We start from the raw sequence: 51,348 nt of genomic DNA, 5'->3' as shown, positions 1-51,348 counted from the left end.
GGGCTCGGTCCCGGCTCGACCATCCATGGCGGCGTCCGGCTCGACCATCCGTGGCATCCGACTGGACAGCCGGTGGTCTTCAGTCGGTGGTGGGGCGGTCGTGGACGGCTTGTGCGGCCTCGTCGACGATCGCGCGCATCGCAGTCTCGGCGGCCCCGGGATCGCCGAGGCGGATGGCGCGGGCGACGTCGTCGTGCAGTGCGATCGCCACCGGATTGGGGGTCTCCGGCATCATCCCGTGATGGGTGCGTCCGGCCAGCACCTCGTCCACCACCCCGGTCAGGGCGCGGAACATCTCATTTCCCCCCGCGGCCAGGAGGTTCTGGTGAAAGAGCTTGTCGGCCAGTAGATATGACTGCTGATCTCCGGTCCGGGCGGCGATCGCCATGTCGGATGCCGCTGCGGCGAGCACCCGGCAGTGGTGGTCGTCGCCGCGTTCGGCGGCCAGCGCTGCGGCCGCGGGTTCCACACCGCGGCGCAACTCCGACAACGTCACCAGGAACTCGGCCCGCCCGTCGCCGTCGAGGCGCCACCGGATCAGCCGGGGGTCGAAGACGTTCCAGTGGGTGGCGGGCTGCACGGTGATCCCCACCCGGCGGCGTGAGGTGACCAGGCCCATCGACTCCAGCACCCGGATGGCCTCGCGGGCGAGGGTCCGCGACACCGCGTACTCGGTGCAGATCCCGTCCAGCGTCAGTACGTCGCCCTCGGTGAGGGCACCGGTCGCGATACGGGTGCCGACTGTGGTGAGCACGTGGTCGTGCAAGGCTCCGGGGCTGGTGTCCTGGGTCACCTTTTCATCTTCTCATTACCGCCCCGCATCGGGTAAAGGCATACGTCTATGAAGAAGTACTTGCAATAGTCATACGTTTGAGTCAGGATATGTGACCACCAGCACATCGACGTGAGGAGTGGTGATGAGCGGACCAGTGGTGGTCATGGGGGTGTCGGGGAGCGGGAAGTCCACGGTCGGCGCGGCCCTGGCGCAGCGACTGCGCGTGCCTTTCGCCGACGCCGACGACTTCCACTCGCCGGCCAACATCGCCAAGATGAGCGCCGGTGAACCGCTCACCGACGCCGACCGCGGGCCCTGGCTCGACGACATCGGCCGCTGGCTCGCCGAACACCGCGAAGGTGGCGTGATGAGCTGCTCGGCGTTGCGCCACATCTACCGTGACCGGCTTCGCGCGGCATGCCCCGACGTCGTCTTCGTCCACCTCACCGGCACGCCCGAGGTGATCGCGGCACGCCAGGCGACCCGACCCGGGCACTTCATGCCGACGTCGCTGCTCGCCTCGCAGTTCGACACCCTCGAAGACCTCGGTGCCGACGAGCGTGGCGTGGTGGTCGACGTCGACCGCAACGTCGACGCCATCGTCGAACGCGTCGTGGCCGCGCCCGAGATCGCCGGAGGAACCCGATGAACCACACCGCCGTGCTCGCCGCGGGCACCGATCTGCCCGAACCCGTGGGCTCCGGCTGGCATCTCGTGCTGGCCGCACTCGCCGGTATCGCGGTGATCGTCGTCCTGATCACCTGGGTCAAGATCCACCCGTTCCTCGCGCTCATCCTCGGTGCGGCCACCGTGGGAATCGTTGCCGGAGAATCGGTTCCGACCGTGCTCGACTCGTTCACCACGGGCTTCGGGTCCACCGCGGCCGGGGTGGGCATCCTGATCGCCCTCGGCGCGATGTTCGCGAAACTGCTCGCCGACTCCGGGGGTGCCGACGAGATCGTCGACACCATCGTCGGACATGCGAGCCCGCGGATGCTGCCGTGGGCGATGGCGCTGGTCGGCGCGGTGATCGGCCTGCCGATGTTCTTCGAGATCGGCCTGGTGCTGCTGATGCCGGTCATCTACCTGGTGTCGCGGCGCTCGGGGATCGGCCTGATCCCGATCGGTATCCCGGCGCTGGCCGGACTGTCGGCGATGCACGGCTTCGTGCCGCCGCACCCCGGTCCGCTGGTCGCGATCGACGCCCTCGGCGCCGACCTCGGTCTCACCCTGGCCCTCGGTGTGGCCGTGGCGATCCCGACGATCATCGTCGCCGGTCCGCTGTTCGGCTCACTCGCCGGGCGGTGGGTCCCCGTCGAGGCACCGCACACCTTCGACGCCGACCCCGGCACCGCCGGTTCCGGCGCAGCCGCCGGGTCCGACGGTGACACGCCCCGCCGACGGCCGGGTTTCGGGATCACCCTGACCAGCATCCTGCTGCCGGTGGTGCTGATGCTGGGCAAGGCGCTCGCCGAGATCTTCCTCGACGACGGACAGTGGCTGCGGCAGATCCTCGACGTCCTGGGCACCCCGCTCATCGCCCTGCTGATCGCGGTGCTCGTCGCGATGATCACCCTGGGCCGTGGGTCCGGCATGGGCCGCGACGAGATCTCGTCCTGTGTGGGGTCGGCGCTGCCCGCGATCGCCGGCATCCTGCTGATCGTCTCTGCCGGCGGCGGCTTCAAACAGGTCCTCGTCGACACCGGCATCGGCACCCAGCTCGCCGACTGGGCGTCGGCCGCCAACATCTCGGTGATCCTGCTCGGTTGGGTGCTCGCGGCCCTGATCCGCGTCGCCACCGGCTCGGCGACCGTCGCCACCATCACCGCGTCGTCGTTGATGCTCGGCCTGGTCGACGGCCTGGGGTCTACCCAGATCTCGCTCGTCGTGCTGGCGATCGGCGCCGGCTCGGTCTTCCTCTCGCACGTCAACGACGCCGGGTTCTGGCTGGTCAAGGAGTATTTCGGGATGACGGTCGGCCAGACCTTCAAGACATGGTCGGCGATGGAGACGATCCTGTCGGTGACCGGTCTGATCGTGGTGTCGGCGATCGGGGTGTTCGTCTGAGGCGGCGCCCGGCCGTCCGATCGTTCGCCGCGTCATCGAACACGATGCATCTGACACGATGACGCGGTGAACGCGACCCTCGTCACACACCCCGACCCTACTGTGCGGTAGGTTACGGTTCATGACGAAGTTTCGGGGGAACTCCTCTACACGGACGGCCCGGTCACGCCGGGGTGGGTCGGGCAGCTGGACCCGGCGCTGGGCGGCGGTGCTCACCGCAGGTGCGGTGGTCGGCACCGGCCTGACCGCGGCCGCCGGGCAGGCCCAGGCGGCCGACTTCTACACACCGCCGGCATCGTTCGACCCGACGCCGGGATCGATCATCCGAAGCCAGCCGTCGCCGCTGCTGCTGCAGATCCCCGGGGTGCCCAACCAGTGGCCGGGCACCGCGACCCGGATCATGTACACCTCGCAGTACCAGGACGGATCGCCCGCCGCGGTGACCGGCACCGTCATCGAGCCGACCGCCCCGTGGCGCGGTCGCGGTCCGCGGCCCACCGTGGTGATCGGCCCGGGCACCGTCGGCCAGGGGGACCAGTGCGCCGGCTCCAAGATGATGGCGCTGCCGATGGCCATCGACGTCACCAAGCCGAGCATCGCGGTCAACTACACCGCCCCCGACATGTACCTGCTGCTGCTCAACGGGGTGCGGGTGACCATCACCGACTACATCGGCATGGGCACCCCCGGCGTGCACACCTACGTCAACCGCGCCGAATCCGGCCACGCCATGCTCGACGCCGCGCGCGCCGCACTGCGCGTGTCGGGTGCGCCGGCCGACGCCCCGGTCGCCTTCTCCGGCTACTCGCAGGGCGGCGGCGCCGCGGCGTCGGCGGCCGAGCTCGCCGGCACCTACGCGAAGGACCTCAACGTGAAGGCCACCTATGCGGGTGCGCCGCCGGCCGACCTGGCCAAGGTGATCGACCAGATCGACGGCACCGCGATCTCCGGCGGTATCGGCTATGCGATCAACGGACTGCAGGCCCGCTACCCGGTGGTGAAGGACGTCGTGCAGCGCGAGACCAACGCCGTGGGCAAGAACGCGCTCGAGCGACTGTCCACCCAGTGCATCGGTGACACCGCCCTGTCTTTCGGATTCCAGCGAACCAAATCCTGGACACGCACCGGACAACCGCTCTCGTCGGTGATCAAGGCGCATCCGGAGGTGCAGAAGGTGGTCGACGACCAGCGGATCGGGCGACTCAAGCCCAACGCCCCGGTGCTGCTCGAGGGCGGCGTCGCCGACGACGTCATCCCGAACGGCCAGGTCAACCAGCTCTACCGGGACTGGAAGGCGCAGGGCGCCGACGTCCGGCTGATCACCAACACCATCCCGCCGATCTTCCCGGGCCTGGTGATCAACCACACCTTGCCGATGCTCACCACACTCCTGCCGGCGACGAACTTCTTGCTCACCGAACTGGATCGCTGATACTGGGGAGATGATGCAGTGGCGGTCGGGGACCGGAAGACGTGAACAGAAGCTGTTGTGGCGAAAGGCCCACGGGCGAAGGCTGTTCGGGGCCACGGCCGTGACCGGCACCACACGCGTGACGGGTCCCGGGGTGGCGACGCTCGTGGCCGCGATGATGGCGGCGGTCACGCTCTCGGCTGCGGTGATGGCCCCGGCCGCTGCCGAGCCCACCACCGCCCCCGCCGATCCGGGTGCCCCGATCCTCGGACCGGTGGGTACCTCGCTGATGCACGGCGACCTCGCATCCACCGACTCCACCCCGAACCCGGGACCCGGACTCCGGGCCCGGGTTCGGGGTTCGTCGGCTCCGGGCGGGGCCTGCGCGGCGACCTTCATCGGCAGTGACGGAATGCCGGTGTCGTTGTGCACCAAGTTCATCGGCGATCCGCGGACCGGTGGGTTCGCGGTGCCGTCGGTGGTGTTGTTCGACCCGCGCACCGCGGCGCCGGTGGCGAGCGTCGACCTGCGCAAGGGGGGTCTGCTCGGCGGTGTGTACGGCTATCTCGACGGCCGGAACCGGGTGGTGGTGGCCGATGGGTCGAATTCTGTTCTGTTCGTGGGACATCGACGCACCGCCCAGGGTTATCAGGTCTACGTCGACGATCGGGTGGACGTCTCGGCGCACATCCCGGCGGGGGACGCCGTGACGGGCCTGGCCCCGGATCGCCAGGGCCGCATCTGGTTTGCCACCACGAACGGGGTGATCGGGACCGTCGGCGCCGACCGTGACGTCCGGTCGATGCACCTGCCGGCCGGTGAACAGCTCGGCAACGGTCTCAGTGTGCGGCCCGGGGGAGTCTCGGTGCTCACCACCCATGCCCTGTACGAGATGTGGACACGAGCCGATGGCACCCCGGAGGCGGTGTGGCGCAAGGCCTATGACCGCGGTCCCGCCCGGCGTCCGGGGCAGCTCACCTGGGGGTCGGGTACCACGCCGACCTACTTCGGCCCGGGCGGTGACGGCTGGGTGGCGATCGTCGACAACGCCGATCCGCGGCCCTCGCTGATCGTGCGGGAGAGCGACACCGGCAGGCTGGTCTGCCGGATGCCGGCGTTCGGCACCTCCGGACAGGGCACCGAGAACTCGCCGATGGCCTGGGGGAACTCACTGGTCATCCCGAGTACCTACGGCTACCAGTACCCGCCGATGGCGGTGACCGGGCCGTCGCAACCGTCGGATGCCGGATTCACCGGCGGGTCCACCCGCATCGACGTGAGCCCCACCGGCTGCCGTCGGGTGTGGGAGAACGGTGACCGGTTCGCGTCGTTGCCTCGCCTGTCCCGCGCCGACGGACTGATCCACGGGCTCGGCTACGGCCGGTATGTCCCGGGCGCGATCCAGCAGGCCGGACCCGTCTACTACCTCGCCACCGACTTCGCGACCGGACGCCGGGTGGTCAGCAGTCAGGTGGGGGTCGCACCCGCCGACGAACCGCTCGAGCTGACCGGGACCATCGCCGCCGACGGCACGATGTGGCAGGCGACCATCGGGCGGATGCTCGCCATCAGCGGGGACGGGAGGACAATGCAGTCATGACCGACCCCACCGATCCCACCGATCGGTCAGATCCCGAACACATCCCCACCCAGGCGGAGCTGGATGCGGAGGACTTCGCGCAGCTGCAACGCAGATCCCGGGACAAGGACGAGGCGAACCTGTACCCGGGTCGGCCCGCCGACCCGGGTCCGGCGCCCACGGCGCTCGCGGTGCACGCCCGGGTGGCCTGGTGGGGATCGGCGATCGCCGGTCTGGTGGTGTGGGTCTACGGGATCGTCGACCGGTCGGCGATCGGCGACATGTTGCGGTCGCGCATGCTCACCGATGCGGTCGCGGCCCCGAAGGGCCAGCCGACCGACGGCCAGATCGACACCTATGCCGCCGTCCTGCCGGTGGTGGCATTGGTGGTGATGGTGGTGCTGCCGATCGGGGAGTACCTGTTCCTGGTCGCCGCGGCGTCCCGCCACAGCCGCAACTGCCGCAACTTCTTCCTCACGATCGTGGTGGTGCACCTGCTGTGCATCCCGGTCGGGATCGACCTGTTCTTCGACTACCCGGGCCTGTGGTCGGGGGCGGCGGTACTGGGCTGGCTGCAGTTCGCGCTGCTGATCGTGGCGGGGGTGATGACCCTGCGCCGCGTCGTCGACCGCTGGTTGCCGGAATCCACGCGGATGCGGCCGTCGCGGATGTTGCGCGCACGCTGAAGGGTGTGCCGAAGCCCACTCCAGACTGGACTGGTTCCGGAAAGGGTTAAGCTGGAGTGCATGCAAGGCGAGCTCGACTTCCGACAACAACTCCGTGCGGCGGGTCTGCGGGTGACCGCACCCCGGCTGGCCGTGCTCGAGGTCTTGCAGGAACATCCCCACGCGACCGCCGACATCGTCGCCACCGGGGTGCGTGAACGGCTCGGTGCCGTCTCCACCCAGACCATCTACGACGTGCTGCACGCCTGTGCCGAACACGGCCTGCTCCGCCGGATCGAACCGGCCGGCTCGGCGGTCCGCTACGAGGCCCGCACCGACGACAACCACCATCACCTGGTGTGCCGCGCCTGCGGTCAGATCGTCGACATCGATTGCGTCGTGGGCCGAGCACCCTGCCTCGACCCCGACGACGACCACGGCTATCTGGTCGACGAGGCCGAGGTGACCTTCTGGGGACTCTGCCCGGACTGCCGCGACTCCTGACCGAGTCCCCGGCCGGCGATCTGTGCCGGTGGGACGCCATTCCGCCGACGACGGTGTGTTCGGCCGGATCGATCTGACACGATCGAGGGTGGCGCCGTCATTCGCACTCGCCCGTCGGCGCCCGACTATCCGATTGGGAGTGAACATGGCAATCGAACCGGCATACCGTGTCTGGTCCAAGGCAAGTGGTGGCGGTCGCGACGGAGAAGTGGTGTCCGAGAGCGGCCGGATCGACCTGGAACTGCGTCCGCCGGCCGCACTGGGCGGCAGCGGTGAGGGCAGCAATCCCGAGGAACTGTTCTCGGCCGGTTACTCGGCATGCTTCCTCGGCGCGCTGCGTGCGACCTCCAAGCAGGCCGGTTCGCCGGTGCCCGACGACTCGACGGTGACCGTCACCGTCGGGATCGGCAAGGATCCCGCCGACGGCGGCTTCGGGCTGGTCGTCGAGATCGAGACCTACATCCCCGGTGTCGACGAGGCCAAGGCGAAGGAACTGGCCGATGCCGCCCACGCGTTCTGCCCGTACTCGAAGGCCACCCGCGGCAACATCGACCACACGCTGACCGTGCGCGTCTGAGACGGCTCCCGCCTCCCTGACAGGGCACCTGTCAGGGAGGACGCGGATCCGGCCCGCGAGCGGATCTAGCCGGAGCGGGATGCGGCTTTCTCCTTGAGCAGCCGTTTGAGGCCGATGGAGTAGACCACCGCCGAGAGATAGAACCCGGCCAGCATGCCCAGCGCCGCATAGGAGACACCCCCGTGGGGGAGTCGTCCGCCGTCGAAGACCTGCAGCGCGAAGATCAGGATCGACCCGGAGATACCGAACAGCAGGGCGAACAGTCCCCACCGGTTGGAGGACGGTTCGTCGTAGAGCAGCGCCGTCGGGTCGTCGCTACGACGCATCACGGTGTCGATGAGCGCGATGTTGACCCAAGGGCCGATCCACACGCCGAGCACCATGATGTAGCCCTCGTAGGACGCCGGGAGATCGCTCGTGGCGGCCCAGCCGAGCAGGAATGCCAGCACGGTCATCACGATCGGTCCGAGCAGGCTGCCCATCCGGGGACCGAACCCGAGACCTTCGACGTTGAACAGCGTTCGCGCCGATCGCAGCGTCATCGCATTGTTGGTCCACGAACCGCCGATCAGACACAGCAGGACCACCACCCCCAGCCAGTCCGGCAGGAACGACGTGAACTGGGTGGTCGGGTTGAACTCGCCGGCGTTGCCCTGGGCCTCCACGACGATCGCGGCGGCGGTTCCGATGATCATCAGGAATGCGGTCGCGATGAACAGCCCGAGTCCCGAGCACACACCGGCCATCCGCGGTGAAGCACTGACCGGGGTCCACTTGCTGTAGTCGGTCGCATACGGATTCCAGCCGATGGTGTACGCCCAGGCGATACACGCGACGACGACGATCGCGATGAGTCCGTTGAGGTTCCACGGCTGACCGGCGTCGACCGAGGGATCGGCCTTGACGAAGCCGATGATGCCCGAGACCACCAGGACCAGGGTGATCAGCGGGAACAGATACCGCTGCACCGCGGCGAACGGGATGTCGATCTGGGCGAGGAACAGCTGGACCACGACGGCGACCGCGGTCCCGGCCACCACCGGAAGTCCGAACAACGAGTTGATCGCGAGACCGGCGACCACCGAATTGACGATGAACCAGCCGAACGAGCTGATGATCGCCATCATCGTGGTGACGATCAGGCTGCCCAGGTCACCGAACGCCGACCGCCCGAGCACGATCTGCGGGACCTTGAGCTGGACCCCGCGTGCGGTGAGCACACCGTGGCTGATCGCACCGAACGCCGTACCGAGCAGGATGCCGATCACGGCCTGGACCAGGCTCATGTCCAGATAGAGGACCACGATCATGCCGACGTAGATCGCACCGAACTCGATGTGCGGTGTCACCAGCCAGGTCCAGAAGAACCACCAGCTGCTGCGGCCCCTGCCCGACTCGGTCTCGGCGGTTGGCGACTCGGTCTCGACGACCGTCCCGTACCCGACGACGCGAACTCCGGCGGGCAGTGAACGTGGTTCGACGGCACTCATTCTTCGACGGCTCCTGGCGGATTCAGGTCTGGTCTGGGCGTGGTCGTGCTCGTGGCCGTGGCCCCGATCGCCCGGTGGTGCAAGGGACGTCCGGTGGGTGCACGGCGTACGAGTGTGCTTCTCTGATCTTCTGTTTTCCCAGTATTGAGGCGAATGGGCGACCGGTTATCATCTCCTGGCCGTTCTTCGTCCCACATCGGTTGCCCATTCGTCCCCAAACACACGTGGGTGACGTGCCTCATAGTCGCCCGGGACGTCGCGGTAGCGTGGCCGTGTGGATTCTGGGTATGCGCTCGCGAGTGTGGGGTTCGTGGTCGTCGTGGGGGTCGTGGCCTACGCGTACTTGGTCGGCAGGGACACGCATCGGTTGCGTCAGGGGGCGGTTCTGGCACGTGACCTGCGTGAGATCGCCCGTGACGACGCCGTTCGGCTGGCCGCTGTCGACGAGTTCGAGACCACGCTCTACCAACGACTGTTCTTCGCCTCGACGGTCTCGCCGCGGCTGCGCAGTGCCGCCTGGGCACTCATGGCCACGGTGATCGGTGCCATCGGTGCCCTGGTCACCCGGGGTGACGGCGTCGTGCTGACCGTCGTGCACGGCGTCGCACTGGTGCTCGCGGTCCTGTTCGGTCTGGCGGCGCTGTTCTTCGTGGTGATGGCCGCATTCCATGCCGCCACGACGCCGCGGGTGTCCTTCGCCGAGTCCTATGCGGCGACGGCGTCGGCCGGTGAGTCCGCCCCGGTGCGGGACACAGCGGACGAGGACTGAGACCTGCGGCTTTCGTGCCGACAGTGGCGACACCGCACACCATGCGATCTGTGACGTGAAGCCGCATGTTTTGTGCCACGCTTCGCGACAGGGTTTTTCCAGTCGACTGCCAGGAAGGGGTCGATTGGCGTCGATCGCTTCACCATGTCTCATGTTTGGTGATAGCATGCTCAGATTTGCATTCGTGCTGTTCCGGGGTGATTTCGCGGCCCTGGCCCCGTCACTTCGCTCTCACCTGCGGAAACCCGATCCTGCACGCCCCGGGCCGGTTGGCGCCTCGGAAACGACATGGATCTGTGGCCCCGGGGGCATCGCCCGCAGCGGGTGACTTTAGTCGGTGGTGCAAGCCCTCTCGCTGAGATTAGATATTCGAGGTGATCCTTGCACGGCCCAATTGTCCGTGGTGTCCGGTTGCAAGGAGCACCGGGGACACCTTGCGTCCGCAGGTGAGAAAGGTATGACGTCGTGACATTGCCCGACGGAGGCGACGCCGCGGTCACCGCGCAGATCGCTCCCATCGCCGGCGGTGGGGATGACACCCCACTGCTGGTTGCCGAGAACATCGAGGTCAACGCTTCCTGGGGTCATATCTACGGTCCGGTCTCGTTCTCGGTCCGACCGGGCGGTGTGACCGTTCTCGTCGGCTCGGGCGGACGCGGTCGTACCGCGCTGCTGCTGACCCTGGCCGGCCGGATGAAGCCGTCGAAGGGTCAGCTGCACTCGTTCGGGCACACCAACAACGCGCAGCACCTCTTCAAGCAGGCCGCCATCGCCTACATCGACGAGGTCGACGAGATCGAGCAGACGATCCGGGTCCGCGACGTCGTCACCGAGACCATCCGGTGGGCGGCCCCCTGGTACAAGTGGGTCGCCCCGGCCAAGCAGGACGATCTCGAGCGGATCTGCCGTCCGGTGTTCGGTCCCTACTCGCTGCCCACGCTCGAGGCCTACGTCGAAGAGCTGCCCGAGCTGACCGCGGCACTGTTCCGCATCGCGGTCGCCAACGTGCGCAAGCCACCGCTGCTGGTGGTCGGCGGTGTGGACCGTCTGACCCGCGTCGACAGCGCACACAAACTGATGGCCCGCCTGGTGGATCTCGGCCGCGAGCAGACCATCATCACCGCCGACGTCAACGGTGGGTTCCCGGACCTCCAGCTACGAGACGTGATCACGGTCGACAATCTGACCGACAACGAGTTCGTGAAGCTCGAACAAGAAGAACGGAACTGACCAGATGCTCGCCGCTTTCTCGCCGGGTAGCGATTTCAAGAGGTACTACCGGGGACGGATGCCCCGACTCGCACTCATCGTCATCATCCTGATGCCGCTGATGTACGGGGCGCTGTACCTGTGGGCGTTCTGGAATCCGTTCGACGCCGTCAACAAGTTGCCGGTAGCCCTGGTCAACGCCGATCGTGGCGCCACCATCGAGGGCAAGGACCTCAAGGCCGGTGACCAGGTGGTCACGGGCCTCGTCGACTCCAAGCAGCTCGACCTGCACCTCGTCTCCCAGGAGGAAGCGGAGCAAGGCGTCTCCGACGGCAAGTACTACTTCTCGATCACGCTGCCGGAGGACTTCAGTGAGTCGCTGACGTCGGCGACCACCGACAACCCGCACTCGGCACAGCTGATCTTCACCTACAACGACGCCACCAACTATCTGTCCACCGTGATGGGTCAGGACGCGGCGCTGCAGGTCATCGAGCAGGTCGGGGCGCAGGTCGGACAGCAGACCTTCGACGTGGTGCTCAACGAGGCCACCGCACTGATGCCCAAGCTCAAGCAGGTGCAGTCCGGTGTCAACGAGCTCAACAGCGGCATGAAGACCGCCAACACCGGTGCGCACGAGCTGGCCACCAACCTGGTCACCGCCAAGGACGGCGCCGGACAGCTCGCCAGTGCCCTCGGCGAGCTCGACGGTGTGGTCGACAAGGCCACCACCCCGCTGCTCAACGCACTCGGTCAGGACCAGACCGGGATCACCGCCGCGGAACTCACTGCCACCGCCGATCGCCTGGCCACCAACACCGGCACGGTCAGCACCCAGCTGAACCAGGCCGCGAACGGTCAGTCGCAGGCCTACCAGGTGGTCTCGTCGGCGCTCGCCCAGCTGCAGCGCAGCAGTGACCCCAACATGCGGGCACTGGCGCAGACGCTCTCGCCGGTGCAGACCTTCCTCGGCACCCAGGGGCTCGGCCCGAACGCGAACAACCAGATCAGTCAGGTCCGCACCGACGCCAACGCACTCTCCGAGCAGCTGTCCAACCCGAACAGTCCGCTGCGCACCGTGCTCGCGCTGTCGGAGAACGGTGGACTGCGCAACGACATCCAGACCCTGCGTTCGGCCGCGGGTGAGCTGAGCTCGGGCGCCAACCAGTTGAGCACCGGTCTCGGTGAACTCAGCACGGGTGCCGACGAGCTCGCCGACGGCACCACCCAGCTGGCGGCCGGTACGGCGCAGCTGGCCACCGGTGTCGACGAAGGGGTCAAGATGATCCCGCACTGGTCGGACCAGCAGAAGGCCGCCCTGGCCAAGACCCTCGGTCAGCCGGTCGCGCTGCAGGAGAACGTGCTCAACGAGGCCAAGACCTTCGGTACCGGCTTCGCCCCGTTCTTCTTCGGACTCGCGCTGTTCGTCGGCAGCATCATCGCGTGGATGCTGTTCAAACCTCTGCAGGCGCGGCCGATCGCCCAGGGGCTGAACTCGTTCCGCGTGGTGCTGGCCTCGTATGCGCCGACCTTCGCGGTGGGCATCCTGCAGGCGACGATCCTCTACCTCGTCACCGTGTTCGCGATCGGACTCAAACCCGTCTATCCATGGGCCACATACGGTTTCATGTTGTTGATGGTCGCCATGTTCATGGCGATGATCCAGATGTTCGACGCCGTCTTCGACATAGCCGTGGGTCGCGTGGTGACCCTGGCCTTCCTGATGGTCATGCTGACCTCCGCGGGCGGCATCTATCCGGTACCCACGACCACCAAACCCTTCCAGTACATCCACTGGGTCGACCCGATGACCTATACCGTCACCGGTCTCCGACAACTCACCGTCGGCGGTGTGGACCAGAGGTTCTGGACGGCGCTGATCGTGGTGATCGCCCTGATATTCGTGTTCCTCGCGATCACGACACTCGCGGCACGAAGAAACAGGCAGTACAACATGGACCGTCTGTACCCCCCGGTCGAGGTCTAGGAGGTCTCCGGACTGCACTGATTCGGCTACGAGTTGCCCTGACACCCCGTCGATTTCGTATCACTCACTCAAGGAGCAGCCTTGTCCAAGCACACCAATGCGCGTGCCACCACCAACTCCACCGAGTCGCACATCATCAACCCGGTCTTCGTCCGACCGGGTGAGGCGACGGAGTTCCCGAAGTTCACCATCCCGGACGGCCTGAGCCTGCCGGAGACCGCGTACCAGATCGTCCACGACGAGGCGATGCTCGACGGCAACGCGCGACTGAACCTCGCCACCTTCGTCTCCACCTGGATGGACGACGAAGCTCGGAAGCTGTACTCCGAGACCTACGACAAGAACATGATCGACAAGGACGAGTACCCGCAGACCGCGGCGATCGAGGACCGGTGCTGGAAGATCATCGCCGATCTGTGGCACGTCCCGGACGTCAGCAAGTCGATCGGTACCTCGACCATCGGTTCGTCCGAGGCCGCGATGCTCGGCGGTCTGGCGCTCAAGCGACACTGGCAGGGTCGCCGCAAGGCCGAGGGCAAGTCGATCGAGAAGCCGAACCTGGTGCTCTCCACCGCGGTCCAGGTCTGCTGGGAGAAGTTCCTCAACTACTTCGAGGTCGAGCCCCGCTGGGTGCCGGTCTCCGAGGAGCACCCGGTCTTCGACGGTTACGAGCTCGAGAAGTACGTCGACGAGAACACCATCGGTGTGGTCGCGATCGTCGGTGTCACCTACAACGGTCTGTACGAGCCGGTCAAGGAGATCTCGGCCAAGCTCGACGCGATCCAGGAGTCGACCGGCCTCGACATCAAGATCCACGTCGACGGTGCCTCCGGTGCCATGGTCGCGCCGTTCTGCCAGCCCGAGCTGGAGTGGGACTTCCGGGTTCCGCGCGTGGTGTCGATCAACACCTCCGGTCACAAGTACGGCCTGGTGTTCCCGGGTCTGGGCTGGATCATCTGGCGTGACACCGAGGCCCTGCCGGACAGCATGGTCTTCCACTGCAGCTACCTCGGTGGCGACATGCCCACCCTGGCCCTGAACTTCTCGCGCCCCGGCGCGCAGGTGCTGCTGCAGTACTACAACTTCCTGCGTCTGGGCCGTGAGGGCTACCGCCAGATCCAGCAGGGGTCGATCGACGTCGCGACCTACCTGTCGGGTCAGATCGAGAAGCTCGGCCCGTTCGAGCTGGTCAGCCGCGGCGACACCATCCCGGTGTTCGCATGGCGTCTGAAGGAGGACTACACCGACAAGTGGAACCTCTACGATCTGTCGGATCGCCTGCGTCTCAAGGGCTGGCTGGTCCCGGCCTACCCGAACGCCGAGGGCCTGGAGAACCAGACCCTGCAGCGCGTCGTCGTCCGGGCGGGCCTGAGCCACGACCTGGCCACCGCACTGCTGCGTGACATCGAGAGCGAGATCGCGTTCCTCGACGCGCTCGAGTCGCCGATGCCGCGTGAGGGCACCGGATCGCACTTCCATCACTGAGCGTCGTACCCGGTACGGACGAGCGGTCACCGCTCGTCCGTACCGGGTTTTCGCACCGACGACCGATTCCCCTGGCTTCCCCCGCGGATACGCGCTGATGCACGACAGGATCATGTGATGACCTCTGTGACCGCCCAGTCCTCGGCGGCTCCGACTCCCCGATGGAAGGTGCTGCTCCTCGCCCCGACGCTGACCAAGCAGTGCTGGGGCTTCATGATCGGGTCGGCGCTGTTCTCGCTCGGTTCGGCGCCCTGGCTCGGTGAGTGGATGGGCGCGTCGAATGCCAACATCTGCTACTTCATCGGTGCCTGGTTCTTCACCTATGCGGGCATGATCCAGCTGATCAACAGCGGTGCGGTGAGTGTCGCGGTCGACTACGCGCCGGGCCGCATGGTGCGGGCCGAGTGGCTCGCCGCGTCCACCCAGTCCTTCGGCACCATCCTGTTCAACGTCTCCACCACCGCGGCCCTGGCCGCGCACACGGTCGCCTCCGAGAAGCATCTGGTGTGGTCGCCGGACGCCGGCGGGTCGGTGGCCTTCCTCATCTCCGGCGTCATGGTCCTGGTCGCCTACTCGCACACGGCGAAGGCATGGGACCCGGGCAAGATCGGGTGGTGGTCGGGCGTCATCAACTTCCTCGGATGTGTGGCCTTCGGTGTGGCCGCCGTCGGTTCCTACATCGCCCCCAACGGCAACACCATCGACAACACCCTTGCCAACGCCGGTACCTTCATCGGTGGGCTGTGCTTCCTGGTGGCCTCACTCGTCGTCCTGCCCCAGTGGACGCGATCGACACGCTGATCCCGCCATGCCCACTTCGCAGCGACTGTCCCCGGATCGAGTCCGGGCCTGGCAGACCCAGATCGGGGCACTGGACCCGATCGGCGACAACTCGACCCGGCTGTTCCGGCGCACCGGGGTGGACGGACTGGCGAACTATCTCCCCGCGCTGGAGATGGTGGTCGACGATCCGACGGAGTTCGACGAGGTGGCCTACTGGCGTCCGCTCTCGGATCTGCTGGTCTACGTCCTGATCCGGACGCCGTGCACGATGCGGCGTGACCCGGCGCTCATCGCCGAGTATCCCTCGCAGTACGCCATCGTCGGGACCCAGACATTCGCCGGTGGCGGAGTCCTGCGCCAAGACGGGCAGGAACTGCCGTACCGACACCCCAACCACCTGCTGGTGGTCAACAACAACTTGCCCTACGAACACACCGCCTATTCCGTTGCCGATCTGGCCGGGCTGTGGATCCCGTTGGAGCTGCTGGGATATGACGCCACCGTCGGGCAGGTGGAACTGGGGCCGGTGGTCACCGACACCCCGCTCGCCCGTGCCGCGGCGGCGTTCATCCGCAACTTCGCCTACGACGTCGCGGTGCGCGGCGCCGACGTCGACCCGGACACCGAGCTCGCCGCCATCGACCTGGTTCGGGCCGCGGTGGGGCAACGTCGGGCCGCCGACACGTTCGCCGATCTGCAGAACCGCCCGGTGTTCGTCCGGGAGGCCACCCGCACCCTGATCGAGCAGAACTTCCGCGATCCGGCCTTCGGTGCCGAGTCCATCGCCAAGGCGCTGCACATGAGTCGTCGGCATCTGTATCGGCATTTCGTCGACACCGACGAGACACCGGCCACGATGATCGCCACCCGGCGCCTGGAGCGTGCTCGGGAATTGTTGTCGCACTGGGAGAATGCTGGGTTGGACGCGATCGCGGCCGCGAGTGGTTTCACCTCCGCGGCGACACTGCGCAACCGATTCCGGGCGGAGTACGAGATGACGCCCAACGAGTACCGGCGGGGGGCGGGCGGCGGTCACCGACAGGGGGAGTCGTCGTCCACCGACCCCGAGGGAGGAGTCCGATGATCTCCCAGCACCACGGGCTCGATCCGCTCCTCGTGGCCCGTTGGCGTCGTGAGATCGGCCTGTCGATGGCCAAGGGCCTCGACGACGTCACTCATCTGCGAGGGCGCAATGGTATTGCTGCAGAACGCCGTTGGCGATTCGACTGCCGGGACCCGGGGACTTTCGAGGCGTGGATCTACCAGCGCGAGTTGTCGTTGATGCACTGCCTGTGTGGGCTCTACACGCCCTGCAGCTTCTCCCGCGACGCCGAGCACATCAGCCGTACCGAGAAACCGGGCGTCTATGTCTTCGTCCGCACCATCGCCGGTGGGTTCGTCGCTCGGCACGGACGCAACGAGCACTCCTACACCGCAGGCCAACTCGTGGCTGCGCGGACCGACATGCCGCTCACCCTCACCATGCCCACCGCCGGTGACATGACCGGTGTGGTGATCCCGTTCGACCTGCTCGGTGGCGACATCGGCGGGAGTCGTTGGGACGGTGGGGTGCTCGCCGCCGACAATCTCCTGGGACGTGCGACCTCCCAGTTCATCCGTCGGCTCTGCTACACCGCGGTGACCGATCGGGCCTCGGTGGACACCGAGTTCGAGGAGGCCGGACTCAACCTGATCCGCAACCTGCTCAGCAACTTCGGTCACGACATGGACCGCGGGCGCGACATTGCGATGTCGGTGCGGCTGGCGACCCGTGAACTCATCGAGGAGAACTTCACCGATCCCTCCTTCTCCGCGGACTCGATCGCCCGCGACCTGCACATCAGCCGGCGGCATCTGTACCGGCAGTTCTCCGGGGCCGGTGACTCGGTGGCCGCGATGATCACCTCCCGGCGGCTCGACCGGGCGCGGGAGCTGCTGGTCCGCGCCGGGATGATCACCCTCGAGGAGGTTGCGCGGCTGTCCGGCTTCAGTTCGGTTGCCACGATGCGCAATCGGTTCCGGGGCCGATACGGACTCACCCCGAGTGAGTTCCGGGACCGGTCGCGGACCGTCGGGGGTGGACAGCCGGCGGGACTGGCCGGGCTGCCGGAACCGGCGCGACCGGTACTCGATCCGCTCGCCGATCTCGACGACGGTCCGAGCGTGGTGTCCTGACACCTGCGAGGATGGGGGGCGGAGACCAGGAGGCGATGTGAGCGAGCAGAACACCGACCGGACCGATGTCGACGACATCCGCGCACGGGTACACGAGCTGATGCCCAGGGCCAGGCAGGATCTGGCCGAGATGGTGGCCTTCGGGTCGGTCTACGACCCCACCCGGCCGCCACCGCCGGACTGTGCGGAGATGGTCGCGTGGCTGCAGACGGCGTTCACCGAGATCGGGGTGCACGACGTCGCCGCGCACGTCACCGCCGACGGGTCGCAGGCGGTCACCGGGCACATCCCCGGACCGCCCGGCGCGCCGACGGTGCTGCTCTACTTCCACCACGATGTGCAGCCGGCCCTCGACCCGGCCCTGTGGGATTCCCCGGCGTGGACGCTGACCGAACGTGACGGTCGCTGGTACGGGCGCGGTGCGGCGGACTGCAAGGGCAACATCGCCGTTCACCTGACCGCCCTGCGGGCGCTGGCCGCCGACCCGCCGGTCACCGTCAAGATCATCGGTGAGGGATCGGAGGAGCAGGGTTCCGGCGGCCTGGAGGACTTCGTGCCGAAGCATCCGGAGCTGCTGGCCGCCGACGCCATCCTGATCCTCGACTCGGGCAACATCGAGGTGGGCCGGCCCACCCTCACCACCAGCCTGCGCGGGATCGCCAACATCGTCGTCGGTGTCGAGACCCTGGGCTCGGCCATGCATTCCGGCATGTTCGGCGGTGCGGCGCCGGATGCCCTCGCCGCGCTCATCGCGATGCTCGCGACACTGCGCGACGAGCACGGCAACACCACCGTGCGCGGCCTCGAGACCGATCAGGCGTGGGACGGCATCGACTACCCCGAGGCACAGTTCCGCAGTGATGCAACGGTTCTCGACGGTGTCGGGGTACTGGGCACCGGCAAGATCGCGGAGATGGTGTGGGCGCGGCCGGCTGCCACGGTGCTCGGTATCGACTGTCCGCCGGTGGTCGGGTCGTCGGCGGCGGTGCAGCCGAGTGCGCGGGCCCGGATCAACCTGCGGGTGCCGCCGGGGATGGATCCGCAAGCGGCACAGGACGCGCTGATCGCCCACCTGACCGAGGTGGCACCGTGGGATGTGCGTGTCTCGTTCGAGCGGGAGGCGATCGGTGCGCCGTTCTCGGGGTCGACGTCGGGACCCGCATTCGATGCGCTCACGCGGTCGCTGGGCGCCGCATACGGCCGGGATGTGGAGCAGCAGGGGCAGGGTGGGTCGATCCCGTTGTGCACGGTGCTCGCCGAGACCTTCCCCGATGCCGAGATCATGCTGTTCGGTGTGGAGGAGCCGCGCTGTCTGATCCACGCCCCCAACGAGAGCGTGGACCCGACCGAGATCGAGAACATGGCGGTCGCCGAGGCACTGTTCCTGCACGACTTCGCCAGGAGCGCCGCGGCCTTGGACTGAGGCGGGACGACGCCGGGGGCGGAAACGACTCGGGCCGGACGCGATCGGTGATCGCGTCCGGCCCGGCGTTTTTCACGCTCTGGAGGTCAGTGCCCTCACAGGCCGTCGGCGCGCGGCTTCCAGCTGGCCACCGCCCAGATGACGATGATGTCGAGGATGATGATGATGATCGCCCACACCGGGTAGTACGGCAGCCACAGGAACTGCGCGATGATCGACAGGGATGCGATCAGGATGGCCGCGACGCGTCCCCAGTCGCTGCCCACCACCAGACCGCCGGCCACGATCACCGCGATGATGCCGAGCACGATGTGGATCCAGCCCCACGAGGTCAGGTTGAACTCGAAGATGTAGTCCTCGGTGAAGACCAGCAGGTTGTCGTTGTTGACCGCCGAGATGCCCTGGAAGATGGCGACGATACCGGCGACGAAGAGCAGGGCGGCCGCCACGATCGAGATGCCGACCGCGAAGCCTTCCTTGGTCGCCGCGTTGATCTGTTTGTCGGTGTTGGACTCACTCATGAGAAACGTCCTTTCGCTGTGCACACGCCGGTGCTGTCCGAATTGATCGTAGTAAAGGTGGGGAGTGCACTGAAGTCATCTGTGGGCATATCGCCCAAGTCGGCACAAAAGTGTCGCAAAGTGTCCGCTGACCAGGCGATTTAATACTTTGCGCCGGTAGGGGGTAACCTAGTCGAGGTTCCACACACGGGGTGTGGCGCAGCTTGGTAGCGCGCTTCGTTCGGGACGAAGAGGTCGTGGGTTCGAATCCCGCCACCCCGACGCTAGGTTGAGATAGCAGAAGAGGCCCTGGCCGGAGAAATCCGGTCAGGGCCTCCTCGTTTCTCCAGGGAGTCACGACCGGAGCGTCCCGGATTCGACGGAGACCGGCTCGGACGGGAGGAATCGAACCCGTTGACCGGCAACCGATTCGGCCGGATCGCGTCGGTGTCTGCGCCGGCTCAGACGTCCAGTTGTGTCGCGAGATCCTCGATGTCGCGGGCGTGGAAGTCGTTGTGCGGTGAGCCCGAGTCGTCCTTCGGGTCGCCACCCCATTCGGCAGGCCGCTCGATGAAGGCGGTGTGCAGGCCGTGTGAGCGGGCGGCGTCGAGGTCGGACTGATGGGTGGCGACCATCATCACCTGGGCCGGCTCGACCTCCAGCAGCCGTGCCAGTCCGAGGTAGGTCTCGGGGGCCGGTTTGTAGTGGTGCCACAGATTCGAGGCGCCGATGACATCCCAGCCGAAGTCGTTGTGCTTGGCCATCTCCGACAGCAGTGCGACGCTGCCGTTGCTCAGTGCGCAGACGGTGAAGCGGCGGCGGAGCCGGGCCAGACCCGGCGCGGAGTCCGGCCAGCCGGGAATCGTGCGCCAGGCATGCACCAGACGTGCCACCGTGGCGTCGTCGGCGGCGACACCGGATTCGGCGAGCACACCCCGCAAGGTCTCGGTCTGCAGGTCGTCGAGACCACGCCAGGGCAGCTCACCGGACTCCACCCGGGCCAGGATCGGTGCGTACCGGCGGCGCCACTCCCGTGTCAACGCGGCCGCATCGTGTCCGGGCAACTCCGTGGCCATGGCGTCACGGATACCGGTGAACCAGTCGGCGACGGTGCCGAAGGTGTCGAAGGCCAGGACCCTGATCTGATCGGCGGTGGTCACCGACACGCTCAGTGGGCGTCGGTCGCGAGCTGCGGCAGCGAGTGGTCCTCGTCGAAGGAGGCATCGCCGTGCGAGACCGGGGTCAGCGTCAGCAGACTGGCCTCGGGGCGGCAGCAGAAGCGGGCCGGCGCATAGGGGGAGGTGCCCAGACCGGCGCTGACGTGCAGCTGCATCGACGCACCCCAGCGCGAGGGACCCTTCACCCGGGACCGGTCGATGTGGCAGTTGGTCACCAGTGCGCCGACGCCCGGCAGGCACAGCTGGCCGCCGTGGGTGTGACCGGCCAGGACCAGGTCGTAGCCGTCGTCGGCGAAGCGGTCGAGCACCCGCGGCTCGGGTGAATGGGTCAGTCCCAGCCGCAGGTGTGCCAGCGGATTGGGACGTCCGGCGACGGTGTCGTACCGATCGCGCTCGATGTGCGGGTCGTCGACCCCGGCCGCCACCACCCGCACTCCGCCGATCTCGAGCTCACGCACGGTGTGGGTGGTGTCCAGCCATCCGCGCTCGACGAATGCCGCCCGCAGATCCTGCCAGGGCAGCGGCTCACCGTGGGTGCGCTTGTGGTCTTTCTTGAAGTACTTGAACGGGTTCTTCGGCTTGGGGCCGAAGTAGTCGTTGGACCCGAAGACGAACAGACCCGGCCGCGACAGCAGACCACCGAGTGACTGGATCACCGCGGGCACCGCCTGCGGATGGGCGAGGTTGTCACCGGTGTTGACCACCAGGTCGGGTTCCAGGGCGTCGAGCTCGGACACCCACGCCTGTTTGAGCCGCTGGCCGGGCATCATGTGCAGATCGCTGATGTGCAACACCCGCAACGGCGTCGACCCGGGCTCGAGGACGGCCATCGTGGTGTGCCGCAACGTGAACGCATTGCGCTCGATCACCGTCGAATAGAACAGCCCGGCGGCCGCGAGACCGGCCCCCGCGGTCGCCGACCGCGCGATCGTCGACGACGGCAGGCGAAGATCCAGGCGCTGCACCGGATTCGAGTCGAGGATGGACATCAGCCCAGGATACGCGTGCAGGCGATCATCCCGGAAGATCGATCACCACCGGTCCGACGCCCGGCACCTGCACCGTCGTCTGGGTGGGCTGCCCCGACCCCTGGCCCTCGGCGCGGCGGCCGTTGCTCACATAGATCGTGATGGTGCTGCCCGGCAGGGCCGAATCGCTCGGCGCGGTGAACACCACCGTGCCCTGCGTCTTGCCGCTGTCGACCTCGAGCTGGGTGACCTTGAATCCCGCCGACTGCAGTCGCGAGGTGGCCTCGCTCGCGGTCAGGCCGGTGACCTGCGGGATTCGGCCGCGATCGGTACCCGCGACATAGCGCGGGTCGGTCGGCGGCAGCTGGGTGGGGCCGAAGTTGTTGGCCACCGGCAGCATCGCCTGATACCAGGTGCGGGCCGGTTCCATACCGCCGTAGAGGTTGCCGTCGTAGCAGGACCGCAGCGGGCTCGAGCAGATGCCCGACGGGTTGGGGCCGTCACTGTAGACATAGGTGGCGCCGGCGATGTTGTTGGTGAAGCCGAGGAAGGCCGACGAGCGGTGCGCCTCGGTGGTACCGGTCTTGCCCGAGCTGGGCAGGGTCCAACCGATGGCACCGGCGGCGGCCGCCGAGGTGCCCGCACCCTTGTCGTCCTCGCTCATGGCGTTCGCCAGGGTGTTGGCCAGGCCGGTCTCCACCACGCGTTCGCAGGCCGGCGGATTGAACGGGACCCCGGTGAGCACCGGGTTGCCGTCCGGGCCGGGCACCGGGTTGCCGTTCTCGTCGCGCTTGATGGTGCTGATCGACCCGATCGGCGACGGCGGGCACCAGACCCCGCCGGATGCGAGGGTGGCCGCCACGTTGGACAGCTCGACACCGTTCACCGGGAGCGGGCCCAGGGTGAACGATCCGAAGTTCCCGTCCTTGACGTACTGGGCGATGCTCTTGTCCCCGGACCCCGACGTGCCCGGGGTGTTGTAGGACCGCAGGCCCAACCGTACGGCCATGTCGACGGTGGGTTTGACGCCCACCTGCTTGAGGAGGTTCACGAACGCGGTGTTCGGGGACTGCGCGAGCGCCTGCGTCACCGACATCGACGCCGGGTAGCGGCCGTCGTTCTTCACGCAGTAGGCGTTGGCCGGGCAGCCGTTGGAACCGCCGCTGTTGCCCATCCCCTCCACCGCGAGGAACCCCGGCACCGGGATGTTGGTGCCGGTACCGAGCCCCTGCTCCATCGCGGCGGCGACGGTGAACACCTTGAAGACCGAGCCCGCGCCGTCGCCGACCAGCGAGAACGGCTGCGGTTGGACGGTCTCGTCGGCGGCCTGGTCGAGGCCGTAGTTGCGGCTGGACGCCATCGCGAGCACCGCGTGGGAGGTGGTGCCCGGGCGGATCGCGCTCATCACGTTGGCCACGCCGTCGGCGTGCGGGCTGGCCTGGGCCTGCGCCGCGCGCTGCACCGATCGCTGTACCGCGGGGTCCATCGTGGTCTTGATGATGAAGCCGCCCCGCATCACCGAGTCCCGGGAGATCCCGTTCTCGGCCAGGAACTGCAGGGCGTAGTCGCAGAAGAAGCCGTTGTTGCCGGCGCCGATGCAGCCCTGGGTGGGGATGTCGGCCTTGGCCAGGATGCCCAGCGGTGCCTGTTTGGCCTGGGTGAGCTCGTCCCGGCGGTTCGGGAAGTTCTGGATCATCGTGTCGAGCACGGTGTTGCGGCGGGCCAGCGCCGCCTCGGGGTTGGTGTAGGGATCCAGCGCGCTGCTCGACTGCACCATGCCGGCGAGCAGCGCGGCCTGCTCCACCTTGAGGTCCTTGGCGTGTACGCCGAAGTACACCTGCGAGGCCGCCTCGATGCCGTAGGCGTTGTTGCCGAACGGCACCACGTTCAGATAGCGGGTGACGATCTGCTTCTTCGCCTCCTGCTTGGCCGCGGCGTCGGACATGCCCTTGCGCTTGGCCTGCTCGGTGAGCGACTGCTCGAGGGTCAGAGCCATCCGGACCTCGCGCAGCTTGCGTGCCGGGGTGGTCTCGGTGGCGGCCTCGCGGTCGGCCTCGGTCCGGGCCAGCACGAGCAGCTGATAGTTCTTGATGTACTGCTGGTCGAGGGTCGATGCACCCTGCTGGACCTCGCCCGACGACGAGTTCTTCAGCGCGGCACGGATCGTGCCCTTCCAGTCCACACCGTCGTGTTCGAGGAACCGGCGGTCCTCGATGGAGATGATCGCCGCGACCATGTCCGGGGAGATGTCGTTGTATCCGACCTGGTAGCGGTACTGGTCGAAGAGCAGCGCGATCGGGTTGCCGGCCGAGTCGGTCATGGTGGTGACCTCGGGCAGGGTGCCGTTGAGCAGTTCGGAGGAGACGTTCTCCACCGCCGACGCGGCGCGGTTCGAGACGAGTCCGACGCCGCTGGCCACGGGATAGAGGAGACCGGCTACGAGCACACCGGCGAGGACACACGCGGCAGCGAGCGGCCCGAGCTTCTTCGAGACTGGCACCACGACAGGATACGTGTGATTTCCCGAACACCCGGTCACCGACGGGTGGGAGTCCGGTCGGGGGACACCGATCTTGGGTTTCACCTGCGGTTTCGTGCCAAGTATGCACGGTTGTGCCAGTTTTTCGCGTTCAGGGGTTGCGGCCACAAGCACAGATCCCTAGATTGAGGGCAGAATGTGACTCACCTAACAGTCGTTCCGGAGACGTGTCACACGTATCACCTCCGGACGAGGATTTCGTGAACCGGACTCCGGTGGGGAGCACTCGACGTCGGGCGATGGCGTCCGGCGATGGGCATTCACAGAACAGGGGTGACGGTATGGCGACAGCGGCAGTATCGGCGGCGGCAGTATCGGTGGGGGAGGCACGTCTGAGTTGGGTGTCGCAGGCGCGGTGCCGTGGCGAGAATCCCGACGACCTGTTCGTCCGGGGGGCCGCGCAGCGCAAGGCCGCGACCATCTGCCGGCACTGCCCGGTGCAGCTGCAGTGCGGGGCCGATGCGCTCGACAACCGCGTCGAGTTCGGTGTCTGGGGTGGGATGACCGAACGTCAGCGGCGCGCCCTGTTGCGTCAGCATCCCGAGGTCACCTCGTGGGCGGCCTTCTTCGAGGCGCAGCAGCGCCGTCAGCGCGCCGCCGTCTGAGTTCCGGTGGCCTGACCTGCAGGCCCCGAACCCGCAGGTCCTGAATCCACAGGTCCTGAATCCGCAGGCCGGCGCACACGGCCGCGCCGCACACTTCTCCAGCCGACATCACACATCCCATCACCGACCGACACACCCGCCGAGGGCGATCAGCCCCGGCCGGTGATCTGTTCGGCGACCGCCCGCAGTGCGACGCGGTCGGCCACCTCGAACGGCAGTGACGGCACCCCGACCACCGGCACCCGCGGATGCGATGCGGTGAACCGCTGCAGCAGGTGCACCTCCCGTTTGCCGGTCGCAGCGCGCTCGGCGTGTACCGCCAGCACCCCGCGGGTCAGGTCGTCGTCGACGTGGTCGAGTGCCACCCGCGCGACCTCCTCGGAGATCCCGGTGAGGTTGGGGTGGGTGCGGTTGAGGATCAGCCCGGCCAGCGGCATCGACTCCTCGGACAGCCGGTCGACGAAGAACGCGGCCTCGCGGAGGGCGTCGGGTTCGGCCGCGGCGACCACCGCGAACCGGGTACCGGGCTGCTTGAGCAGTTCGTAGGTCTTGAGTGCGCGGTCCTGGAATCCGCCGAACATCGAGTCCAGCGACTGGACGAAGGTGGCGACATCGCGCAGCATCTCGCCGCCGATGATCGTCGAGACCCCGCGCATCGCCAGACTCATCGCCCCGGTCACCATCCGGCCCACGCCGCGACCGCCGCCGACGAGCACCTTCATCAGCCGGCCGGACAGGAACGACCCCAGTCGCTGCGGGGCGTCGAGGAAGTCCAGTGCATTGCGTGACGGCGGGGTGTCGACGACGATCAGGTCCCAGCGCTTCTGCTCGAGCAGTTTGCCGAGCTTCTCCATCGCCATGTATTCCTGTGTGCCGGAGAATGATTCGGCGACGGTCTGGTAGAAGGAGTTCTCCATGATCGCCGCCGCTCGCTCCGGGGTGGAGTATTCGAGCACCATCTCGTCGAAGGTGCGGCGCATGTCGAGCATCATCGCGTCCAGGGTCCCGGTGCCGTCGATCGCCACCGGCTGCGGGTCGTTGGTGAGCTCGGACATCCCCAGTGACTGGGCGAGCCGTCGGGCCGGGTCGATGGTCAGCACCGCGACGGTCCGGCCGTGCTCGGCGGCGTGCAGGGCCATCGCCGCGGCGGTGGTGGTCTTGCCGACACCACCGGCGCCGCAGCAGATCACGACGCGGGTCTCGGGGTCGGCGAGCATCGCCCCCATCTTCAGGTCGAGCGGCATCACGCCCCCGCTTTCTGCAGCAGATTCGCCAGTTCGTACAGGGAGCCCAGGTCGATGCCGTCACCGAGCGCGGGCAGTTCCAGGGTGGGTACCTCCACGTCGTCGAGCTGGGCCTTGGCGATCTGCTGGGCCTGCAGCCGCGACGCGTGCTCGATGGTCTCGGTGAGCAGGCCGGCGAAATCGTCCTCGGAGGCGGTGATCCCGGCGGCGGCGAGGCCGTCGGCCACCCGCTGCGCGTCGATCTTCCCCTCGGCGATGTCGTCGATGGAGTCCGGTGGTAGATGGATCGGGTTGACGCGGTTGATGATCAGGCTGCCGATCCGCAGGTCCTTGCCGCGCAGTTCCTCGACCGCCTCGATGGTCTCGGTGATGGGCATCGCCTCGAGCAGGGTCACCAGGTGGATCACCGTCTCGGGGGAGTGCAACAGCCGTACCACTCCGTCGCTCTGGTTGCGGATGGGACCGGTCTTGGCCAGATCGGCCATCGCCTTGGTGACGTCGAGGAAGGTGCCGATCCGTCCGGTCGGCGGCGCGTCGACGACCACCGCGTCGTAGCGGCGCACCCCCGCCTTGTCGGAGGCGATGATGCGTTCCTTGATCTTTCCGGTGATCAGCACATCCCGCAGGCCCGGGGCGACGGTGGTGACGAAGTCGATCGCGCCGATCCGCTTCATCGCCCGCCCGGCGAAGCCCAGGTTGTAGAACATGTCGAGGTACTCGAGCAGGGCGTGTTCGATGTCGAGGGCCAGCGCCCACACCTCGCCGCCTCCCTCGGCGGTCGCCACCCGTGTGTCGGTGGGCGGCAGGGGGGCGATGTCGAAGAGCTGGGCGATGCCCTGCCGTCCCTCGCATTCGACCAGCAGGACGCGCTTTCCGTCGCCGGCCAGCGCCAGCGCCAAGGACGCGGCGACGGTCGTCTTCCCGGTTCCCCCCTTGCCGGACACGAAGTGCAGCCGCGCGCGGGCAGCGGACTCCGGCCACACATTGGTCGCGGTCAGGTCGTCGGCGGTGTCGCCGGCTGTGTCGTGAGCCACCAGATCACCTTATCCACTGTGCTCAGCGCGTGGGGCGGACCGGTTAGGCTGACCATCATGAGTGAAGTGACCGCGTGGGAGTACGTGACCGTGCCGCTGCTGACGCATGCCACCAAGCAGATCCTCGACACCTGGGGTGCCGACGGTTGGGAGCTGGTCAGCGTGTTGCCGGGGCCGACCGGCGAACAGCACGTCGCCTACCTCAAGCGTCCGAAGGGCTGAACCGACCATGACCACCTGGACTGCTCGCCTGGCCGAGCTGGGCATCGCACTGCCCACCGCACCCAAGCCGGTGGCCAACTATGTGCCCGCCGTCCGTAGCGGCAACCACGTCTACACCTCCGGGCAGCTGCCGTTCGTCGACGGTGAGCTCGTGGTGCGCGGCAAGGTGTCGGAGACCGCCGAGGGCGTCGTGCGTCCCGAGGAGGCCGCCGCCTGTGCCCGGCAGTGCATCATCAACGCGCTCGCCGCGGTGGACGGCCTGGTCGGGATCGACTCGGTGGTGCGCGTGGTGAAGGTGACCGGTTTCGTGGCCTCGGCGGTCGGCTTCACCGGCCAGCCCGCCGTGCTCAACGGTGCGTCGGACCTGCTCGGTGAGATCTTCGGCGAGGCCGGCGTGCACGCCCGCTCGGCGGTGGGTGTTGCCGAACTGCCGCTGGCCGCACCGGTCGAGGTGGAACTGATCGTCGAGGTCGCCGACAACTGAGCATCGAGATCGCCGGGCTGGTCGTCGCCGCGGCGGCGGCCGGCTGGGTGGATGCGGTGGTCGGGGGTGGGGGTCTGATCCTCATCCCCGCCCTGCTGATCGGTCAGCCCGGCATCGTCCCCGCCTCGGCGCTGGCCACCAACAAGATGGCCGCGGTGGTCGGTACCGCCTCGGCGGCCTGGCGCTTCGCCCGCAAGGTGCCGCTCGACTGGCGTCGTCTGGCACCGGTGTTCTGCTGTGCGGTGGTCTGTTCCGGTGCCGGCGCCTATGTGGCCGGCACCCTGCCCCGGCAGGTTTTCGTCCCGATCGTGCTGACCCTGCTGGTCGCCGTGGGACTGTTCGTCGCGCTCAACCCGCGATTCGGTTCGGGTGCCGGCACGTTCCGGTCCCGCTCCTCGATTCTCGTCGGATTCGCCGTCGCCGGTGTGGTGATCGCCTTCTACGACGGTGTCATGGGGCCCGGTACCGGAACCTTCCTGATCATCACACTCACCGCGCTGGTGGGCACCAACTTCCTGGAGAGCTCGGCGACGGCCAAGGTGATCAACACGGGCACCAATCTCGGTGCGCTGCTGGTGTTCGCCGCACAGGGGCATGTGCTGTGGCTGCTCGGTCTGGCCCTGGCGGTGGGCAATGTGATCGGTGCCCAGCTCGGCGCCCGGATGGCGCTGGGCCGTGGCAGCGGATTCGTCCGCTGGGTCCTGCTCGCGGTGGTCGTGGTGATGGTGGCCAAACTCTCCTATGACCTGCTCGCCGCGTGATCGGATAGGGTCGCAGGACAAGCAGAGTCGAGGGGGCCGGCGGTGATCGGGACGATCGGGGTGGTCACGGTGGCGATCGGCGGTGGCGATCAGCTCGGCGAGGTGGAGCTGCCATTTGCCGGGGGGACCGAGCGATTCCTGGCCCACGGCCGTGAACCGATCGGCGTCGACCAGTCGGTTCTCGTGGTGGCGGAGTCACCCGGGCGGATCGTCGAGGTGGAGCGGTGGATCGTGCCGCCGACCGTCGGTCGTTCGGTCGATCTCCGGTGACCACGAGGCCGCTTCCCGGGATTCTGTATTCGATTGTCGTTCTGTATTCGACTGACGCAGAGGAGTACTGATGCTCGGTTACAACGTTCCGGAGCCAGACGAGGCGATGCTGATCTCCGGCAAGAAGCGCAGTGAGGGTGCCGCGCCGTTCGATGTGGTGGTGGGACATGGCAAGTGGGCGATGCCGTTCTTCCGCAAGGTGCGATTCTTGTCGATGGCGTTGCACGAGGCCAGCATTCGCGAGGTCTGTGTGACCACCCAGGGTATCCAGCTCAATGTGCGTGCGGTGATCGCGCACAAGGTGGGTTCCGATCTGGCATCGATCGTCAATGCCGGCCAGCGGTTCATCTCCGAGCAGGAGGACGAGATGAATCAGCTGACCGGGCAGGTCTTCTCGGGTCATCTGCGGTCGATCGTCGGTTCGATGACGGTGGAGCAGATCATCCGAGAGCGGGACACCCTGGCCCGTCAGGTACTTGAGGCGTCGAAGCGGGAGATGGGATCGATCGGGCTGGTCGTCGATTCCTTCCAGATCCAGTCGATCGACGACATGGACTCCGGCTACATCAACGCCCTCGCCGCCCCGAACATCGCGAAGGTGCAGCGGGAGGCGGCGGTGGAGCGGGCGCGCGCCGACCAGGAGGCCGCCATGGCGCAGCAGGAGTCGCTGCGGAATCAGGCCGACTACGAGCGCGAGACCGCGATCAAGCGGGCCGAGATCAAGTCCGAGACCGACAAGGCCAATGCCGAGGCGGCCCAGGCCGGTCCGCTGGCCGAGGCCCGGGTCACCCAGGAGATCATCCGCGAGCAGTCGTTGCTGGCCCAGGCCCAGGCGGATCTGCGCGAGCAGCAACTGATCTCGGAGGTGGTCAAGCCGGCCGAGGCGGAGGCCCGACGCACCCGCATCCTCGCCGAGGCGGAGGCCCAGGCGGTGGAGATCTCGTCGGCGGCGGCCGCCAAGAACAATCGGATCGCCCTCGACCAGCAGCTGATCGAGCAGTTGCCGCAGTTGGTGGCGGAGGCGGCCAAGGGGCTCGGCAGCTCCAACCTGACCGTCTTCAACGGTGCGGAGGGTGTCAACGAGCTGATGGCCGGAGTGGTCACCCAGGGTGCGGCGCTGTTGCGCAGCCTGCAGGACGAGATCGCGCCGCGCGTGGTCGATCATGCGGACGGGCCGGGCCGGGCGAGGTGAGGCCGGCGTCACGGCCGGTGTGGTCGGGGTGACCCGACCACACTAGGCTGTGGCCATGACCGACCCCGGTGCCCCCGTGTCCGAGTCCCCGGCCGAGCCGACCCATCCGGCATACGGGCAGTTGCGTCAGGTCACGCCGTATGCGTCGGTGTTGTTGTGCGACAACGCCGGTGTGATGGAGCTCGACGGCACCAACACCTGGATTCTGCGGGCGCCGGGCTGTAAGGAATGTGTCGTCGTCGATCCGGGGCCGCCGCGGCACAAGAAGCACGTGAAGGCGCTCGCGGCACAGCCCGGTGTGGCGCTCACCCTGATCACCCACCGGCACTTCGACCACACCGGTGCGATCGATGCCCTGCACAAACGCACCGGTGCACCCACCCGTGCCCGGTTGCGCGAACACTGCCGCGATGGTGCCCCGTTGCGTGACCGCGAGGTGATCGACGTGGCCGGGCTGCGGATCACGGTGCTCTACACCCCCGGTCACACCGGTGACTCGGTGAGCTTCCTGGTGGAACTCGACGGTCACCGCGCGATGATCACCGGCGACACCATCCTCGGTACCGGGACCACCGTGATCGATCCGTCGGACGGCAGTCTGCGCGACTACATGGGGTCGCTGAATCGGCTGATCGTCGACGGCGCCGAGGCGGTGTTGCTGCCCGCGCACGGTCCTGACCATCCGAGGCTGGAGCCGGTCGCGCGGTTCTACAAGGCGCACCGTGAGGAACGGCTCGATCAGATCCAGGGCGCGCTCGACGAGATGGGCATCTCGGCCCGCAAGGCCAAGCCGATGAAGGTGGTCCGCAAGGTGTACGCCGATGTCGACAAGAAGCTGTGGCCGGCCGCGCGGATGTCGGTCAAGGCCCAGCTGGAGTATCTCCGCGAGCACGAGTAGAGGCACCGGACTGCGGAAAGCGAACGTCACCAATCCGCGACGGCGAGGAGCCGGCTGAACGACGACGTCACCGGCATCGTTTGCGCCGCGCCGCGATGCAGGAGGAAGCGGCGAGGAGCGGAGCGACGATGTCGGTGACGACGAAGAGTGGTGCTTGAGGGCGCAAACCCGCGACGGCGAAGCCGGCGCAGAACTACAGAGTTACCGGGCGCGGCGGGCGAGGCGCTCGCTGTCGGCGATCAGTACGCTCTTGCCTTCCAGGCGCAGCCAACCGCGCTGTGCGAAGTCGGCGAGGGCCTTGTTGACCGTCTCGCGGGAGGCGCCGACCAGCTGGGCGATCTCTTCCTGGGTGAGGTCGTGGGTCACGCGCAGCGAGCCACCCTCCTGGGTGCCGAAGCGCTGGGCCAGCTGCAGGAGCTGCTTGGCGACACGACCGGGCACGTCGGTGAAGATGAGGTCGGCCAGGTTGTTGTTGGTGCGGCGCAGGCGACGCGCGAGTACGCGCAGCAGCTGCTCGGCGATCTCCGGGCGATCCTTGATCCACGCACGCAGGGCGTCGCGGTCCATCGAGACCGCGCGGACCTCGGTGACCGTCGTCGCCGACGAGGTGCGGGGGCCCGGGTCGAAGATGGACAGCTCGCCGAACATGTCGGACGGGCCCATGATCGTCAGCAGGTTCTCGCGGCCGTCGGGTGACCGACGTCCGACCTTCACCTTGCCGGACAGGATGATGTACAGCCGGTCGCCGGGCTCGCCCTCGTGGAAGATCACATGTCCGCGGGGAAAGTCGACGGGCTGAAGCTGCTTGGTCAGTGCCGCGACGGCCGAGGGCTCAACGCCCTGGAATATGCCCGCCCGCGCCAGTACTTCCTCCACCAAGGAGTCCCTTCTCACTCAAAAACCGGTGGCATACCCGGAACGGCACACCACCTGCAACGCTACTCTCGCTCCCAGCATATGTGTTGAATGGGTCACTGGCGGGTCTTTGCGAACGTGTATCGGACGAGTCGGTCAGCCCGCACGACGGGTGCGGAGTTCGTCGAGTGCGGCGGGCATTCCTTCGCGCGCAAGGGTGTCCACCCCTTGGGCGTCGGTGGCCTGCAGAAACTCTTCGACGTTGTCGCGGTTGACCGCCACTCGGTCGGTCCAGGCCTGAACCTTTTCCATCCCGAGTGCGAAGAGCATCAGCACCGCCGGGAACAACAGCACGGCAAGTCCTTGCATGGGGAACAGTAAACACAACCTGTTCGGTGTCCCCCAACCTGGAACGGCCGTGGTGACCCACTTGTGACCTAACGGGTGCCGGGATCACCCCCGCCGCGGAACGTCCACACAGCCGGAATCGCTAACCTGGATCAGATGGCCGCGCGCAAGGTGTCGGCGTCGGTGCCACCGCCGACGCGGATCAGGACCGAAACCCACCTGGGGCTGGTCCGGCGTGCGCGCCGGATGAACCGGACGCTCACGGTGGCCTTTCCCGAGGTGTACTGCGAGCTGGACTTCTCCACCCCGCTGGAGTTGTCGGTGGCTACGATCCTGTCGGCGCAGTGCACCGATGTGCGGGTGAACCAGGTCACTCCGGCGTTGTTCGCGCGGTACCGTTCGGCGCTGGACTACGCCCAGGCCGATCGCACCGAGTTGGAGGAGATGATCCGTTCCACGGGTTTCTATCGGAACAAGGCCAACTCGATCATCGGGTTGGGGCAGGCTCTGGTGGAGCGGTTCGACGGTGAGGTGCCGGGCAGGCTGGCCGATCTGGTCACCCTCCCGGGATTCGGGCGTAAGACGGCGAATGTGGTGTTGGGCAATGCTTTCGGGGTTCCGGGTATCACCGTCGACACCCATTTCGGCCGACTGGTGCGGCGTTGGCGGTGGACCGATGAGACCGATCCGGTGAAGGTCGAGCACGCCGTCGGCGCACTCTTCGAACGCAAGGAATGGACCGATCTGTCCCACCGGGTGATCTTCCACGGACGACGCGTCTGTCATGCCCGGAAACCGGCGTGCGGGGTGTGCATCCTGTGCAAGGACTGTCCGTCGTCGGGCACCGGCCCGATGGACAAGCTCGAGGCGGCGGCCCTGGTGAAGGGTCCGGAGACCGATCACCTGCTCGCGCTCGCGGGGATCGGGGACTGATGGACGACACCACGAACCCTGATCGGGAGAGCCCGGATCGGGGCGCCCCAGAACGGGACGCCACAGAACGGGACGGCACAGAGGCTTCCGCGCCGGGAGCATCCGGGAGCGAGAACCCCGGCACCGAGGCATCCGGCAGCCAGAACCCGGGCACCGGGACCCCGTCGGCCACCGGCCGGGCGCACACCTCCCGGTTCCCGCCGGCGGCACGGTGGACGCTGGTCTTCTTCATCGTGATCATCGCGCTGGTGGTGGCGATCTGGCCCCGCGGCGGCGACGCGCCGACCTCGCCGTCGGATATGCAGGTGCGGCCCTCGGGTGCGTTGTCGGCGACCGACCTGCAGGTCGACGACTCCGAACTCGCCCAGGCCCGCGCCGATGCCGCGCTCGCCCCGTGCCCGCAGACCGGGATGCCGGTGGCATCGGGCGCCGTACTCGCCGGGGTCGTCGCACCGTGTCTGGCGTCGGGCGTGCCCTACGACCTCGGCGTCGGTACCGCCGGACGGCCGGTCGTGATCAACATGTGGGCGGTGTGGTGCCAGCCCTGCCGCCGTGAACTGCCGGTCCTGGCCGAATACGCCCGCCGCGCCGGCGATGCGGTTACGGTGCTGACCGTGCACGCCCGTGAAGGCGCCAACAACCCGTACCTGGTGCTGCGATTCCTCGCCGAGCTCGGGGTGCACCTGCCGACCGTCCTGGACCAGGACGGCAAGGTCGCCGCCGCGCTGCAGGCACCCCGGGTCTTCCCGTCGACCATCATCCTGCGGGCCGACGGCACCGTCGCGAAGGTCGCACCGCAGGTCTTCGAGGATCCCCAGCAGATTGCCGACGTCGTCCGCGATGCCACCGGGGTGACCACGTGAGCACCGGGCGGCGCGACGGTCTGCCGCCGGAACCCCACATCGGCCCACTCGTGGCGCGCGAGGCCATCCCGCCGTGGATGCGTCCGCTCACCGACAATGTCGCCGCGGTGCGCGAGAGCGTGCTCAACCGCGGTGGCGACCGCGATCGCTGGGCCACCATGTTCGGGGCATCCCGCCGCTCGGCGGCCGTGCTGATCCTGATCGCCGGTGCCTGGGACGCCGACCCCACCCACCCGGGTGGACTGCCCGCCGACGCCGATGTCCTGCTCACCGAACGCGCCGCCACCCTGCGCCAGCACAGTGGGCAGGTGGCCTTCCCCGGCGGCAGCTTCGACCCCGGCGACGACTATCCGGTGGGCACCGCGATGCGCGAGGCCGACGAGGAGACCGGACTCTCGGCGGCCGGCGTCGACATCCTGGCGACCCTGCCGACCTTCCCGGTCCCGCCGTCGGGTTTCGACGTGACCCCGGTGGTCGCTCACTGGAGCGCACCGAGTCCGGTGCGGGTGGTCGACGAGGGTGAGACCGCACGTGTGGTCCGGGTGTCGCTGCGCGAACTGCTCGCCCCGGAGAACCGCTTCCAGGTGCGCCGCGAGGTGATCGGCGGACAGGACTACCTCGGGCCCGCCTTCTTCGTCGACGGCCTGCTGGTCTGGGGATTCACCGGCGGCCTCATCGCCGCGATCAGCGACGCCGCGGGCTGGGACCAGCCGTGGGACCGCGCCGACATCCGTCCGTTGGACCAGATGATCGAACTGGCCGGCAGCCGCCAGGAGAGCGGATTCGCCGCCGTGCACCCCCGACACCTGCATCACCTCGCCGACCCCGACGGTCAGGGACGTCGATGACAGCGGCGACCTGGGTCGATGTCATCGTCATCGGGCTGGCGTTGCTCGCCGCGATCAGCGGCTACCGGCAGGGTGCGGTGGCGTCGGCGCTGGCCGTGCTCGGCGTGCTGCTCGGTGCCTTCGCCGGAATCCTCCTGGTACCGCATGTGATCGAGCGCATCGACGACCAGACGATGCAGTTGCTCGCCGGGGTCGGGGTGCTGGTGACGCTGGTGGTGATCGGCGAGATCGCCGGCATGATCCTGGGCAACGCGGCCCGCGGCGGCATCCGGTCACGGGAGCTGCGCGCCGTCGACAGCGGTGTGGGTCTGGTGCTGCAGGCGCTGGCCGTCCTGGTGGCGGCATGGCTGCTGTCGACGCTGCTGGTCAGCGCCAACTCGCCCAAGCTCACCGAGGCGATCGAGGGATCGAAGGTGCTCGGTGCGGTCGACCGCGCCGCACCGGCCTGGCTGTCGGAGAAGCCGCGGCAGGAGTTCGAACGGCTCCTCGGCGATTCCGGACTGCCCGGCGTCATCCGCTCGACCAACGAGAGCGTCGTCGACCCGCCGGACGCGAGACTCGACGACTCGAAGGTGGTGAACCAGACCCGGGCGAGCGTGGTGAAGATCGAGGGCGAGGCACCGCAGTGCCGGCAGGCCCTCGAGGGCAGCGGATTCGTCGTCGCCCCCGGCCTGGTGATGACCAACGCCCACGTCGTCGCCGGCACCGATTCGGTCCGGATCGAACAATCCGACGGCGCGGGGATCTCCCCGACCGTCCACGAGGCCGAGGTGGTGCTCTTCGACAGCGCGACCGACATCGCGGTGCTGCGCGTCGACGGACTCGACACCCCGGCCCTCGACTTCGCCTCCCGTCCGGGCAGCAGCGGCGACGACGCCATCGTGATGGGTTATCCGGAGGCCGGGCCGTTCCTGGCGACCGCGGTCCGCATCCGTGAGATCCGGGATCTGCCGACCGCCAACATCTATCAGGATCGGCAGGTCACCCGTGAGGTGTACACCGTGCGCGGTGTCATCCGGCAGGGCAACTCCGGCGGTCCGATGATCAACACCCGCGGCGAGGTGCTCGGGGTGGTGTTCGCGACGTCGGAGAACCCGGCCGACGAGACCGGCTATGTGCTCACCGCCGCCGAGGTCCGCGAGGACCTCACGATCGCGCAGGACCGTTATCGGCCGGTCGCGACCGGAGCCTGCGTCCGCGAGTGATGCGATCGGCGCCGGCCGGCCGCTCCATCGGGGAATCGAGTAGTCCGAGCAGTGCGGTGTTGACCGCGTCGGGCTGTTCCTGATGTGCGAAGTGGCCGCTGCCGGCGATCTCGACGTGGGTCAGCCGATCGGCCCACACATGGCCGGCCCGCATCACGTGCTCGGTGATGAACGGGTCGTCGGCGCCGCGCAGCGACAGCGTCGGGATGTGCAGCCGACGATGCATCAACCGCATGAACCGGATTCCGTCGGGCCGGAACTGGGACCGGTAGGCCCACCGCTGGTACTCCAGGCTGGAGTGGGCCACATACGGGATCTGGATGGCCGACCGGTTGCGGGCGAGTGCCTCGGTGAAGTCGTCGGTGGCCCGCCAGGACTCGCCGGCCAGGGCGGTGAGGTAGCGCGCGATGAAAGCACCGTCACGACGGACGAGGCGGTTCTCGGCGAGCCGCGGCAGCTGGTTGTAGAGGAAGCGGGGGAGGAACGACGAGCGCTGGTCGTGGCGCAGCAGCGCATCGTGGCGCAACGCCCGTGGATGGGGTGAGGCGATCACCGCGATCCGGCGCACCACCCGCGGGTGCAGCGTCGCCGTCGCCCAGCAGACCAGGCCACCGTCGGCGTGCCCGACCAGGGTCGCCTCGGTGTGCCCGAGTGATCGGATCAGACCATGGGTGTCGCCGGCCAATGTCCAGCCGTCGTATCCGCGCGGGGGTTTGTCGGAATCGCCGTAGCCGCGCAGGTCCACCGCCACCGCCCGGTATCCGGCGTCGGACAGCGCGGTCAGCTGGTGACGCCAACTCCACCAGAACTCCCCGAATCCGTGGAGTAGCAGCACGAGCGGACGGTCGGCGGTGTCCTGCCCCGGCCCGACCTCCACCGCGTGGAACCGCACCCCGTTGGCGCGGACGTCGAGATGCCGCCAGGCCCCGGGGAGCCGGACGGTCGACGGATCGGGTGCGCTCACCCGTCAGCCTTCGCGGGCCGGCGGAATCCTCGGGTGGTCGACGTCGGGCACCGACGCCTCGGTGTGGGTGGCCGAGCCCGACGTCGGCAGCACCGACGGGATCTCCTTGACGCTCTCGATGGTCTTCTTCGGTCCGCGGACCTTGCGGAAGAAGACGTACCCCACGATCGCCACACCCACCGTGATCACGACCAGCAGCGCGAAGACGATCAGGAACGAGGCCCAACGCGGCAGCCACTCGTCGAGCAGCTCGGCGAGGAAGAAGAAGAAGAAGAAACTCGCGTACAGCGCGGTGACGCCGGCGACGATCAGCGCGCCGGTGCCGGCCCCGGCCTTCTTGGCCTCGCCGACGAGTTCGGCCTTCGCCAGGGCCACCTCGGCGCGGACCAGCGTCGACATGCTGGCGGTGGCGTCTTTGACCAGGTTGCCGATGCTCGGTTCGCCGCGGGGCCCGAGATCTGCATCGGACAGCGGGATGGCGGGGACCGGTCGGCCTGCTGGTGCAGACTGGCCGTTCTCGTTTCGGCTCACAGCATCCTCCGTATCTGGGGTGTGGGGCATATGTTGCCATGCCACCCCGGTGGCATGTTCGGCCACCGACACGGCGGCGGTCTCGTCGGGGGCCGACACAGCGGTGCGCCACCGGATAGGGGGCTTCCGGTGGCGCACCTGTTCAGGGGCCGTCAGACGGCCGGCGGTCAGGCCTTCTTGGCGCGGATGGCCTCGAACACCGACGGGTCGACCAGGGTGGATGTGTCGCCGAGTTCACGTCCTTCGGCGACGTCTTTGAGCAGGCGTCGCATGATCTTGCCCGAGCGGGTCTTGGGCAGTTCGGGGACGACGTTGATCTCGCGGGGTTTGGCGATGGGCGAGATCTCGACGGAAACCTGTTGGCGCAGTTCGGCGATGAGGGTGTCGCCGGTGTTCTCGACGCCTTCTCGCAGGATGACGAATGCGACGATGCCTTGGCCGGTGGTGGGGTCGGAGGCGCCGATGACGGCGGCTTCGGCGACTCCGGAGTGGCCGACGAGGGCGGATTCGACCTCGGCGGTGGAGATGCGGTGGCCGGAGACGTTCATGACGTCGTCGACGCGGCCCAGGACCCACAGGGCGCCGTCGTCGTCGTAGCGGGCGCCGTCACCGGCGAAGTACCAGCCCTGGTCGGCGAAGCGTGACCAGTAGGTTTCGCGGTAGCGTTCCTCGTCGCCCCAGATACCGCGGAGCATGGCCGGCCAGGGCTGGTCGAGGACGAGGTAGCCCTGCTCACCGTGGGTGACGGGCCGGCCGTTGTCGTCGACGATCTGGGCGGAGATGCCGGGCAGTGGTCTCATCGCCGAGCCGGGTTTGGCGGCGGTGACGCCGGGGAGCGGGGAGATCATGATCGCGCCGGTCTCGGTCTGCCACCAGGTGTCGACGATGGGGGCGGTGCCGCCGCCGATGACGTCGCGGTACCACTTCCAGGCTTCGGGGTTGATCGGTTCGCCGACGCTGCCGAGCAGGCGGATCGAGGTCAGGTCGTGGGCGTCGGGGATGTCGCGGCCCCACTTCATGAAGGTGCGGATCAGGGTGGGGGCGATGTAGTAGATGGTGACGCCGTAGCGCTCGATGATGTTGAAGTGGCGGTGTTCGTCGGGGGAGTTGGGGGTGCCCTCGTAGATGACCTCGGTGGCGCCGTTGGAGAGGGGGCCGTAGACGAGGTAGGAGTGGCCGGTCACCCAGCCGATGTCGGCGCCGCACCAGAAGACGTCGCGGCCTTCCTTGTGGTCGAAGACGTAGTGGAAGGTGTAGGACGCCTGGGTGAGGTAGCCGCCGGAGGTGTGCACGATGCCCTTGGGCTTGCCGGTGGTTCCGGAGGTGTAGAGCAAGAACAGGGGGTGTTCGGCGTCAAAGGCCTCGGCCTGGTGGGTGGGTGACTGTTCGGCGACGGTGTCGTCCCACCACACGTCGCGGCCGTCGACCCAGGGCAGGTTCGGGTCGTGGTTGGTGCGGCGGACCACGAGGACTTTTTCGACCGAGGCGGCGGCGTCGGCGCCGGTGCCGAGGGCTTCGTCGACGGCGGCCTTGAGCGGGGCGGGCTGGCCGCGTCGGTACTGGCCGTCGGTGGTGATGACGAGTTTGGCGGCGGCGTCGTCGACGCGGGAGCGCAGGGCGCCGGCGGAGAATCCGGCGAAGACCACCGAGTGGGTCAGGCCGAGGCGGGCGCAGGCGAGCATGGAGATGATGGCCTCGGGGACCATCGGCATGTAGATGGCGACGCGGTCGCCGGCGGTCAGGCCGATCGCGGTGAAGTAGTTGGCGGCCTTGGACACCTCGTCCTTGAGTTGGGCGTAGGTGATGTCTCGGGAGTCGCCGGGTTCGCCGACCCAGTGGATTGCGACGCGGTCGCCTTTGCCGGCGGTGACATGGCGGTCGACGCAGTTGACCGCGACGTTGAGTTTGCCGCCGACGAACCATTTGGCGAAGGGTGCGTCCGACCAGTCGAGGACCTGCCCGAAATCGGTGTCCCAGTCGAGGCGTCTGGCCTGTTCGGCCCAGAATTCCAGGCGGTCGGAATCAGCGCGGTCGTACAGTTCGGCGGTGCCGTTGGCCTGAGCGGCGAACTCCGGGGTCGGCGGGAAACCGGGGACGGTCTGAGGGGCAGATGCGGTCATCGTGTGCATGGCCTTTCGCTGATCGGCAAATTCGTCCGGCGTGCGACGGCCACGGTGACGCGACGTCGCGGGGGATTCTCATTGTGAGGGTAGTCACGTTGGATGGCCGTTGCAGAAGGGGATGCACCCCGACGTGCGGTGAAAGGGCGGCAGGGCTCGATGAACGGTGCAATCGTGCGCGATTAGGGTGGCCAGATGTGAGTACCGATCCGTTGGCACCGTTGCTGGACCTGCCGGGCGTGCGGCCGGCGGCCGACGAGGCGCGCGACGCCCTCAGCGCGGTACACCGTCACCCCGCCAATCTGCGCGGATGGGACAAGACCTCCACCGAGGCGTCGTGGCGGGCCGGTAGGTCCTCGGCGGCGATCGACGGCGGCAGTGTGGAACTGCGCCGTGACGGCGACTTCGACGACCCGATCCTGGCCGGTGCCATGCGGGTGGCCCAGGCGCTCGACGGCGACGCGCTCGATCCGCTCACCGCGGTGTTCCGGCGCGCCCCGGCGCAGGCCTTCGCACGGCTGCACATGCTGGCCGCCGCCGACCTGGTCGACGACCCCGACGCACTGGGTCGTCCCCGCGCAGGAACCGACGTGGCCGCCCGTCTGGACCTGCTCGCGCAGCTGATCACCGGCGCCACGTCGATCGCCGCACCCGTCCTCGCCGCGGTGGTGCACGGCGAACTGCTGAGTGTGCAGGCGTTCCCGACCGCCAACGGTGTCGTCGCCCGTGCCGCATCCCGGTTGGTGTGCACGTCGTCGGGGCTCGATCCGCACAACCTGGGTGTGCCGGAGGTGACCTGGTTCAAACGTCTCGGCGAATACCGCTCGTTGTCGGCGGGATTCGGGACCGGTCGCCCGGAGGCGCTCGCGGCGTGGATCATCTTCTCGTGTGAGGCGCTGACCGCCGGTGCCACGGAGGCGCGATCGATCGCCGACGCCGCACGGGGCTGAGTCGGGCGGGCAGTGGGTCTTCGGTGACGGGTCTTCGGTGACGCGGATCGTCCCGTAACACCCTGCCCTGCAACGTCCTACCTGACAACGCACTGCGGGCGGCGCTCGGTCTGTGACCGGTCGCCGCCCGCGTAGCACGGACTCAAGTTACCAAGCGTGCTTGGTGGGTTGTGGGTACCGCCTCGGCGAGGGACCGCACTCCATCTCCCGTGGGTCTCCTTCCGGCGCAGCCATTCTCGTGCCCATCACGACGCCATCAGATGATGTCGTCGGCGCTGTCCGAGGGTCGAGGCGCTGCCATCCAGAGTCACGCAAAGATGCCGCGATATCGCAGGCGCACAACACTTGTGCCTTTAGGTGGCTCGCTCCGCGTGGGTACTTGCCGCCCGTGCTGGGAAGTGCTCGGAGAGGGGGTTCGATCCTTCTCTTCCGGATCGGACTTTGCCTTCCGAGATTTCCGTAAGACCTTTGTACACCGTGACCGCGATCACATCAAGGGGTAAGTCGACGAAGTTTGCACCCACTGCACTGGAGGGTCCGATCACGCTGGCGCACAACGATTTTGCGGATCAGTCCTCGGCGTGTCGGCGGGTCGCCCGTCGGGCTGACGGGAGCGTAGGCACCACCCGAGTGCGCAACCCGCGAGTACTCCGGCGCCGACCGCCCCGGCCACCGTCGCCGCCGTGATCGCCGGGCCGGCATCGGTGTGCCGGCGGCGCTGTGGGGCGGTCGGGGTGAAGTCGAGGATCGGCCAGCCGTACTCCTCGGCGTGCCGCCGCAACCGGTGGTCGGGGTTGACCGCCACCGGGTGGCCCACGGCGGTCAGCATCGGCAGGTCCGTGATCGAGTCGGAGAAGGCGAAGCTCGCTGCGAGGTCGTATCCGTGTTCGGCGGCCAGACCGCGCACCGCCTCGGCCTTTCGCTCTCCGTAGCAATAGAATTCGATCTCGCCGGTGTAGTGGCCGTCGGCGATGGTCATCTCGGTGGCGCGGATGTGGTCGACGCCGAGCATCGCGCCGATGGGAGCGGCGAACTCCATGCCGGATGCCGAGACCAGGACGACGTCCCGGCCGGCATGGCGGTGGTTGGCGATCAGATCCTCGGCCTCGGCGTAGATGAGTGGGGTGACCACGTCCTGCAGCGTCTCGGCGACGATGCGGCCGACCTCGTCGACGTCCCAGCCCCGGCACATGCTCGTGATGGACCGGCGGAGGCGTTCGACCCGGCTCTGCTCGTGCTCGATGCCGAGTCCGACGTTGCCGTAGACAGAACGGACCAGGGTCCGCCTGTTGAGCAGTCCTGCGGAGTAGAAGTGGGGGACGAAGGCGAGGGCACTCGACCGCGTGATGACCGTTTTGTCCAGATCGAAGAAAGCTGCAGCGCGGGATCCGGGGGTGTGGTGGGGGCGACCGTCGCTCACACGGGCCGATGGTACGACGACCGGGGCGACTATAAGTCGAGTTGGGATATCTCGTGCTTCGCGACTTGGTGAAACGGACATCGGCGCGATGGTCTCGCAGCAAACCCGCAGGCAGTGATACGAAATCGTGATGTTGTGTCGATTCATCGGTTTGTTTGCGGAGAAGCGCCGAAAGTGTATAGTCGTCGGTATCCGGTCTTTGGGCCGGTGCCCTTCAGCCCGACCCCCCGGGGCTGAAGCGCGATGACCCCGGCCTCCTCCCCCCCTGGCCGGGGTCGTCCTCTATCTGGGGGTCGAAATCTCACTGCTCCGCCTTCCCGTGCCGGTTCGACAGGCCGACCTGGGGTGCCACACGATCTGAATTCAGGTTAGGCTCACCTTTCAATCGTCGAGTGGGCGTCACCAGGGGTTTCGCCGTGAGCGTGGGAGTCGCCGTGTATCGGGAGACCTCAGACGGAGTGGACCGCCAGGTCTCTGGCACTGCGGACCGCCAGATCTCCAACACCGCAGGTCACCAGATCTCCGACACCGTGGACCGGCGGATCGCGATCGTGGTGGTCGCCTCCGTGGTCGTGCTCGCGGCGACGATCCGCGTCGGATTCGCCTGGGCGAAGGGCCTACTCGGCAGTTCGTTCGGCTTCGACGAGTCGGTGTACTTCCTCGGGGCACAGCATGTGGTGGCCGGGGAGTTTCCCTACCGCGACTTCGTGTTCGTCCACCCGCCGGGGATGCTGCTCGCGCTGACGCCGTTCGCGTGGCTGGCGGAGCTGACCACCGACTCGGCCGCGATGGCGGTGGCGAAGGTGGTCTTCGGGCTGCTCGGGGCGGCCTGTGCCGGGCTCGTGGCCTGGCTGCTGTTGCGTTTCGGCGTGGTCGCGGCGTTGTTCGGCGGCGGCCTGTACGCGGTGTGGTCGGCGGCGGTGTGGGGCGAGACGATGCTCATGATGGGCCCGTTGCTGAACGTCGCGATGCTGGTCGCGCTGCTGTCGGTCCGACGGCCCGGGGGCGCTCCCGTCGCGGGTGTCGTCCTCGGTCTGGCGCTCACGGTGAAGCTGTGGGCGATCGTGCCCCTCGTGGTGGTGGGTCTGTGGGTGCTCGCGCGACACGGATGGCGGTATCTGGTCCGGTTCACCGGCGGTGCGGGTGTCGGGGTGCTGGTGATCGTGTTGCCGTTCTTCCTGATGGCCCCGGGCCGGATGATCGCCGATGTCATCGGATTCCAGTCGGGCCGGCCGCGTTCGGGGCCGGGGCTGGGGGAGCGGGTGTTCTTCTTCACCGGGTCCCTCATCGGTCACGGCAGGCTGCCGAACGTGGTGTGGCTGATCGTCGGTGCGATGGCGGTGGTGCTGGTGGCGGCGCCGGTGATCGTCGCGGTGCGCGGACGGGTCGTGCCCTCTCGCTGGGATGAGACGGTGTGGTGGTCGGTCCTCGCGTCGGGGGTGCTCGCGGCGCTGGCATGGGCGCCGTCGTTCTACGGTCACTACACCGGCTTCGCCGCACCTGCCCTGTGCCTGCTCGCCGGATATGGACTGTTCGTGCTGCGGCGCAACCTCTCTCGTGTCCGGGTTCGGCAGGTCGTGACCGGGGTCGCCGCGCTGGGACTGGCGGTGCTGGCGCTCGCGGCGGGCCGGGTGATCGCCGGCGGTCATGTGCAGCCGCCGGACCTCGCGGGAGCGGCGGCCGGACATGACTGTGTGTGGATGCACGACCCCGGTGCGCTGATCGAGGCCGATGTGTCCGGCGACCAGGTCGAGCGCGGCTGCCCGATGTTCGTCGACCGCTACGCCGTGGCGATGGGCGAGGTGTCGGTGTCGGATGCGGAACAGACCGCGGCACTCCCCGGGGCCACCGGCTATCAGCGGGCGATCGTCGAGCAGTTCCGGGGCAGCGATGTCGTGCTGGTCAGCGAGATCCAACTCGCCGAGCTGGCCCCGGACACCGTCGCGGTGCTCGGTGCCGAGTTCACCCGCGCCGACGATGTCGGCCGCTATCAGCGGTGGGTGCGCACCGGTGGCTGACCGGGAGGATCACGAGTCCTCGCCACGTGTGGTGGCCAGGTACCGTTCGAGCCCACCGATCAGCACGTCGAGGCCGAACTCGAATTCGCGATCGTGGTCGAGTGCGGCCAGGGAACTCGCCGATTCGGCGACATTGTGCAGGCCCGCCGACAGCAACTCGTCGCGCCGGTCGACCAGGCCGCCCCGGTTCTCGATCCGGTAGTTCTGGTCGGCGAAGTCCTTGTCGGCGAACGTCGGGCCGACCGACGACTCCCGGAGGACGGTGCCGACGAGGAACGCGAAGACGCTCCGGAAGCCGTGCACGGCGTCGTCGGGGGTGAAGCCTGCCGCGCGCAGTACCCCGAGGGCCGAGTCGGTCAGGGCCAGACCGGTCATCGAGCCCAGTTGTCGGGTCAGCAGCAGCACCGCCACCTGCGGCTCGGCGGCCGCGGCCTGCCGGAACCCGAGCGACAGTTCCCGGATGTCGGTCGTCAGGTCGCCGGTGGGCGTCGGCCAGGGCAGTGCATCGAGGAAGCGTAGGGCGACGCCGTCGAGCAGCTCGTCCTTGTTGGCGAAGTGGCGGTACAGGCTCATCGCGTCGACGCCCAATACGAGCGAGATCGCACGCATGGTGAGCTTGTCGGTCCCGCCGTCGTTGATGAGGCCGGCCGTCGCCTCGAGGATGCGTTCCCTGTTCAGGCCCACCTCGGACTTCCGTGGCCGGCCGCGCCGGGGCCGGGTGGGCGCCGCGGGAGTTCCGTCCGGCCGATCGACATTCATGCGTCGCATTCTCCCGTACCCCCTTGTGTCGATTAAGTCTACCGTGTAGACAATCTATCTACGACGTAGATATATCTGGTATCGACCCAGGTGGACATCTCTGACCTGCGGTGACACCGGAAAGAAGGGGGAACCATGACCGTCAGACTGTCGGCGATGACGTTGGGGCACGTCACCATCCCGACCGCGATCCTGCTCGAGGGGCGGGAGGGAAACACCACGGTGCCCGTCACCTCCTATCTGATCGAGCACCCGTGCGGCCGGGCCGTCTTCGACACCGGCATGAGCCCGGCCATCCAGGACTCCGACGATCCGGCCGGCCACGTCGGCGACCTGCTCGCGGCCCTGCACGTCTTCGACTACACCGTCGGCGAGGATCTCGCCGCGCGGCTACGGGCCCTCGACGTCGACCCCGGATCGATCGACCACGTGATCAACTCGCATCTGCACTTCGACCACTGTGGCGGCAACGCGCAGGTACCCAACGCCGAGATCGTGCTGCAGGGACGTGAGGTCACCGCCGCCGACGAGGGCGGCGAGCTGCGCGGCTACATCGACGCCGACTACGACACGGGCCAGCCCCGGCGTCTGGTCGACGGCGAGCATGATCTCTTCGGCGACGGCAGTGTCGTGCTCTTCCCCACCTACGGGCACACCCCCGGTCACCAGTCGGCGCGGGTCCGCACCGATGCGGGCGAGTTCGTCCTGTGTGGCGACGCCTGCTACCTCCAGGAGTCGCTGGAGACGCTGACGCTCCCGGGCGTGATCGCCGACCCGGAGTCCGCGATGGCCTCGCTCGAGTGCTTCCGGGCCCTGCAGGCCGCGGGATCGACCATCATGTTCGGCCACGACCTCGACTTCTGGGCGACCGTTCCCCAGGCCCCCGCGCGTCTGGGCTGATCCGTCGGATCGCCCCGGCCATCCCGCCTGCCCACCACCCCGTACCTCCTCCACCGCACCACACCCAGAAGGGACATCACATGAGTCGACTGTTCGGCGAGATCCGCCAGATCGGTTATGTCGTCAGAGATCTGGACGCCTCGGTCCACAAATGGCTGGAACTCGGCGTCGGCCCGTGGTTCATCGTCAAGGACATCCAGACCGACTACTTCCGGTATCGCGGCGAGGACTCGCCCGTCCAGATGAGCATCGCGCTGGCGAACTCCGGTGACATACAACTGGAACTGATCCAACAGCACAACGATGCGCCCTCCGGATACCTCGACTTCCTCGACGCCGGCCACGAGGGCGCCCAGCACGTCGCGTACTGGACCGACGACTACCAATCGCTCTACGACAAGGCGATCGCCGCGGGATTCACTGTCCTGCACGAGGGTGCCATCGGCGGCGAACAGGGCCGATTCGCCTACTTTGCTACCGAATTCGACCCCGGGACCGTCGTCGAGATCTCCGACATCAGCGGTCCGAAGGGGCAGGTCTTCGACTACATCAAGAACACTGCCGCCACCTGGGACGGCACCGACCCGATTCGAGTGACACCGTGACCGACAACCGCCAGACCGACAACCGCCCGACCGACAGCCGCCAGACCGGGGACCACCCGACCGGTACCGCGCTCAAGAACACCCCGATGCAGCTGCCTGACCTCGATGCGCTGCCTGCGGAGCTGCGTGAGGCCGTCGCCCAGCGCGGCAACATCCACGTCTATCGCATGGTGACCCACAGTCCCGGCCTCGCACCGTCGTTCCTGACCATGGCCACCGACATGTTCATGGCCAATTCGCTGCCGCCGGTGTGGCGGGAGCTGGTCATCCTGCGGGTGGGTCACCGATACGAGGCGCCGTACGAGATCCACCATCACGTCAACATCGCACGCGCCGTCGGACTCGGCGACGCCGCGATCGCCGCCGCGGGGTCCGGTGATCTCGACGCCGTCGAACCGGCCGAGAAGCTCCTGATCGAACTCGCCAACGCACTGCTGGACCGGCACACGCTCACCGACGACGAGCGTGACGCCGCCCGGACGATCCTCGACGTCGACCAGCTCGCCGCCCTCGTTCTCACCGTCGGCTTCTACCAGTTGGTCAGCAACTTCCTGAACACCTTCGGCGTGACCATCGAGCAGTTTTGACCGTCTCACCCCCTACGTCGACGCCTCGTGCGTCAGGAAAGGACAGATATGAGTACCGGACGTCTCGCCGGTAAGACCGCCATCGTCACCGGGGCGGGGTCATTTGAGGACGGCCTCGGCAACGGCAAGGCCACCGCGATCCTGATGGCCCGGGAGGGTGCCCGGGTCCTGTTGGTGGACAACCGTATCGAGGCCGCCGAGGTGACCGCCGCCGCCATCGCCGAGGAAGGCGGTGAGGCGGCGGTGTTCGAGGCCGACGTCGCGAACGAGGCCGACGTCAAGGCACTCGTCGCCGACGCCGTCCGCCGTTGGGGGCGGATCGACATCCTCGACAACAACGTCGGGATCGAGGCGTGGGGCCGGATCGGGGAGATCACCGACGAGCAGTGGGACCGGGTCTTCCGGATCAATGTCACCGGGTCGATGTACACCGCCCGCCACGTCATCCCGGTGATGGCCGCCGAGGGTGGCGGGTCGATCATCAACATCTCGTCGACGGCGAGCCGCAAGGGCGGTGGTCTGGCCACCTATGCCGCGTCGAAGGGTGCGATCGAGGCCATGACCCGGGCGCTCGCCCTCGACCACGGCCGGGAGAACATCCGGGTCAACTGCATCCAGCCCGGCGCCGTCTACACCCCGCATGCATGGGCGAAGGGGGTGCGGCCCGATCAGGACGATGCTCCGATGGCGGACTGGATGCGTGAGGCGCGCAAGAACGCGGCCCCGCTCGGGGTGGAGGGGACCGGCTGGGACATCGGTTATGCCGCATTGTTTCTCGCCACGGACGAGGCCAGGTTCATCACCGGCGTGACCCTACCGGTGGACGGTGGACTCGTGCTGTAGCGCGACGTACTCACCCGCCGACGGCCACCGGCTGTGCACAGTTCGACGGCCGTCCACAGCGTGGCGGTCGCAGCGCTGCCGATCACCGGGTTCCGGTGGCCGGGGCGCGCAGGATGGCGGCATGTCCGAGACCCTTCTCGTCCTTGTCCACGCGGATCTGCGTGATGACGTCGCCCGGTGTGCCGCCGCCGCGGGGTACCGGATGGTGGTCGGGGAGCCGGCGTCGTGTCGGGCGGAGTGGTTGCGGGCGCGGGCGGTGGTGGCCGATCCCGAGGCGGTGACCGCATTGCGGTCGGCATCGGTGCCGCGGCGAGACGGCGTGCTGCTCGTGGCCGCAGGAGAGCCACCGCCTGCGGTGTGGCGGGCGGCGATCGATCTCGGGGCCGGTGAGGCCGCACTGCTCCCCGCCGACGAGGGCCATCTGGTCCGGCGACTGACCGATCTGCGGATGCCCCGCCGCGCCGGGGGCGGCGGGATCGCGGTGATCGGGGCGCATGGCGGTGCCGGGGCATCGGTGCTCGCCGCGGCGGCGGCATCGGTGGCCGTCGACGACGGTGACCGGGTGCTGTTGCTCGACGCCGACGACCTGGGCGGTGGCCTGGACCTCACGCTGGGTGTCGAGGACCGGCCCGGATTGCGTTGGCAAGACCTCACTCTCGAGGGTGGCACGGTGAGCGGGCAGGCGTTGCACCGGGCGCTGCCTGCGGTCGGCGATCGGTTGTCGGTGCTCGCCGGACGGCGCGACGATCCGCGTCCGGTCACCGCCGATGCCGTGCTGGCCACCGTGGATGCCGGTCGCGCACACGGGGATCTGGTGGTGGTGGATCTGCCTCGTGCGGATTCCGCGGTGGTGCGTGGGGTCGTCGAATCCGTGGATCTGGTGGTGCTGGTGACCACGGCGACCGTCGCGGGGTGCGCCGCCGCCCGCCAGGTCGCGGCCAGGCTGCTGCACGACGCCGTCGGGGTGGGGCTGGCGGTACGCGGCCCCGCACCGGGCGGGTTGCGGGCCGCGCAGATCGCCGATGCGGTCGGGATGGCGGTGCTGGCCGCGTACCGCCCGGACCCACGACTGCCGGGTGCCCTGGAAGACGGCCGTCTCCGTCTGGGGACACGGTCGCCGCTGCGGCGGGCGGCACGTGCGATCGTGCAGGCCGCGCGGATCGGTGAGCGGGCCGCATGACCGGGCGCAGCGACGAGGCACTGCTGGAGAGGGTGCGGACGCGGTTGGCGGGGGCGGCCGCGGAGCCGACCGCGGAGCTGATCGCCGATGCCATCCGGGCCGAATCCGGCGGCGTACTGGGCGACACCGACCTGTTGTCGGCGTTGCGGTATCTGCAGACCGAACTGACCGGTGCCGGACGGCTCGAGGAGCTGCTCGCGGAACCGTCGATCGCCGACATCCTCGTCGTCGGGCCGCACCGGGTGTGGGTCGATCGTGGTGCGGGACTGGAACTCACGCCCATCACCTTCGACGACGACGCCGCGGTCCGCCGGCTCGCCGGTCGGCTCGCGCTCGGTGCCGGCCGTCGTCTCGACGACGCCCAGCCCTGGGTGGACGGACAGCTGTCGAACCTCGGTCGCCGCGGATACACGGTGCGACTCCATGCGGTGATCCCGCCTCTCGCGGCGGACGGAACATGTCTGTCCTTGCGTGTCCTCCGCAGCACCGGAATGGGATTCGACGCGCTGGTCGCCTCGGATGCGATTCCCGCCGATGCGGTCGCGGTGATCCGGGCGATCCTCTCCGCGCGTCTGTCGTTCCTCATCGTCGGCGGTACCGGCAGCGGCAAGACCACCCTGCTCGGAGCGCTGATCGGGCAGATGGGTGATGCCGAGCGGGTGCTGTGCGTGGAGGACGCCCAGGAGCTGACCCCGGCACATCCGCATGTCGTTCGGCTGGTGGCCAGGACGGCGAATGTCGAAGGCGCGGGGGAGGTCCCGGTGCGGGTGCTGGTGCGCCAGGCGTTGCGGATGCGGCCCGACCGGATCGTCGTCGGCGAGGTGCGGGGTGCCGAGGTGATCGATCTGCTGACCGCCCTCAACACCGGTCACGACGGGAGCGGGGGCACGCTGCACGCCAACTCCACCGCGGAGGTCCCGGCCCGGATGGAGGCCCTCGCCGCGCTCGGCGGAATGGGTCGCGATGCGCTGCACAGTCAGCTGGCCGCCGCGGTCCAGATCGTGCTCGGGGTGTCGCGCACCGTCGACGGCGTGCGGGGGCTCGCCGAGATCGGGGTCCTCGCCCGCGGTACCGACGGACTGGTCAGTGTGGTGCCGATCTGGTTGCGCGGCAGTGGATTCACCGCCCATCATCATCTCTTCGAGCAGATGGTGGCAGCACGATGACCGGATGGGCACCTGCGGTGATCCCGCTGGCGACGGCCGTGGCGGTACTGCTGTGGGGGCCGGGGCGAGCCGATCACCGCGTGGCCGCGGCGACATCGGGTTCACCGGGAACTCGGGTTCGGTTGGCGGGTAACCGGGTTCGGGGACCGGTGGCCGCGGTCGCCGGGATCGTGGTCGCGACACTCGTCGGCGGGGTGTCGATGGCGGTTGCCGTGGGGATCATCGCCGGACTGCTCGGGTGGCGTCGCCGCGGCCGGGATCGCCGCGATGCCGCCGACCGTCGGCGAGACGACCTGCTGACCGCGCTGTCGTTGATGATCGCCGAACTCGCGGTGGGTGCGCCCCCGGCCCGCGCGTGCTCGGCCGCCGCCACCGAGATGGCGGCGGCGCGAGCCGGACCCGGGGAGGTGGCCGATGCGTTGGCCGTCCTCGCCGGGCGTGCGGAACTGGGCGGCGGCGTCCCCGACGCCGTCGGCCTCGCCGAGAGCGGTGATACCTCCTGGGTACGGATCGCGGTGGCCTGGCAGACATCGGATACCCACGGTCTCTCGCTCGCCGACCTGCTCGAAGCCCTGCGTGCCGACCTGCTGGCGCGCAAGGCGTTCATCGAACGCACGCGCGCCGGACTGGCTGGACCGCGGGCCACCGCCACCGTTCTCGCCGTGCTGCCGCTGCTGGGGATCGCGCTCGGGCAGGCCACCGGTGCGCGCCCGCTGCAGACGCTCACCGGGGGTGGGCTCGGTGGCATCCTGCTCGTCATCGGTACCGCCCTGGTCGCAGCCGGGATGATCTGGTCGGATCGGATCACCGACAAGGTGCTCACCCGATGAGTCCGCCGGTCCTGCTGTGTCTGGCCGTGGCGTGCTGGTGCTGGCCCGGTCCGCGGTGGCGGCTGTGCCGGGTCACCGGTTCGCCATCGCGCCGGTCCGGCGAACCCCGGTGGCTGGGCGTATCCCGGGCGGGCGACGACCCGTTCGCCGTCGCGGCATGCCTCGACCTGTTCGCGGTGTGCTTGCGAGCCGGGCTGCCGGTGTCGGCGGCGGCGCGGGTGGCCGCGGGCAGTGCACCGGAGTCGCTGGCCGTGCCGCTGACGGCCACCGCCGAACTCCTCGAACTCGGTGCCGATCCCGAACGTGCCTGGGCCGCAACCGAGAGCATCCCGGCCGGTCGGTTCGCCCGGAGGCGGACCCACGCGAGACCCGCGGTGCACTTCGATGATCTGGCCACTCTCGCGCGACGCTCCGCGCGTTCGGGTTCTGCCCTGTCCCAGGGAGTTTCCGGTCTGGCCGAGTCGGTACGACGCCAGGCCCACGACGATGCCCTGGCGCGTGCCGAGCGGGCCGGGGTGATGGTCAGCGGTCCACTCGGCCTGTGTTTCCTGCCCGCGTTCATCTGTCTGGGGATCGTTCCGGTGGTGATCGGACTGGCGACGCGGACTCTCGGCGGCATCTAGTGGTTC

General features: G+C 68.3%; 51 protein-coding genes and 1 tRNA gene. 37 read left to right on the top strand and 15 right to left on the bottom strand.

Features of this window, described 5'->3' with window-relative positions; all coding sequences use genetic code 11:
- Nucleotides 1-79: 79 nt before the first annotated feature.
- Entirely contained in the window at nt 80-793 is a 714-nt protein-coding gene (locus GD1_RS12305; RefSeq protein WP_059037229.1) for a FadR/GntR family transcriptional regulator, read from the bottom strand.
- A 124-nt stretch (nt 794-917) separates the two neighbouring features.
- Here GD1_RS12305 and GD1_RS12300 point away from each other — a divergent pair, with 124 nt between their 5' ends.
- The 7 genes from GD1_RS12300 to GD1_RS12270 all read left to right on the top strand — a co-directional run bounded on the left by GD1_RS12300 (nt 918) and on the right by GD1_RS12270 (nt 7,578).
- The gene (locus tag GD1_RS12300) at nt 918-1,424 is read left to right on the top strand and encodes a gluconokinase (RefSeq protein ID WP_059037236.1); all 507 of its coding nucleotides are present in this window, start codon (nt 918-920) and stop codon (nt 1,422-1,424) included.
- A complete protein-coding gene (locus GD1_RS12295) occupies nt 1,421-2,842 on the top strand; it encodes a GntP family permease (protein ID WP_059037228.1) in 1,422 nt (473 codons plus the stop codon). The genes GD1_RS12300 and GD1_RS12295 overlap by 4 nt, the downstream gene beginning before the upstream one ends.
- Before the next feature lie 121 nt (nt 2,843-2,963).
- Nucleotides 2,964-4,274, top strand: coding sequence for a lipase family protein (locus tag GD1_RS12290; RefSeq protein ID WP_083534131.1), 1,311 nt, complete (start codon nt 2,964-2,966; stop codon nt 4,272-4,274).
- 154 nt (nt 4,275-4,428) lie between these two features.
- Nucleotides 4,429-5,853: a hypothetical protein gene (locus tag GD1_RS12285; protein ID WP_202926893.1), complete on the top strand. Its 1,425-nt coding sequence runs from the start codon at nt 4,429-4,431 to the stop codon at nt 5,851-5,853.
- The gene (locus GD1_RS12280; protein WP_059037226.1) at nt 5,850-6,518 is read left to right on the top strand and encodes a hypothetical protein; all 669 of its coding nucleotides are present in this window, start codon (nt 5,850-5,852) and stop codon (nt 6,516-6,518) included. Before GD1_RS12285 ends, GD1_RS12280 begins: the two co-directional genes overlap by 4 nt.
- Before the next feature lie 60 nt (nt 6,519-6,578).
- Nucleotides 6,579-7,001 (top strand): Fur family transcriptional regulator, encoded by a 423-nt coding sequence (locus GD1_RS12275; protein ID WP_020790957.1) that lies wholly within the window; start codon nt 6,579-6,581, stop codon nt 6,999-7,001.
- A 145-nt stretch (nt 7,002-7,146) separates the two neighbouring features.
- A complete protein-coding gene (locus GD1_RS12270) occupies nt 7,147-7,578 on the top strand; it encodes an organic hydroperoxide resistance protein (RefSeq protein WP_053777510.1) in 432 nt (143 codons plus the stop codon).
- 65 nt (nt 7,579-7,643) lie between these two features.
- Here the strand turns inward: GD1_RS12270 and GD1_RS12265 are convergent, their stop codons facing one another.
- Nucleotides 7,644-9,068, bottom strand: a complete 1,425-nt coding sequence (locus GD1_RS12265; RefSeq protein WP_059037225.1) for a purine-cytosine permease family protein — start codon at nt 9,066-9,068, stop codon at nt 7,644-7,646.
- Between the two features lie 274 nt (nt 9,069-9,342).
- On the opposite strand from GD1_RS12265, the gene GD1_RS12260 reads away from it, so the two are divergent.
- The 8 genes from GD1_RS12260 to GD1_RS12225 all read left to right on the top strand — a co-directional run bounded on the left by GD1_RS12260 (nt 9,343) and on the right by GD1_RS12225 (nt 18,899).
- Complete coding sequence (locus tag GD1_RS12260; RefSeq protein ID WP_059037224.1) at nt 9,343-9,837, top strand: hypothetical protein; 495 nt, start codon at nt 9,343-9,345, stop codon at nt 9,835-9,837.
- Between the two features lie 471 nt (nt 9,838-10,308).
- The gene (locus GD1_RS12255) at nt 10,309-11,067 is read left to right on the top strand and encodes an ATP-binding cassette domain-containing protein (protein WP_059037234.1); all 759 of its coding nucleotides are present in this window, start codon (nt 10,309-10,311) and stop codon (nt 11,065-11,067) included.
- Between the two features lie 4 nt (nt 11,068-11,071).
- A complete protein-coding gene (locus GD1_RS12250; protein ID WP_020790961.1) occupies nt 11,072-13,033 on the top strand; it encodes a YhgE/Pip domain-containing protein in 1,962 nt (653 codons plus the stop codon).
- 81 nt (nt 13,034-13,114) lie between these two features.
- Nucleotides 13,115-14,518 carry a glutamate decarboxylase gene (gene gad, locus GD1_RS12245; protein WP_059037223.1) on the top strand — a complete coding sequence of 468 codons (1,404 nt, stop codon included), beginning with the start codon at nt 13,115-13,117 and terminating at the stop codon, nt 14,516-14,518.
- A gap of 117 nt (nt 14,519-14,635) precedes the next feature.
- Entirely contained in the window at nt 14,636-15,319 is a 684-nt protein-coding gene (locus GD1_RS12240) for a hypothetical protein (RefSeq protein WP_059037222.1), read from the top strand.
- A gap of 7 nt (nt 15,320-15,326) precedes the next feature.
- Complete coding sequence (locus GD1_RS12235; protein ID WP_059037221.1) at nt 15,327-16,385, top strand: helix-turn-helix domain-containing protein; 1,059 nt, start codon at nt 15,327-15,329, stop codon at nt 16,383-16,385.
- Complete coding sequence (locus tag GD1_RS12230) at nt 16,382-17,476, top strand: helix-turn-helix domain-containing protein (RefSeq protein WP_059037220.1); 1,095 nt, start codon at nt 16,382-16,384, stop codon at nt 17,474-17,476. Before GD1_RS12235 ends, GD1_RS12230 begins: the two co-directional genes overlap by 4 nt.
- 37 nt (nt 17,477-17,513) lie before the next feature.
- Nucleotides 17,514-18,899 (top strand): dipeptidase, encoded by a 1,386-nt coding sequence (locus GD1_RS12225; protein ID WP_280513265.1) that lies wholly within the window; start codon nt 17,514-17,516, stop codon nt 18,897-18,899.
- Between the two features lie 95 nt (nt 18,900-18,994).
- Here the strand turns inward: GD1_RS12225 and GD1_RS12220 are convergent, their stop codons facing one another.
- On the bottom strand, nt 18,995-19,420 hold the full coding sequence (locus tag GD1_RS12220) for a DUF7144 family membrane protein (RefSeq protein WP_053777473.1): 426 nt from the start codon (nt 19,418-19,420) through the stop codon (nt 18,995-18,997).
- 187 nt (nt 19,421-19,607) lie between these two features.
- On the opposite strand from GD1_RS12220, the gene GD1_RS12215 reads away from it, so the two are divergent.
- Nucleotides 19,608-19,681 (top strand) — tRNA-Pro (locus GD1_RS12215).
- Nucleotides 19,682-19,860: 179 nt separating this feature from the next.
- Here GD1_RS12215 and GD1_RS12210 read toward each other — a convergent pair.
- From GD1_RS12210 to GD1_RS12200, 3 genes are read right to left on the bottom strand one after another with little or no spacing between them, the layout of a single operon-like run.
- Nucleotides 19,861-20,559: a haloacid dehalogenase type II gene (locus GD1_RS12210; RefSeq protein ID WP_373855319.1), complete on the bottom strand. Its 699-nt coding sequence runs from the start codon at nt 20,557-20,559 to the stop codon at nt 19,861-19,863.
- Between the two features lie 8 nt (nt 20,560-20,567).
- Nucleotides 20,568-21,566, bottom strand: coding sequence for a metallophosphoesterase (locus GD1_RS12205; RefSeq protein WP_020790325.1), 999 nt, complete (start codon nt 21,564-21,566; stop codon nt 20,568-20,570).
- A 25-nt stretch (nt 21,567-21,591) separates the two neighbouring features.
- On the bottom strand, nt 21,592-24,045 hold the full coding sequence (locus GD1_RS12200; RefSeq protein ID WP_053777504.1) for a penicillin-binding protein: 2,454 nt from the start codon (nt 24,043-24,045) through the stop codon (nt 21,592-21,594).
- A 320-nt stretch (nt 24,046-24,365) separates the two neighbouring features.
- Between GD1_RS12200 and GD1_RS12195 the strand changes: the two genes are divergently transcribed.
- Nucleotides 24,366-24,689, top strand: a complete 324-nt coding sequence (locus GD1_RS12195) for a WhiB family transcriptional regulator (protein ID WP_053777471.1) — start codon at nt 24,366-24,368, stop codon at nt 24,687-24,689.
- A 149-nt stretch (nt 24,690-24,838) separates the two neighbouring features.
- Here GD1_RS12195 and bagB read toward each other — a convergent pair whose 3' ends face one another.
- Nucleotides 24,839-25,933, bottom strand: a complete 1,095-nt coding sequence (gene bagB, locus GD1_RS12190; RefSeq protein ID WP_053777470.1) for an ArsA family ATPase — start codon at nt 25,931-25,933, stop codon at nt 24,839-24,841.
- Nucleotides 25,933-26,967, bottom strand: a complete 1,035-nt coding sequence (gene bagA / locus GD1_RS12185; protein ID WP_244882689.1) for an ATPase BagA — start codon at nt 26,965-26,967, stop codon at nt 25,933-25,935. The genes bagB and bagA overlap by 1 nt, the downstream gene beginning before the upstream one ends.
- 57 nt (nt 26,968-27,024) lie before the next feature.
- On the opposite strand from bagA, the gene sp36 reads away from it, so the two are divergent.
- From sp36 to GD1_RS12160, 6 genes are all read left to right on the top strand, one after another.
- Entirely contained in the window at nt 27,025-27,189 is a 165-nt protein-coding gene (sp36, locus tag GD1_RS25015) for a Sp36 family protein (protein ID WP_169798191.1), read from the top strand.
- Between the two features lie 7 nt (nt 27,190-27,196).
- Nucleotides 27,197-27,673, top strand: a complete 477-nt coding sequence (locus tag GD1_RS12180; protein ID WP_059037219.1) for a RidA family protein — start codon at nt 27,197-27,199, stop codon at nt 27,671-27,673.
- Nucleotides 27,674-27,675: 2 nt separating this feature from the next.
- Nucleotides 27,676-28,434 carry a TSUP family transporter gene (locus tag GD1_RS12175; protein WP_053777468.1) on the top strand — a complete coding sequence of 253 codons (759 nt, stop codon included), beginning with the start codon at nt 27,676-27,678 and terminating at the stop codon, nt 28,432-28,434.
- A 42-nt stretch (nt 28,435-28,476) separates the two neighbouring features.
- Entirely contained in the window at nt 28,477-28,704 is a 228-nt protein-coding gene (locus GD1_RS12170) for an NfeD C-terminal domain-containing protein (RefSeq protein ID WP_059037218.1), read from the top strand.
- Nucleotides 28,705-28,774: 70 nt separating this feature from the next.
- A complete protein-coding gene (locus GD1_RS12165; RefSeq protein ID WP_059037217.1) occupies nt 28,775-29,896 on the top strand; it encodes a flotillin family protein in 1,122 nt (373 codons plus the stop codon).
- A 55-nt stretch (nt 29,897-29,951) separates the two neighbouring features.
- The gene (locus GD1_RS12160; protein WP_059037216.1) at nt 29,952-30,794 is read left to right on the top strand and encodes an MBL fold metallo-hydrolase; all 843 of its coding nucleotides are present in this window, start codon (nt 29,952-29,954) and stop codon (nt 30,792-30,794) included.
- Between the two features lie 201 nt (nt 30,795-30,995).
- Here the strand turns inward: GD1_RS12160 and GD1_RS12155 are convergent, their stop codons facing one another.
- Both GD1_RS12155 and GD1_RS12150 read right to left on the bottom strand, forming a co-directional pair.
- Nucleotides 30,996-31,670 carry a Crp/Fnr family transcriptional regulator gene (locus GD1_RS12155; RefSeq protein ID WP_006373149.1) on the bottom strand — a complete coding sequence of 225 codons (675 nt, stop codon included), beginning with the start codon at nt 31,668-31,670 and terminating at the stop codon, nt 30,996-30,998.
- Between the two features lie 135 nt (nt 31,671-31,805).
- A complete protein-coding gene (locus tag GD1_RS12150; protein WP_020790344.1) occupies nt 31,806-32,018 on the bottom strand; it encodes a hypothetical protein in 213 nt (70 codons plus the stop codon).
- 135 nt (nt 32,019-32,153) lie between these two features.
- On the opposite strand from GD1_RS12150, the gene nth reads away from it, so the two are divergent.
- From nth to GD1_RS12130, 4 genes are all read left to right on the top strand, one after another.
- Nucleotides 32,154-32,930, top strand: coding sequence for an endonuclease III (nth, locus tag GD1_RS12145; protein WP_059037215.1), 777 nt, complete (start codon nt 32,154-32,156; stop codon nt 32,928-32,930).
- Nucleotides 32,930-33,793, top strand: coding sequence for a TlpA disulfide reductase family protein (locus GD1_RS12140; protein WP_083534129.1), 864 nt, complete (start codon nt 32,930-32,932; stop codon nt 33,791-33,793). Before nth ends, GD1_RS12140 begins: the two co-directional genes overlap by 1 nt.
- A gap of 77 nt (nt 33,794-33,870) precedes the next feature.
- A complete protein-coding gene (locus GD1_RS12135) occupies nt 33,871-34,641 on the top strand; it encodes an NUDIX hydrolase (protein WP_152972769.1) in 771 nt (256 codons plus the stop codon).
- A complete protein-coding gene (locus tag GD1_RS12130) occupies nt 34,638-35,846 on the top strand; it encodes a MarP family serine protease (protein WP_059037214.1) in 1,209 nt (402 codons plus the stop codon). Before GD1_RS12135 ends, GD1_RS12130 begins: the two co-directional genes overlap by 4 nt.
- On the opposite strand, the gene GD1_RS12125 is transcribed toward GD1_RS12130, so the two are convergent.
- The 3 genes from GD1_RS12125 to acs all read right to left on the bottom strand — a co-directional run bounded on the left by GD1_RS12125 (nt 35,788) and on the right by acs (nt 39,461).
- Nucleotides 35,788-36,810 (bottom strand): alpha/beta fold hydrolase, encoded by a 1,023-nt coding sequence (locus GD1_RS12125; RefSeq protein ID WP_059037213.1) that lies wholly within the window; start codon nt 36,808-36,810, stop codon nt 35,788-35,790. The genes GD1_RS12130 and GD1_RS12125 overlap by 59 nt on opposite strands.
- A gap of 3 nt (nt 36,811-36,813) precedes the next feature.
- Nucleotides 36,814-37,341 carry a phage holin family protein gene (locus GD1_RS12120; RefSeq protein WP_053777501.1) on the bottom strand — a complete coding sequence of 176 codons (528 nt, stop codon included), beginning with the start codon at nt 37,339-37,341 and terminating at the stop codon, nt 36,814-36,816.
- Nucleotides 37,342-37,508: 167 nt separating this feature from the next.
- Nucleotides 37,509-39,461: an acetate--CoA ligase gene (acs, locus tag GD1_RS12115; protein WP_059037231.1), complete on the bottom strand. Its 1,953-nt coding sequence runs from the start codon at nt 39,459-39,461 to the stop codon at nt 37,509-37,511.
- A gap of 197 nt (nt 39,462-39,658) precedes the next feature.
- Here acs and GD1_RS12110 point away from each other — a divergent pair, with 197 nt between their 5' ends.
- Nucleotides 39,659-40,411 carry a Fic family protein gene (locus tag GD1_RS12110; protein ID WP_059037212.1) on the top strand — a complete coding sequence of 251 codons (753 nt, stop codon included), beginning with the start codon at nt 39,659-39,661 and terminating at the stop codon, nt 40,409-40,411.
- Nucleotides 40,412-40,952: 541 nt separating this feature from the next.
- Here the strand turns inward: GD1_RS12110 and GD1_RS12105 are convergent.
- Nucleotides 40,953-41,831 (bottom strand): HAD family hydrolase, encoded by an 879-nt coding sequence (locus GD1_RS12105; protein ID WP_059037211.1) that lies wholly within the window; start codon nt 41,829-41,831, stop codon nt 40,953-40,955.
- A gap of 416 nt (nt 41,832-42,247) precedes the next feature.
- On the opposite strand from GD1_RS12105, the gene GD1_RS12100 reads away from it, so the two are divergent.
- The gene (locus GD1_RS12100) at nt 42,248-43,849 is read left to right on the top strand and encodes a glycosyltransferase family 87 protein (RefSeq protein WP_157079461.1); all 1,602 of its coding nucleotides are present in this window, start codon (nt 42,248-42,250) and stop codon (nt 43,847-43,849) included.
- A gap of 9 nt (nt 43,850-43,858) precedes the next feature.
- Here GD1_RS12100 and GD1_RS12095 read toward each other — a convergent pair whose 3' ends face one another.
- The gene (locus GD1_RS12095; RefSeq protein WP_059037209.1) at nt 43,859-44,608 is read right to left on the bottom strand and encodes a TetR/AcrR family transcriptional regulator C-terminal domain-containing protein; all 750 of its coding nucleotides are present in this window, start codon (nt 44,606-44,608) and stop codon (nt 43,859-43,861) included.
- Between the two features lie 135 nt (nt 44,609-44,743).
- Between GD1_RS12095 and GD1_RS12090 the strand changes: the two genes are divergently transcribed.
- From GD1_RS12090 to GD1_RS12055, 8 genes are all read left to right on the top strand, one after another.
- Nucleotides 44,744-45,508 (top strand): N-acyl homoserine lactonase family protein, encoded by a 765-nt coding sequence (locus tag GD1_RS12090; protein ID WP_059037208.1) that lies wholly within the window; start codon nt 44,744-44,746, stop codon nt 45,506-45,508.
- Between the two features lie 80 nt (nt 45,509-45,588).
- A complete protein-coding gene (locus GD1_RS12085) occupies nt 45,589-46,113 on the top strand; it encodes a VOC family protein (RefSeq protein ID WP_059037207.1) in 525 nt (174 codons plus the stop codon).
- On the top strand, nt 46,110-46,700 hold the full coding sequence (locus tag GD1_RS12080; protein ID WP_244882686.1) for a carboxymuconolactone decarboxylase family protein: 591 nt from the start codon (nt 46,110-46,112) through the stop codon (nt 46,698-46,700). Before GD1_RS12085 ends, GD1_RS12080 begins: the two co-directional genes overlap by 4 nt.
- A 48-nt stretch (nt 46,701-46,748) precedes the next feature.
- Complete coding sequence (locus tag GD1_RS12075; protein WP_059037206.1) at nt 46,749-47,543, top strand: SDR family NAD(P)-dependent oxidoreductase; 795 nt, start codon at nt 46,749-46,751, stop codon at nt 47,541-47,543.
- A gap of 121 nt (nt 47,544-47,664) precedes the next feature.
- Nucleotides 47,665-48,723 (top strand): septum site-determining protein Ssd, encoded by a 1,059-nt coding sequence (ssd, locus tag GD1_RS12070; protein WP_053777458.1) that lies wholly within the window; start codon nt 47,665-47,667, stop codon nt 48,721-48,723.
- Nucleotides 48,720-49,889: a TadA family conjugal transfer-associated ATPase gene (locus GD1_RS12065; protein ID WP_059037205.1), complete on the top strand. Its 1,170-nt coding sequence runs from the start codon at nt 48,720-48,722 to the stop codon at nt 49,887-49,889. Before ssd ends, GD1_RS12065 begins: the two co-directional genes overlap by 4 nt.
- The gene (locus tag GD1_RS12060; RefSeq protein ID WP_059037204.1) at nt 49,886-50,719 is read left to right on the top strand and encodes a type II secretion system F family protein; all 834 of its coding nucleotides are present in this window, start codon (nt 49,886-49,888) and stop codon (nt 50,717-50,719) included. The genes GD1_RS12065 and GD1_RS12060 overlap by 4 nt, the downstream gene beginning before the upstream one ends.
- The gene (locus tag GD1_RS12055; RefSeq protein WP_053777456.1) at nt 50,716-51,342 is read left to right on the top strand and encodes a type II secretion system F family protein; all 627 of its coding nucleotides are present in this window, start codon (nt 50,716-50,718) and stop codon (nt 51,340-51,342) included. Before GD1_RS12060 ends, GD1_RS12055 begins: the two co-directional genes overlap by 4 nt.
- Nucleotides 51,343-51,348: the final 6 nt, after the last annotated feature.

The sequence above is a fragment of the Gordonia desulfuricans NBRC 100010 genome, from assembly GCF_001485495.1.
GTDB classification, from domain to species: Bacteria; Actinomycetota; Actinomycetes; order Mycobacteriales; family Mycobacteriaceae; genus Gordonia; species Gordonia desulfuricans.
This window is presented reverse-complemented; position numbering and strand designations above follow the sequence as displayed.

What these genes read in the sequence shown, in the direction of transcription:
- GD1_RS12300 (WP_059037236.1), top strand. Translation starts at nt 918, where the DNA reads ATGAGCGGACCAGTGGTGGTCATGGGGGTGTCGGGGAGCGGGAAGTCC.
- GD1_RS12295 (WP_059037228.1), top strand. Translation starts at nt 1,421, where the DNA reads ATGAACCACACCGCCGTGCTCGCCGCGGGCACCGATCTGCCCGAACCC.
- GD1_RS12290 (WP_083534131.1), top strand. Translation starts at nt 2,964, where the DNA reads ATGACGAAGTTTCGGGGGAACTCCTCTACACGGACGGCCCGGTCACGC.
- GD1_RS12285 (WP_202926893.1), top strand. Translation starts at nt 4,429, where the DNA reads ATGATGGCGGCGGTCACGCTCTCGGCTGCGGTGATGGCCCCGGCCGCT.
- GD1_RS12280 (WP_059037226.1), top strand. Translation starts at nt 5,850, where the DNA reads ATGACCGACCCCACCGATCCCACCGATCGGTCAGATCCCGAACACATC.
- GD1_RS12275 (WP_020790957.1), top strand. Translation starts at nt 6,579, where the DNA reads ATGCAAGGCGAGCTCGACTTCCGACAACAACTCCGTGCGGCGGGTCTG.
- GD1_RS12270 (WP_053777510.1), top strand. Translation starts at nt 7,147, where the DNA reads ATGGCAATCGAACCGGCATACCGTGTCTGGTCCAAGGCAAGTGGTGGC.
- GD1_RS12265 (WP_059037225.1), bottom strand. Translation starts at nt 9,068, where the DNA reads ATGAGTGCCGTCGAACCACGTTCACTGCCCGCCGGAGTTCGCGTCGTC.
- GD1_RS12250 (WP_020790961.1), top strand. Translation starts at nt 11,072, where the DNA reads ATGCTCGCCGCTTTCTCGCCGGGTAGCGATTTCAAGAGGTACTACCGG.
- GD1_RS12240 (WP_059037222.1), top strand. Translation starts at nt 14,636, where the DNA reads ATGACCTCTGTGACCGCCCAGTCCTCGGCGGCTCCGACTCCCCGATGG.
- GD1_RS12235 (WP_059037221.1), top strand. Translation starts at nt 15,327, where the DNA reads ATGCCCACTTCGCAGCGACTGTCCCCGGATCGAGTCCGGGCCTGGCAG.
- GD1_RS12230 (WP_059037220.1), top strand. Translation starts at nt 16,382, where the DNA reads ATGATCTCCCAGCACCACGGGCTCGATCCGCTCCTCGTGGCCCGTTGG.
- GD1_RS12220 (WP_053777473.1), bottom strand. Translation starts at nt 19,420, where the DNA reads ATGAGTGAGTCCAACACCGACAAACAGATCAACGCGGCGACCAAGGAA.
- GD1_RS12205 (WP_020790325.1), bottom strand. Translation starts at nt 21,566, where the DNA reads ATGTCCATCCTCGACTCGAATCCGGTGCAGCGCCTGGATCTTCGCCTG.
- GD1_RS12195 (WP_053777471.1), top strand. Translation starts at nt 24,366, where the DNA reads ATGGCGACAGCGGCAGTATCGGCGGCGGCAGTATCGGTGGGGGAGGCA.
- bagB (WP_053777470.1), bottom strand. Translation starts at nt 25,933, where the DNA reads ATGCCGCTCGACCTGAAGATGGGGGCGATGCTCGCCGACCCCGAGACC.
- sp36 (WP_169798191.1), top strand. Translation starts at nt 27,025, where the DNA reads ATGAGTGAAGTGACCGCGTGGGAGTACGTGACCGTGCCGCTGCTGACG.
- GD1_RS12180 (WP_059037219.1), top strand. Translation starts at nt 27,197, where the DNA reads ATGACCACCTGGACTGCTCGCCTGGCCGAGCTGGGCATCGCACTGCCC.
- GD1_RS12165 (WP_059037217.1), top strand. Translation starts at nt 28,775, where the DNA reads ATGCTCGGTTACAACGTTCCGGAGCCAGACGAGGCGATGCTGATCTCC.
- GD1_RS12160 (WP_059037216.1), top strand. Translation starts at nt 29,952, where the DNA reads ATGACCGACCCCGGTGCCCCCGTGTCCGAGTCCCCGGCCGAGCCGACC.
- GD1_RS12150 (WP_020790344.1), bottom strand. Translation starts at nt 32,018, where the DNA reads ATGCAAGGACTTGCCGTGCTGTTGTTCCCGGCGGTGCTGATGCTCTTC.
- nth (WP_059037215.1), top strand. Translation starts at nt 32,154, where the DNA reads ATGGCCGCGCGCAAGGTGTCGGCGTCGGTGCCACCGCCGACGCGGATC.
- GD1_RS12140 (WP_083534129.1), top strand. Translation starts at nt 32,930, where the DNA reads ATGGACGACACCACGAACCCTGATCGGGAGAGCCCGGATCGGGGCGCC.
- GD1_RS12135 (WP_152972769.1), top strand. Translation starts at nt 33,871, where the DNA reads ATGCGTCCGCTCACCGACAATGTCGCCGCGGTGCGCGAGAGCGTGCTC.
- GD1_RS12130 (WP_059037214.1), top strand. Translation starts at nt 34,638, where the DNA reads ATGACAGCGGCGACCTGGGTCGATGTCATCGTCATCGGGCTGGCGTTG.
- acs (WP_059037231.1), bottom strand. Translation starts at nt 39,461, where the DNA reads ATGACCGCATCTGCCCCTCAGACCGTCCCCGGTTTCCCGCCGACCCCG.
- GD1_RS12095 (WP_059037209.1), bottom strand. Translation starts at nt 44,608, where the DNA reads ATGAATGTCGATCGGCCGGACGGAACTCCCGCGGCGCCCACCCGGCCC.
- GD1_RS12090 (WP_059037208.1), top strand. Translation starts at nt 44,744, where the DNA reads ATGACCGTCAGACTGTCGGCGATGACGTTGGGGCACGTCACCATCCCG.
- GD1_RS12085 (WP_059037207.1), top strand. Translation starts at nt 45,589, where the DNA reads ATGAGTCGACTGTTCGGCGAGATCCGCCAGATCGGTTATGTCGTCAGA.
- GD1_RS12075 (WP_059037206.1), top strand. Translation starts at nt 46,749, where the DNA reads ATGAGTACCGGACGTCTCGCCGGTAAGACCGCCATCGTCACCGGGGCG.
- ssd (WP_053777458.1), top strand. Translation starts at nt 47,665, where the DNA reads ATGTCCGAGACCCTTCTCGTCCTTGTCCACGCGGATCTGCGTGATGAC.
- GD1_RS12065 (WP_059037205.1), top strand. Translation starts at nt 48,720, where the DNA reads ATGACCGGGCGCAGCGACGAGGCACTGCTGGAGAGGGTGCGGACGCGG.
- GD1_RS12060 (WP_059037204.1), top strand. Translation starts at nt 49,886, where the DNA reads ATGACCGGATGGGCACCTGCGGTGATCCCGCTGGCGACGGCCGTGGCG.
- GD1_RS12055 (WP_053777456.1), top strand. Translation starts at nt 50,716, where the DNA reads ATGAGTCCGCCGGTCCTGCTGTGTCTGGCCGTGGCGTGCTGGTGCTGG.